Here is a 57,671-nt window from a genome sequence, read left to right as displayed (position 1 = left end):
GGAACTAAGCGGTGCTAGCAATGTCGGAGCCGGTGTCTTTAATGCCGATAATAAGTTTTCCTTTAATATGCTTACAAAACTTGAGCCTACCATAGGAAATCGGCAGCTCAGAATATCAAGCGGCCGGACAATCGGGGGAAGCTCTGAGCATAATGCAATGTATGCTGTGCGCGGAAGCAAAAAGTATTATGATGAGATTGGCGGCACCTTTGGCCCTCAATGGAACTATAACAGTCTCAGACCTTTATTTATAAAGAATGAAACGTATACCGGGAATACGCAAGATCAGGATGAACGTGGGAGAAGAGGTCCGATTTTTGTCAGACAGCAAATGATTCCGAAGAACGGCCTGACAACTATTTTGGCTAACGCAACATCAGATGTTTTGAATATCCCAATTGTCGAAGACTATAATACAGGTATAAGAGATTGCACTTTTTACAAATCACAGATATTGAATAAAAAAGAAGATGACAGGTTTGTACGTTCATCTACTGCAACCGGATATTTAAATGAAGAAATTGTAACACAAGGCAACCAATTTTGCCCTGATGAGTACGGAGTTGATGGCAGGGACCTGGTAATATTGGCGAAAACAACTGTAAATAATATTATATTTTTCCGGAAAGAAAGACAAAATATTGCAGTTGGTGTTAATTTTGTCCGTAACGGAGTATCACAAAAGGCTTTTGCAAGAAAGGGCATAGTTTTATCAGCAGGTAACTTTTCTTCTCTCATTCTGCAGCGTTCGGGAATAGGAAAATCTGATGATTTGGCTAAAGCAGGTATATCAACATTAGTAGAGAGTCCAAATGTTGGCCACAATTTTATAACACATTTTATTGCCGGTATGGGAATAGAAGTAGAAACATCACGGCTCCAGGCATTAATTGATGCGGACCCGGATCTGCCATTTCCATTGGGTGCTTTTAAAGGCGAAGGACCAACTGGAGGCCGACGACTCCAAATATATAGCACTGTGGCACCGTCAAGTGTTCCTGCTGCGGTAGTAGTTCAAAATAACTGGGCATTTGACCCGGCAAAACCCAGCAATGTCATGGGCATCAGTATTTATGACCTTACCCCTAAAAGCAATGGTACCATTATGATAGCACACAGTGACCCGGAGGCTTATCCGTCTCTTAACCTTAATCCTTTGTCTGATCCTGATGGCAATGACTTAAATTTTATGATCGACCGATATATTGAGGTATATAACATTATGAACAGGGCCCGCCAAATTGATCCAGACGGAATCTACAAAGTGGTATATCCTTCAGAAAAAATATTTGAAATACCTTGTGAAGCAGAAAAACGAAGACAGCTTGCTAAGTTTGTAAGAGCTTCTTATGGTAATACAGCCCACTTTGGCGGGCAGTGCAGGATGGGAAGTAATATTCAGGAGGGAGTTGTTGATGGTTTCCTGAATGTCTTTGGAACCAAAAATCTTAAAGTTGCGGATCTATCAATTTCCCCTATTTTGCAGGATGGAAACAACACCCTGCCCGTACAGATAACTGGCCTGAATGCAGTAAGATTCATTAAGAATGATATGAATCCATGTGTGGTAACCGATGAGGAGCTGGTTGAGAATTTTGATTGTAAAGAATAACTATGAACTTGCCAAATACTGTAAATTATGTGTTGCGGTGAGTATAACAGAGCAACACAAGGGAATATTTGTAATGAGTCTTGCAACAGATTTAATGGCATACGGATATATCAGACAATTGAATAAATCAAATGGAAGTTATATTCTAGCCTGCCCTTTTCTAGGGGCAGGCTTAAGTGGTATAAATGGCTTCCACCTTTCTATTGAGATTTTATAGCTGAACGTAATTTTGCACATTGTGCACGACTATAAGTTCAGGTAATAACCAAACTCAGTAAAGGCCTATTGGTATTGGAAGCAATGATAAATAAAATGATTTGAGGTAAGTTTTTGATGGTAATGAAGGCAGTGAATAAAAATTAAAGTGATATTTTAATTACTTTTTGTTGACGATGATATGGTATAATATTACAATCTTAATATGATACATATTGTTTAATATTGGAAACTCATAATTGTTTATATTTGTTTCGAGAGGTTATTACATGGAAGATAAAATTATAGCTGATTTGATTGAAAGTTATGGGATAACTTTCAATCAAATGACTTCGATAACAGGTGGACTGCTGAATCAGAAATGGAGGATTTCTACCGAAAAAGGCGAATTGCTGGTCAAACAATACAGCACGAAGCGGTTTCGCAGAGAGAGTATTGAGTTAATCGAGTCCAGGCTGCAGCGGCAGATTAGCCTTGAAAAAAACGGCGTTCCTTGTCCGTTTCTCTGGCAGAGCGGAGACCGTGTAATTCGTTGGCTGGATGACGAAACAGCCTATATGGTCATGGATTTTTGCTCAGGGAAGACAGAAACCTCCGACACAATCTCAATAGCCCAAATGCGCAGTCTTGGAAGTACCTGTGCTGTAATGCACAGAGGGTTTTCACAATTGTCAGCGCATTCGGACAAGAACCTGCCTGTTTTTGGTGGTTATACGATGGATTTATTATGGAAAAATTTTAACTCCCGTATGTTGAAATGCTCGCCGGACACTCCTATTGAATATCGGAAAGCTCTCCTTGCACTGGAGCCGATTATGAAGCAGCTTAGCGCCGAATTTTTTGATAAGCTTCCCAAAGGATTCGCTCATGAGGATTTTCACTCCGGCAATATCCTGTTCGATGAGGATTGCGTATCCGCTGTCGTTGATTTTGACCGCAATTGCTACAGTTATATTTGGCATGATATAGGAAGAGCGATACTTTCTTTTGCATTAGAAGGCAATAGAATGAACCTCGAAAAGGTATATGCTTTCCTTGAAGGCTATTCACAGCATTCAGCGTTGACTTTGCCTGATATAGCGGACGCTTTGCGGCTTACGTGGTGCATTGAAATACCATGGTGGATACAGCCGGAATTTTTTAAGGAATGTGACGAAATCCCAAAGCGTTTCAAAGATGAAATGCTTTGGCTGACGGAACACTGGCTTGAGATAGATTCATTATTAGGTATAAAATAACATATTTATCTCATTCTAAATACTTTTCCCTTCGGGACAAATGGCAGATTTGCTCCCTGCGGCATCAAAAACGCGTGTTCCCTGCCGTGGAGAATCACTTTATCGCAATAGCCGTCTGTAATAATCAAAATCGGCGCTTCTTTTGGGAAATCCTCAGCTTTTTCAAGTAAATCAATGCCCGGCTGAAGGACCGTACCACCGCGGCCTTTTATCTTCACGGTTCCAGCGATGTCTTCCGGTCTCATGTAACCTCCGTCGTAAGCCTCGGCGTCGCAGAATACTACACGCACCGCCGGGACATCCCGAGTCATGCTGTAACTGGCTATGGCACCTAGTGCCGTGGCCAGTAATCCTCGTTCCATGGAGCCGGATGTATCCAGCACCACGCCGAATGTTCGGCCATCCATCGCCGCTTGAGAAACAGCCCAGTTAGGGCGGGGGATGTCAGGAGTGGATGATTGGCGGCGGCTGGGGCGGGCATAGGAACGCATTTTTTCAATGGGGGTAAATTGCTCGTCAAACCAGCGTGCTAACTCCACATCCCATGGAATAGGCGGATGGGATAAGGCTCTGATTTCTTCAATTAAGCCTTCAGGCAGGTATCCGCGGGCCTGTTCCTGATGATAGGAAAGTCCCTGGGCTAAGGCACGGCGATAAAAGGCGTCTAAATCCACATCAGTGTAAGAGCTGTGCTGACCAGGCAGAATATCTCCGAGTCCCACGCCCCGCAATGTGGCCAGTTTGCGGTAGGTACGCATATCAGTGACGATACGGTCATATATCGCCTCAGCATTCATGCCTTTGAACTGCTCATCGTATAAAAGCCCATCCGGACGTTCGCCAACTTCCATTTCGGTCAGCCACTGATTGATTACATAATCGCAGGCTACGTTCCAAAGATAGGCGTCCCGCCATTCCTGACGCGAATCGTGCCGGAGCGCGGCATGTAAGAATTCATGCGCCATAACGAAGCGAATTTCTTCGGCATCCAGAAGATAGGACGGATTGATATAAATCTCGGACAGAGCCGGTGAAATTGCCGCGATGGTGATTTCCATGCGCTGACAGATTTGATAGTCCTCAATCAATTTGAAATTCGCAGCAATGGCACCCAGAAGGGGGTAACTGGAAATGAACCATTGCTTGGCACGGTAGGCTTTGCTGTTAACAGATTCAGTGAGGCTGGCGGAAAGAGTTTCCTGTTCACCAGACGCTACGCTTACTGCACTGCGAACAGCAGCGGAAAGGCCCACCGCGAACAATTTCGACCAAATAGGCGCCTTGCCGTAACGGCGGTACCGGCTTTCATTTTGAAAGAGTATATCCTGAACTTTTTCGCCTGCTGTGCCAAACCCGGAGTAGGGTGCTTTATCCGATGCTTCCAGTAACCGCAGGTATAGATGCTCTTCATCGTGAATCCCAGCAGGGAGTGAAGTGGTATAGAAAGGCGAACCAAACTTTAAATCATTCAAAAATTTTTCAACCACACAGTCGCAGGCCATGTTCCATATGGCTGGCTGCTCTTTCACCTGAAAATGCTCCATGGCTAAATGCAGCAGGCAATGAGCCAGCACACGCGCCCACTGCTCCGGCTCAGCCCGGCGTTTGGGGTTGCACAAGATATACCCGTCATTTGTTACAATAGCAAGCCCGTCTTCCGGATAATTATTACTTTCATCCCTGCGTACAGATGCTTTCTGCATCAACGGATAAAATAAGGGGTGATTATCTACCAGCGAATATCCTTTATTGAATTTCTGCGCAGCAATATCGTACATATCTTTTTGACGCTGCTTTGCTTTTGACATTATTTCTTCACCGCCAGTCTGGGCAAATCCCGAATGATCTCAACAACAAACCAATCGGGCAGAGCGTTGTCATCCTCTGCGGATACTGTCATCTGCGCGATTTCAAGGCTGATATTTGCCAAATCCTTCATCAACGCTTTCGACCTGAAAGCTAAATCCTGGGTCGTGCCGGAAAGATTATTTTTGTCGGACGGCAATTCCTTAATAAGTCTGGCCTTAAAGCTCTGGGCCAGAAAATAGAGTGCATCCCTGTCCTCGGGAGCACCTGGCCACTTCTGCTCACCATTGAATATAGCGGAAAGAGCATAGCGGTTGCGGATTTGCTTAACGAAAGCACGGAACTGAGCCGCATGATGAGGCGATAGACAGCCGGAGACCAGAATCTCCAATTGTTTTTCGGTTATATTGTCTCCGTAACTATAAATAGCATCGGACAACATATGCCATGAACGTGGGGTGGAAAACGGTTCTTCAGTTTTGGGTGGCTGCTTCCAGAGATGATCCGGGCGTAAACCGATGTACTCGATTATGTACGGATGAATACCGTTTTGACCTGCCCAGGCAAGCCAGTCACGATGAGAGGCAATCAACTCCACATGAAACATACGGTTGATCAAAGCGGAGGACATGGGCTTAACAATTGCGTTGTCCTGGGCACGGTTTCCTGCGCCAATGATAATGGAACCCTTCGGTAAAAAATATTCGCCGATACGCCGGTCATGTATCAGGCTGTAAAAAGCCTTTTGCACTTCTTGAGAACAAGCGTTGAGCTCATCAAGAAACAGGCAATAAGGTTCTTCTCTCGCAATCATCCGGGGAGGGCAGAACACACTTTTACCGTCGATAATCTGCGGTACACCGATTATGTCCTCTGGTGCAAGCTGGCTGCCCAGGAGCGATACGCATGGCAGCCCGAGTGACTCGGCAAAGTTTTCCACAATTGAGGATTTACCAATTCCCGGAGCACCCCAGATAAAGACGGGACGGATGATAGCCACATTCAGCAATACATCCAGTAGTTCAGTTTGATTCACACTTAATGGTATATTCATTTTATTTCCTCATTATAGTCATATTTGTATTTCTCCCGTTTTTTCTTGTTTTCAAAAACGGTCGAACGATATTTAACGCCGGAGGAAACTCGTTCCTTTCGTTCCTTCTGCGTTTCTTTTGTAATTGTTGGTTTATTCTTTTTCATTCTTTCTCCTATTGCATACCCCAGACAGGTCTGCGGTACTGCCATAAATAATGGTTCACATCTTCTCTCTATTCAGCAGCCTTAAAGTTATAAACAGGCTTGATTATCTTAACAATCTCGACGGTATCGGCAATGTTAGCAATGATTTCATCCATAGGTTTGTAGGCAAACGGGGATTCGTCAATGGTTGATTTATTGATGGTTGAAGAATAAATACCTTCCATCGATTCCTTGAACTGGGACAGGGTTATGCTTTCCTTAGCGGCGCTGCGGCTCATCAAACGTCCGGCCCCGTGGGGAGCGGACTGATTCCAGTCCGGGTTGCCCTTTCCAATACAAATCAAGCTGCCGTCCCGCATATTCATTGGAATCAGCACTTGTTCGCCTGTCTTGGCCGAGATTGCGCCTTTTCGCAGAATCATGCTGTCCGTTTCGATGAAGTTATGAATTGTTGTAAAAGAGTCTTCAACCTTAAACTTCATCTGTTTGACGATTTCCCTTACTATCGCTTTGCGGTTTAGCATAGCATAATGCTGGGTGATCTTCATATCATGTATATAATCTTCAAACATGTGCCCTTCAACAAAAGCTAAATTCTTGTCTAACTTCAGAAATTTCAGTTTTTGCAGTTCGGTTTCAATTTCGGTCTCCCGTCCTTGTGCTTTTAATTCAACAATCAGTCGGGAGCTGTCATTACGGCGCTTTTCCAAATCTTTCGCAGCTGCTTTTTGATAATACTCCGCTACCTGTTTGCCCAGGTTTCGGCTGCCGGAATGTACAACAAGGTAAAATCGGCCATTATCATCCCTGTCAAGTTCAATAAAATGGTTACCACCGCCCAAGGTACCCATGCTCAGCTCCGCACGATTTAAGTTTACATGGCCGGCGCAGCGCATTTGGGTCAAATCTATCTCATTCATATATGAGTGAGGAGTATCACGGACGTCAAAGCCTGCTGGAATATATTTATGGATGACTGTGTCAAGTTTTTGTAATTCCACATGGGAATCCTTGAGGAGTACGGTTTCCATACCGCAGCCGATGTCTACTCCTACGAGATTTGGAACCGCTTTATCTTTGAGGGTCATAGTGGTACCAATGGTGCAGCCGGCACCAGCATGAGTATCTGGCATGATGCGGATTTGGCTGCCGCATACAAATTCCTGATTGAGCAGATTGAGAATCTGTGAGATTGCTGCCTGCTCGATATTATCGGTGAACACCTTGGCAGTGTTGTGTTTTCCTTTTAACTCTATCATAATTTTCCTTTCAAAATGGGCGCAAAAAAGCCCGGGTGAATTACCCGGGCATCAAAACGGTCTAAATAAAAAGGCGCTAAATAACGCCATGCCAGTTCAGACAGTACGGGTAAAATTTATTATTGTATTGGTTTTGGTTAATACAAAGCATGACGTCACCTTCCTTTCTATAATTTGCTATCAATAAAATACCATGAATAAATGGGGATGTCAAGAAATTTTCAACATATGTGTATGACACTGACATTGAAGGAAACATTTTGAATTGCAGAGTTGGGATTGATGATGGTTTGCTGAACGAAGACCTGCCCTCTAAGTCCTATGTTCGGTTTGATTTTTGGATTCAAGTGCGAAAAGGCGTTCCTCGAGGCAGGCTAATTTCGTATTTAACTCAGCATTTTCAGCCTGTAGTATTTCATTTAACCCTTGAATAGCAGCTAAAGCTACTCCCTGTAGATCTATGCTTGATATGTGAATATCATCATCTCCATTTAGTCCAAAAGCGGCTTGGAAATCCTGAGCAGTTGGGCTAATATGACGATTACTGGACGGGTCCTCTTTATAGTTCCAAGAAAGGATTGGCATACATTCCAAGTTATCAAGAATCTCTATTGTATTGACGTTTGAGAAATTCTCCTTAGCATTCTTATCGCTGGTAAGTGTAATCCCGCGTACTTGGACGTCACCATTATTAAGTACCCGGAAGACCTCGGCATTTCTGTTATCTCTGCCAATCATAATATTTCCGGTACCCCATTGATTGACAATCAAAGCTGGAGTCGTTCCCCGAGTTGTAGCAATAAGAGCGGTATTCTGATTACTTTCGGCAACTACACCTGCGCTGACATCACTAATTCCATATATACCCGTTCCACTTTGACTTCCCCCGACCACACCTGTACCTTTTGTACTTAACCCAGATACGCCCGTGTTAGTTTCACTACGGCCAGACGTACCCCATCCACTTATACTGTTCCCAGCTACACCTGTACCACCATCGGTATTATTGCCAAAGACTGCAGCAATATTTTGATTATTAGAGTCACCCACTAAATTCGGCATTTTTTAATTTCCTCCTTTATTTGTATGCGTTCTGTTTATTAAACAAGTTCAAAGTTGCATCTAGCTTATATGTGCATGAAAATCACTGTACAATATATTGTAAAAAATAGCTTTTAAGAACAAAAAAGCCAGTGCTAAGGCCCCAGTAAGCTCTGTCGGCAACTTTTTTATATCTAAAATCCATGTGTTCATATGGTGGAAATCAAACAAAAAACCGCAGGATATCTGTTGAATAAAAGATGATTTTTATAGAGGAAAAGATAATTGAGGTAAAACTAAAACAAAGTTGGCTATAAAATTTACAGTTTTATATTGCGATATAGCAATATTGCATAAATATTAATAATATGTTAAACTTTATATAACAAAATGATAATATGCCACGGGTGTGATTACATATGAAAAATAGAAATAACATATTTAAAATTAATACCCTAAAGAAAAGATTCTTTTTAATCCTTGGTGTAGGGATGGTTCTTGGCCTTTTCCTTGTAATATTTGTTTCCTATTTGTCCCTGAAAGCGATTGAAAAAACGAAAATAGAAACCTCATTGGTAGCAGACTTGAAGGAAATGAGCGACAGTATTGATTCCGACTATTATACCCTGCTGCAGATCTCACAGCAGATGATTTCGCTGGGGAGCATTGGGAATAAATTTAATCAGTATTTGGTTGCCGAATCCCAGTATGATAAGATTGATTTGTATAAACAGTTTTCAGAAAGCGTAAACATTGCGGTATTCGGCAGTAAAGATGTTCTTCTGGCCGCTTATTTTGTACCGGACAGTGCAAATACCAAAGTGGATAAGATGCTTTTTTCCAATTTTATGGTGGATAAAAGTTTTAATCCGGAAGCAATTTCCAGGGTGCTGGATACAAACCAGATTGGTTTTCAGGTTATGCATACAAGCAATATCAGTGTCATAGAAAAAAATGTACTGTCCATTATCAGGCCCACATTTTTTGATAACGGCACCCAGGCAATGATATACGTGGAGGCCTATTCGGATATACTGGATTCCGTTGAGCACAGATCGGAACTGCAGCATACACACTATGCCTTCCTGCAGCTGAATACGGAGAATGAAGTGTGTTTCAGCAATTCCAAAGAGTATGAAGTTGGAAAGAAAATAGAGGTTCTACACGACAGGAAAATAAATATCGGCGGATATGTCGGTGTTGCGAAGGAGAGCAGCTTTGGCTTTACCAATATTCTTCTGATGCCGGAGGCTGATTACAGGCGGGAGATGAATAATTGGCTCATCAGTATAGCAGTGGTTATTCTGATTACCCTTGGAATTATAACGACAACTACGACTCTTTTGATATGGCTGATTTACCGCCCTATTAAAACTCTCCAGAAAGAAATGGAGCATTTTGGAGACGGTAATTTTGCCATTGAAAATTACAGCTTCAATATTGAAGAATTTGACAGCCTCTTTCATACCTTTAATAACATGAAACGGCAGATTAAGTCCCTTATGGACGAAAGCTGTCTGCAGGAGAAGCAAAAAGCACAGTTGGAATTGGATAAGCTTTATTACCAGATCAATCCGCATTTTCTCATGAATACCCTGAATTCCGTCCATTGGATGGCGGTAACGAATAATCAGCCGGAAATCGATGCCTTTATTAATCGGCTGAATTATATTTTGGGATACAGCCTGGGAAAAACAGACAGAAGGTCTACATTGAGAACGGAAATAAAGTCCCTTAAAATGTATCTTGATCTGCAGAAAATGAAATATGATTTTGATTATGACCTTGATGTGGAGGAAGGTGAGTATCTGGATAAGGACAGTGCCAGATTCATTCTCCAGCCCATAGCCGAGAATGCCGTATGCCACAATATGGATGAGTTCGGGCATCTCTGGGTCACAATAAAGCAAAGGAATCAGAGCATTGTGATTACCATTAAGGATGACGGAAAAGGCTTCGTGCTGAGTGAGGATGAATCCGGCAATGGGGAAGAAAGCAGGAAAAACAAAGGCATCGGCATAAGATATGTGAAGATGACGCTGGAAGCATTTTACGGAGAAGCCACCAGAATGAGAATAGAAAGCCGGAAAGGAACAGGAACCGTAGTAGAAATGATATTACCCTGCAATAATTAAGGAGAAAGATTATGTATCGTATATTAATCGTAGATGATGATAAGCTTGCAAGAAAAGGCCTTATTTCAATGGTGCCGTGGGAGCAGTGCGGACTTAAAGTAGTAGGAGATGTGTCAAACGGAGCCATTGCCCTGGAATTTATTGAGAAAAATGAGGTTGACGTTGTAGTGGTGGATTTGTCAATGCCTGTTCTCTCCGGGCTGGATTTTATAAAGGAAAGTAAAAAAAGACATCCGGATATTAATTATGTTGTTCTGAGCTTTCATGAAAGCTTTGAATATGTTCAGAGTGCCTTAAGACTTGGCGCCCTTGACTATATTTCAAAGCTCCGACTGGAACAGGAGGATTGTACGGAAATTTTTATCCGGGTAAGTAAGATAATTGATGATTACCATAAGAATGCCCCGCAAAATAACAGAAAGGAAGCGGATGACCGTAGTGTTGACGGAGTATGCGCCGAGATAGAAAAAGCTTTCTGGGTATATAACGAAGAAGTATTCCAGGATATTCTGGAGCATATCCAAAAGGAACAGTTCAGCCAGAAGCAGCTTTATCGTATCATGCTGAAAATGCTGCATGTACTGGAAAAGAACTTTGAAATTATTTTACTGGAGCATGATTATGACAAGTTTGACAGTGATTTAATACAGCTTCAGAACATCAGAAAAGATACCTTTGACCGGGCGGTCGTTATGAAGTACTCCGGTAAAATTGAAATCGTAATATTAAAATCTGTCGATTATATTTTAAAAAATCTTACATCGGATAGTCTGAAATCAGAGAAAATTGCGGATGAAATGAATATGAGCAGAGGCTATTTTTCCATTAACTTCAAGAAATGCACCGGATTCACAGTAAGCAACTACATCAGGAAAGAAAGAGTAAAGCTTGCCAAGCAAATATTAAGAGAAGAAAAAATAACGGTGGCGGAGGTCTCCTGCCGGGTTGGATACCGGGATGAAAAATACTTTTCCAAGGTGTTTTACAGTATCGAGGGGGTTAATTGTTCAGAATATAGAAAACAATTGTCTTATTTTTAAATTTATAATCCTTATTACATAAAAATTTCTACTTATGTTTCCAAAAAAGAAAACAAATAACAGTGAATTGTACTATAAAACCAGGCGTTTTATCGGTTGTATTTAGCTATTATTAACGATAAAATAAAAACAACCTAGGGGTGCAATCGCAGAAAAATTAAGGAGGAGATTTTTATGTTAAAGAGGATACTTGCGGTAATCCTGTCATTGACCATGATAATAGCTGCTTTATCCGCTTGTAAATCGAAAAGCGGTCCGGCATCACCTTCTCAGGATGAGAGTTCTGAGGCTGTGGGCAATACTTTAAGCGGGGATGATCTGGCATTTCAGAAGTTCCCTGAAGTAGTTGAGGTACATATAGGGCAGAGCGTAAGTGCTACCGACACATTACCTGAAGGCAAAAGTGTGGATAATAACCAATATACGGACTATCTTCTGGAGAATTTCAATATAAAGGTGGTGTGTGACTGGACGGCTGCGTCCGGAAATGACTACCAGCAAAAGGTTGCCCTGTGTATTGCCAGCAATACGCTGCCGGACGGTATGGCTGTTCCAAGGCAGTATATGCTAAAGGCGGAAAAGTCAGGCCAGCTTTATGATATCAGCAGCTTGTTCCAGCAGTATGCTTCTTCTCAGGTTAAGACCGTTATGGATTCAACAGGGGGAAGAGCCTATGAGGATGTAACCTTTGACAGCAAGCAGGTTGCCATACCGGCTGTCGAGGTTGAGACCGGCGGAGTGCAGGTACTTAATATCCGGCAGGACTGGCTTGACAAGTATGGGCTGGAAGTGCCCAGGACCTTGAAGGATATCGAGAATGTAGCGAAGGTTTTCATGGAGAAAAAGCCTGCCGGGGAGGACACGGTAGCCATTGCAGGTCCGGATAAGAACGGCAAATGTTATAGTGATTTCCTGGATTCCGGAACCACTTCCTGCGGCTTTGACCTTGCCTTCTCTGCCAATGATGCATATCCGGGATTTTGGGTAACGGACGAAAATAATAAGGTAAGCTATGGCTCACTTTCCGGCAACACAAGAAAAACCATTGAAACACTCGCCGACTGGTATGCAAAAGGCTATATTGACCGTGAAATGGGAACCAGAGATTCTTCCATAGAACTAATCAATTCAGGCAAGGTGGGCATGTATTTCGGAGCCTGGTGGATGCCTGGTTATGGTACCGGTGATGCTTACAGGAATGATCCCAATGCTAACTGGCAGTCCTATCCTATTTATACCGATGATAATAAATGGAATGTAAAGATGGGTTCCACTACCACAGGGTATACAATTATGAGCAAAGATTGTACAAAAGACCAGATTAAGGCAATGATCATTATGTCAAATGTACTATTGCGGGATGAGAGCAAGTTTGATGTTTCCGAACAGCCCCTGGGCTTCTGGCCCATCAGAAACCTTATGGCTCCTGCGGATGAGTGTGAATATACCTATCACGAGCTGATCGATGTTCTGGACGGTAAAAAGAAGGCAGAGGATTATGCAGGTGCGTCCAGTGCATATAAGCTTCTTGCAAGTGATGTAAGCGTAGTAAAAGAAACCGTTCCCGGCTATAAAACTGGAAAACAGCTTTCCGTTCAGGATTTTAATATGGACAATTTCGGTAATTTCCAAAGAATGTACTCGCTCCTTGTAGGTGACAGACCCTATGCGACTGTTCCCGCAGACAAAAAGGTCTACAGTACCGTATACAGTCAGACAAAAACCATGGAGAGCAAATGGTCAAACCTGAAGGCGATGGAAGATGAAGTGGTAATGAAAATTATTACCGGTAAATCCGGCATCGATAAGTTCGATGAACTCGTTAAGAATTGGAAATCCGAGGGCGGAGATACCATAACCCAGGAAGTACAGGATCTGAACTAAAATATGCGATAAGCTTCAGCCGCTCAAAATGAGCGGCTGCACTTTAAATAAGGCAAAGGAGTTTGAATAGTTTGAACATCATGAAAAGGAAAAGATCAAATTCTTTTTTTCACTATAATATTATGACGATACCGGGACTCATATGGCTTGTGCTCTTTAACATCGTTCCCATGTTTGGCATCATTATGGCTTTTCAAAATTATAATCCCGGAGCAGGATTTTTTGGCTCTGAATTTGTAGGCCTGGATAATTTTAAATATTTGTTTTCTATGAGTGACAGCAAAAGGGTAATTCTAAATACCTTAATCATAGCTGTTTCCAAATTGGTCCTTAATGTGGTAATTCCCTTGACCTTTGCTCTTTTACTGAACGAGGTCAGAAGTGTAAGGTATAAAAAGCTGGTTCAGACCGTCGTCTATCTTCCGCATTTTCTCTCCTGGGTTATTCTGGCTAGCGTACTGCTTCAGATTTTTAGTTACAAAGGCTCTGCTAACGCTCTGTTTTCTGTGTTTGGGATGGAGCCGCGGATCTGGTTCAGTGAAGACCGGTATTTCAGAGGGCTGATTATTGGATCGGATGTTTGGAAGGAATTTGGATTCAATGCGGTTATCTATCTTGCAGCCCTGACCGGAATAAGCCCTGATTTGTATGAGGCTGCGGCCATTGACGGCTGCGGTAAGCTGAAAGCCGTCCGGAATATCACCTTACCCGGTATTGCCAGCACGGTAATTCTGCTCAGTGTGCTGGGGCTGGGAAATGTACTGAATGCCGGCTTTGACCAGATATATAATCTGTATAGTCCTCTCGTTTATTCGACAGGAGATATTTTAGATACCTGGGTTTACAGAATGGGACTTGTCAATGTGCAGTTTTCCCTGGCAACGACGGCAGGCTTGTTCAAATCGGTAATCAGTTTTCTGCTGATTGTGCTGTCCTATACAATTGCATACAAGGCAGCAGATTACAAAGTATTCTAATGGAAGGATTCCTGTATTTGATATTTATATTGAAAGGTGATATGTGCGGATAACGGTACATATAAAGGTTAACTACTATGGTTGAAAGCAAAACAGTCGGCAGTAAAATTTTTCGTGTAATCAATACCATAATTATGGCAATTCTCGCCCTTAGCTGCCTTTATCCTCTGTGGTATGCGCTATGTATGTCTATCTCAAGCAAGGCAGCAGCTAATTCAGGTGCCGTGACCTTTTTTCCTGTCGGTTTCTCACTGGAGTCCTATCGGCAGATAATGGGTGACTGGAAGTTTTTCCATTCCTTCTGGATTTCCGTTCAAAGGACAGTTTTGGGTACGATTGTAAGTATTTTTATACTTATTATATTTGCTTATCCGCTTTCCAAACCGGCATCGGAATACAAGCCCAGGAATGCCATAATGTGGGTGGTTATTTTTTGTATGATTTTTAACGGCGGTATTATTCCATGGTACATTACCATGATGAAGTACGGGATGATTGATAATATATGGGGGCTTGTACTTTGCGGCGGACTGCCGGTATTTAATTTGATATTGCTTGTGAACTTTTACAGAAGTCTTCCCAAGGAGCTGGAGGAAGCAGCATTGGTTGACGGTGCAGGACCCTGGACCACACTTTTTAAGATTATTGTGCCCTGCTCGGTTCCGGTTTTGGCGACCATCGTTTTATTTACAAGTGTGGGTTACTGGAATGAATTTTTCCAGGGTCTGGTTCTTACCAGCGGAGATACCCATTATCCGCTGCAGACCTACATAAAGCAGATGGTTGTAAGTGTTCAGACAACGAACCTTTCCTTGGACCAGCTGGAAAAGCTGGATCAGCTCTCCAACAATTCCCTGGATGCCGCAAAGGTCTTTATCGCAATGATACCAATGCTGGCTGTGTATCCGTTCCTGCAAAAATATTTTGTAACAGGGATTATGCTTGGAGCGGTGAAAGAATAGGCTATGAAAGAACTTCTCTGGGGTACGGTTTCCTATGGAATAATCCGGCTATTGGAAGTGTTACCTTTGGAACCAACCTGACTTCATGGAGAGCGGTATCTACCAAAATAATAGACTATTGGATTACAGCCGGCGATACACCGGCAGAGATAGAAGAAAATTATGCTGATGTGACGGGAAAGGTTCCCATGATGCCAGATTATGGCATGGGATTCTGGCAGTGTAAATTAAGATACCAGACACAGGAAGAACTTCTTGCTGTTGCCAGGGAGTATAAGAGAAGAAATCTGCCTGTTTCCGTAATTGTCATAGACTTTTTCCATTGGCCTTTGGAGGGGGAATGGAAGTTTGATGAGGAATACTGGCCGGACCCCGATGCAATGGTTGCCGAGCTCTCCATTATGATGCCACCAATCCGGAAGCAAGAGAGTTTGTATGGTCAAAGGTGAAAGAAAATTATTATAAGAAAGGCATAAAGATTTTCTGGCTGGATGAGGCGGAGCCGGAATACAGTTTTTATGATTTTGATAATTACCGCTATTATTTAGGGCCTAATGTACAAATCGGAAATATTTATCCGAAATGTTATGCGCAGACTTTTTATGAAGGGATGGAGAAAGAAGGCCAGAAGAATATTCTGAATCTTCTCAGATGTGCATGGGCGGGCTCTCAGAAATACGGTGCCCTGGTTTGGTCAGGGGATATTCATTCCAGTTTTGAAAGCATGAGAAATCAATTTTCAGCCGGGCTGAATATGGCCATTGCCGGGATTCCCTGGTGGACTACCGACATTGGTGGATTTCATGGAGGAAACCCCGGAGACCCTGCCTTTCGAGAAATCTTTGTCCGATGGTTCCAATATGGTACCTTCTGTCCGGTAATGAGACTGCATGGGGACAGGGAACCTCACACTGCTCCGTTGAGCGAGGTAAGAGGCGGACGCTGTCACTCCGGCGGACCCAACGAAGTGTGGTCCTATGGTGAGGAAGTGTATGACATTTGTAAAAAATATATGCTTATCAGAGAAAATCTGAAGCCGTATATTTCTGATGCCATGACTGCGGCCCATGAAAAGGGTACTCCGGTAATCAGTCCGATGTTCTATCATTTCCCGGAGGAGGGTGAGTGCTGGAATTCTTCTGATGAATATATGTTTGGTGATAAATTGCTGATTGCCCCGGTTATGTATTCCGGCTTGACCTCCAGAACCGTTTATCTCCCGGCCGGTAAGAAATGGTTTGATGTATGGAGCAGAAAAGAATACCAGGGAGGTCAAGTGTTAAACGTTGATTGCTCTATTGATTTGATTCCTGTTTTTAGCTGCGACGAAAATATCTGCAAGTATTTTGCATAATTACGGATGCGTTATGATTTTTACTGGCTTTCTGGGAGAATGCAGAATCAGGGATTACCTCTAAATTTAGGCAGTCCCTGATTTTTAAACCTTCGGTACTCATTTATACTGTTAAATTATTTTAAATATGTTCCGCTATTACCGATTTTTCCCGGTGCCGGATTACCCGGTAAATCCAAGACATAAATTCTCATATTGCCTTTTCCTGTTCTGGGTATGGTTAATCTGCTATCTGTTACAACCTTTACATCTCCCGTAATTGCATCCTTATAGGTACCATTTGGGATTCCCGAGAAGGCTGCACCATCTGTAATGGATACCAGTACAAAACTATCCACCCCGGTTTTCGTATCCGTATAACGTCTCTTAAAAGCCATTTCTCCCGAAACACCTTCCGTCGAATACTGCCCCTTTCTAAGGGCCGGGATTTTCCTCCGGATTTTATTCAACCTCTGGATATGCAGGGAAAGGGGATGATTTAGGGCTGCTGCCATTGTTCCTGTCGCATTTGTATATTCGCCGTAATCCGTCACAGTTACGGAGCCTTCGATATTGTCCCCAAAATAGGCCCTGCCTGTCTCGCTTAAGGGTTTTGACGGACCGGCATCAATCACTGCGCCCTTCTTGAATTCTATTTCACTTCCGTAATAAATACATGGAATTCCCCGGAAGGTATACATCAGGTTCAAATTTTCCGCCCAGGTATCCTGGGAGCCGGCAAACCTCTGGTTTTCCGGCGCACCATCCGGTGCATAATCATGGGAATCCACATAAGTTACATTCCAGGTAGCATCACTGTAATATTGATCCCCATCCACTCCCACACGGAATGCATCCCTGGCATTATTAAAGTTCCAATGCATGGGAAAATCTATTACACCCAATCCGGAAGATATACTTTTATCCGGTGTGTGATAGGTATTGCCGGTCAGCAAATGATTTCTGCTGACAGGCTGGTCACTGACATTCTGGTTATCATTCCAGTGCTGGAAAACACTTTTCATATTAGTAGCTGTATCGCCCCAAGGGTAGGCTGAGGTTTCTGCCCAAGTGTAAAATGGTGTGGAAATTGCAGGAATATTACTGTTCCATACCTGCCGGTACCTGGTAGCTACTTCCCCGAACACAAAGAAATCTTCTCCTCCTGCCGCCTTAAAGGCCGGGATAAATTCTTTATTGAAAGTCAGTCTGGATATGTGCTTTACCGTATCAACCCGGAAGGCATCAACCCCCATATTAATATAACGGCTGTAGGCATTTATTAAATAATGCGATACGGCTGGATTCTCTGTGTTTAGATCCACACAATCCCCTGCTATCTGACCGGTTTGGACAGTATAACCTTCCCAGCTTAAACTTTTTTCATGGTGATAAATATTTTCCGTATCCTGGGAATCTTCTTTCATGGCGTTTATTCTGGCCTGATATTGCTGTGCCGGAGTTAAGGTATCATAATTATCGGGAAGTTTTCCTTTATCAATTCTGATAACCGCATCAGCAGTATCTTCTTGTGTTTTATCCTTTGTAAACAACGGATATAGATTTTCCTCCCCAAAATTTCCTGAATGGTTCAATACGATATCCTGTATGATTTTTAACCCCTTTTCATGGGCCGCATTAATTAAATCCTGGTAGGTTACACCATTCGATTCATATCTTGGGTCTATCTCACTGAAATTAACGGCATGGTAACCGTGATAATCATAGCCGCTCATATTTTTCACTACCGGAGTAATCCAGATTGCCGAAAATCCAAGGGCCTTTATGTAGTCCAGTTTTTCAATAAGGCCTTTAAAATCACCTCTCCATGCCGGGTCGTTACTGTTCTTCATGGCTGCCACTTCATCCCAGCAATGCACATTATTACTGGAATCTCCATCATAAAACCGGGTTACCATAACAAAATAGATAGTTTCATCCCTGAAATCAATCCCTTTTTCCGGTGTCGGTGTAATGGTTGGTGTTATAGTTGGTGATATTGTCGGCGTAACTGTTGGTGTTCCGGTCGGCGTTGGCGTATTAGTCGGCGTTGGTGTATTAGTCGGTGTTGGTGTAACGGACGCTTCCGGATCCTTCTCATACCATTGATTATCCTTATACCACCATTCACCTGCTGTCCGGGATAAATCGGCTGTCTGCTTCCCGTTATAATTAAATATCAGATTAACCAGTGTGGTATCGGAAAAAGTATATTTATACCACCTGTTTCCCTCCGGCGTCATATCTGTCCCCGGCCAGGTTATCGTACTGCCGGAGGGCTGTAAATTCCAATAATATATCTTTGCTCCGTCCCAGGGACTTTTAAAATGTACCGTAATGGAATCTGCAGTAATTTCCGGATTATACTGGTACCATTGGTTGTTCTTATACCACCATTCCCCCGAAGTCCTGTACAAGTCGGCTGTCTGTGAGCCATTCTGGTTAATAATCAGATTAACGCTTTGAGTATTGCTGAAGGTGTAACCAAACCAATTATCACTTTCAGCCTTCATTTGTACTCCCGGCCATGTAACCGGCTTATTGCTTTCCCCGTTCAAATTCCAATAATAGATATTTGGTGCAGTATATGTTCCTTTATAATGCACCGTAACCGAGGATACTGTTTCTGCCTGCGTCTTTTGTAATGTGCCGGGTATTATCAGTCCAGTTACCATGATTGCAATCAGCAGCACATATACCGTCAGTTTTCTCCAGAAACCTTTCTTCATTCTTTTTATACCTCCTGCCTTTTTTAGGGGCTGCACCTAATGGCATAGATAAACCCTGACCTGATTATATGCCTTCTGTAACAGCCCTTTCATTTATTGACAGCCTACTGATGCTTTTGATTTTACCGACTATATCCCACAGGCCATACAACCGATAGAATAAAACAATGAAAAAGATTGTCCTATCATTGTTTTTGTTTATATTGACTGATATTATTTTATGGATTAATATAATTATATCATTTTATACTGAAATTTCTTGCAACATTCTGAAATTTATTTGTACAATACTATCATTTGGAGAATATAAGCAGCTGCAAAGCTTCAGGTCCGTACTTACTGTGCTGCATAGATGGGGGCACCTTATGGATATTAATAGTTATGCTTTTTATGAAGAGAAAAAAAGCCATGGCAACAGCACGTATCCTTTCACTATCTACAAGGTACGGATGCCGGAAACCTTTTCTCAGTTCCCGCTGCATTACCATGGGGAGGTAGAACTGATTCATGTAAGTGAAGGCAAAGGGGTTATTACCGTCAATCTAAAACCATATGTAGTTACAGCAGGGACCATAGTTTTCATATCCCCGGGAATCCTGCATTCCATGGAACAGCTTCATGGGGAAACCTTTGTATACAGGAATATCATCTTTGATTTAAAAATGGTACTTTCATATACCTCTGATGAAAGTACTCTGAAAATCCTGCTTCCCATTATGGCAAATAAAATATATTTCCCGGTAATTATTGATAAGCAGAATCCCCTGAATACTCTTCTTACGGTATACATCAATACGATGCAGCAAATCCATGATACCAGGCTTCCGGGATATGAGCTGGCTATAAAAGCCCAGATCATGCTTATGATATACCTGCTTACATCGAATAATCAGCTGCTTACAGATAAAAATTATTTAAAATCCTCTGTCAATAAATTAAAAAAGGTTCTGACTTACATTAGCGGACATTATGAAGAAACCATATCCATACAGGATGCTGCAGCAGTTTACGGAAGCAGCCCCTCAAATTTCATGCGTTTTTTTAAAAATACAACGGGCTCTTCTTTCATACATTATTTAAATGACTATCGCTTGAATATAGCACAAAAACAACTCCTGACAACCTCCTGTTCCATTTTAGAGATAGCGGTAAATGCTGGTTTTAATAATCTCTCCTATTTTAACCGTATGTTTAAAAATAAATTTCAGGAATCACCCTCAAGCTATCGAAAAAAATATCGGATATTGTAATAAAAGGCACCATCCGAATAACCTCTCTGATTCGGAGCCAAACAGCGATAGCCCAGCGCGGCCAATCGGGACATTGTTTTTCCAAGATGATAGAGCTTTCCGGAAATCCGTGCAGGAAAATAACCAGTTCACCGTTTTGCTCCAATCCTGCGGTACAGCAGAGATACTCCATATTATCCATTTTAAATGTAGTTTTGATTACTGGAGTATTCATAAGATCCTCCTATAACGTAATAATGAAAAATTCACCCAAAGTGCTTTTGATAAAAGCTTGAACTATAAGGGTTAGTGAGATATTATTATTTATGTATAGTATATTGCATTACTTGCTTTTCTCTATGACGGGATATCACCCAGCGTGACAGGGAGCAGTCAACCAGTAGACTTTTACAGCGGTGATGCTGGAAATATGAACATCGGCGCAAATGCCTAAGAAGCGGCTGGTTTAAAGCAAATAATTCATGAAATATAGTAAGGTTGATCATCTGGCTGATGATGCAGTTATTAAGAAGTACGTATAACGCTTTATATAAGAAATTAAGAAAGGGAAATTTTGAATATGGGAAAAGGGATTATGGGATTTTTTAGAGGAAGAAATGAATATCAGGATCATACCCAACGAAGTGCAGCGTATGAACCATTAGTAATTGTATGTTCCGGTTGTGGGGCTAAAAATTTAATAAGCAATAATTCTGTTTGTGAGTATTGCGGATCGCCCATTCTTTATAATGCAGACGGTAAGACAGTGCCCTCTGATGTTACTCCGAAACAGGATTCGGACTTGTCTGATAAAGTTATTGAGTATATATTAACAACCGGCTTTTATACTGCAGGTATTGATATTCCTGTAGGTAAGTGCAATGTTTCTGCTGTTTCAGGAAGCGGTAATATTACTAGTTCAGATTATGGGATAAATGAAGTGTTCGGTACTGAACGCGGAGATGTAGCTTCTTTTAAAGGGTTGAAATTACCAAGAGATGTTACGGTGGAAATATCAGGAAGGCTAACGATTAAACTTGTTTATAAAACGGTAGATGACGGTTTTTCAGGACGTACATATAATATAACCGGTGCAATGGATATATCAGCCGGAAATTATGCAGCCGGTACAGATTTCAAAGCTGGTACTTACAACCTTGAAGCTGTTTCGGGTACGGGTAATATCTGTACAGGTGATATTGAAGTGAATGAAGTATTTGGACTCGATGAGGAAGATGTACACGAAATTAAGAATGTTTATTTACCCGAAGGCGCTGAGCTTTCTATCGATGGAAATTTGACCATTAAATTGATACCGGCAGTGACAAAGTGAATAATGGAATGCTTGTTATTAAAAAATTATAATAAATTAAGAAGGGTTTTAGTATGAAAAAAAAGGTGATTATATTTGTAACTGCAATGCTGAGCGCATGCTTATTAGCAGGCTGCCAGAAATCAAAGGATGACAGCTTGAATCAGGAGCTTGGAACTTCAAAGGTAAATCAGACTAAGGTTGAAGCATTCAATGAATATAATGAGGAAAAAGGAAGTAAAACAAAAGTCAGTAAAGCTGCTAATACTGTTGTTTCCAAATCAAAAATATCCCTGGACAAAAAAAGAATAATAAAAGATCAATCTTTTAAAGTGAAACTGAATGACTGGGGAAGTGTAAGGTTTATTTCCTATGGCCCGAAAGCTGGTGCTGATTTTGAAGATGTTTCATTTTACCTAATGAAAGGTAATAAGGTCAAATATTCATTCCCTTACTATTGTAAAAATAACAGAACGGATAATTATGCGGGCCTTTTTGACAGTGTGGCGTCCGTCGGTTTTCGTGATGTGAATCATGACAATTTAAAGGATGTGATTATCATTATTAACTACATTACAGGTGCCGGTCCTCAAGGCATGGTGCCCCGTCCCAGAGCCAGAATCTTCCTGGCAGATAAAAAGGAATTTCATCTGGCAAAGGATTTAATAGATGAAGTAAACGATAATATTGCGGAAAAAGATATGACCATTGATAGCATATATAAATATCTGAAAAATAAATAATCATTCATTACTCTGGAATTTCCAGTAAATAGCGCATCAGTTGTTTCTCACAAAACATCTGGGCGCTTTTTTCAACTATTCACATTTACTATTGTTTTTGACAGGATTAAGCGGTTATAATAAAATTGCTTTAAAATACTTAAAAGTGAAAATCACATTAAAATTAAATGATAGGATGGTTAATGCAATGAGTTTGGCTGATAAGCTATTTATAGATATGTGTAAGGATATATTAGAAAACGGAACCAGTACGGAAGGGGAAAAGGTTCGTCCAAAGTGGGCGGATGGCTCCTTTGCCTATACTATAAAGAAATTCGGCGTAGTAAACCGGTACGATTTGTCAAAGGAATTTCCGGCCTTAACACTTCGCAGGACAGCCTTTAAAAGCTGTGTGGATGAAATACTTTGGATCTGGCAGAAAAAATCAAATAATGTCAATAAGTTGAACAGCCATATCTGGGACAGCTGGGCAGATGAACAGGGTTCTATCGGAAAAGCCTACGGATATCAGCTGGGTGTAAAGCACAGGTATAAGGAAGGGGATATGGATCAGGTTGACCGGATTATTTATGATCTGAAAAATAATCCTTACAGCCGCAGAATTATGAGCAATATCTACGTCCATCAGGATCTTCATGAAATGAATCTTTATCCCTGTGCCTACAGCATGACTTTTAATGTTACGAAAGGGGAGGACAGCGGCCGCCTGAAGCTGAATGCTGTATTGAACCAAAGGTCCCAGGATGTTCTGGCGGCAAATAACTGGAATGTATGCCAGTATGCCGTATTGCTGCATATGCTGGCTCAGGTCTCGGGCATGGAAGCCGGGGAACTGGTTCATGTCATAGCGGATGCTCACATTTATGACCGGCATATTCCAATTATCCGGGAGCTGATTGCAAGGCCTGTCTATGAAGCACCCTCTTTCTGGATTAATCCGGACATTAAGAATTTTTATGATTTTACCCTTGAGGATGTAAGACTGGATGATTATGTGACAGGGCCAAAGGTAGAAAATATACCGGTTGCAGTTTAAATTTCCAAATCAACATAACATATAATAATATACGAAAGAGAGGGTGCATCAATGGGCTTTGATATTAGTTATCATCCAATAAGCAGAGATGAGATGTACGAATGGTATTTTAACCGGCTAGCCGAGGTTAAAGAAGGTGATTTTTCCGGTATAGAAGCAGTGGCAAAAAAATATGGAATGGATGACTTTTATTTAAAGAAATACAAGGATACAATGCACATTGCAGCGAATACCACCGGCATAGAACCTTTTGATAAAACACATAGTTATAATCTGGCTGTGGTGCAGGGGTTTTTCCGCACATTTTATTACACCAGAGGAACTGCATTTACCTTTCTTATTCAGCAGAACGAGGAAATGAGCGCTTATACAGCCGGCTTTTCAGAAATATTAAGCCAAAAGATTGAAAATCCAATTCATAACCGAATCATCGAGAACTACTGCGGAGGTGTGTATATCCCATGTGAGAGCGTGTCAAAGCTGCTGGCGGACTATCAAAGCGGCATTGTCAAGGAAGTGCTGGTTGATTTCTTTGAACAGAACCTTCCGCCTTTTCTCAAAGCTCTGACTTTTGCAAAAGAGCATCAATTGGGACTTTTGGAAGCAACGGAAGTGGTTGAGGTTAATCCCATCTCTCTTAATGAGACCGTATGCTATTCCAATCTGATGAATTGCGACCGGGATGGAGCATACATTTATGCGGAAACAGCAAAAATGCAAATTGAAGCCTTTGCAAAAGCACAGAACATGGACGTACAGGAAGTAATGGAAAATGCGGTATACAAGAAAACGTCCCCAGGGGAAGCGGATAAAAAGGTAAAAAAGGGACTGTGGAAAAAGTTATTCGGAAAATAAGCAATTCATCCTGCAGCCAAATTGAGACAAAGCGGCAGGAAGTAATTAACATTCATGATGAATGTAATTACTTCCATTCTGAAAGCCAGGATTTGTCATTTGCAATAGCAGTTACTACTTCCTCACCGGATTTGAAATTGTCAAAGGTTCCTTTGTTAATTTCGCTGACGGCTTTGCTTAACAGATTTTCATAATAGGCTTCAGGTGTTATATCGGTTGTGGTTTGGTAGAAATGCTGCTGGGAATCAGAAGAGGCTATTCGTGCATACTCGTTTTTTACTTGGGCTATGAGCTTATCACGATTCATATAATTTACTCCTTTGCATAATAAGTTTTGTGTATCTAAGCTCGCTTGTAATACTGGGTAAATAGAAATATTAAAAATGCAATGCATTTTTCAAACTATTCTCATTGGTATGAATAGAGTTATTATTTGCAGGTAAAAGAATATTATGTACGGCATTTGGCAATATATTTCAGGTCATATCTGTTTTTAACTGTGCTATAATGAACACAATCATTTATAACTGTGCAATTAAAAGCATTTAATTCATATGGTCTGAAGAAAATGCACAATAAAGGAGAAAGAAGAGTAATGAGCAGTTACAAAAATTCTTATTTATCATATGGTCAAAAAAACGGTAAAAAACGTGGCAAGGCGAGGATAATATTTTTGTCCATCCTTTTTGGACTTGTTATCCTGGCAGGAATTCTTTTTGTAGCAAACTATAATACGATAAGGCTGGCGGCAGGCAAGGGGAATATTAAGGTAAATACAATTTCACAGGCTGAAAAGTCCCTTTCAGATACTGGTAAATTTAACAGTGCAACCATAACTGGAAGTGCAGACCAGGCCCAAGTGCTATCCTGCACTTCGAAGGACAATGCGGTTGTATTGACAGTTACACAACAAAAAAATGGGAAGGAAGTAATAGAAGCAAAGGTCGACCTAAAGAAAATGGATTTACAAGGCATCGATAAAAAAGCTTTGCTGCGCGGCAATGCGTCAGCTATAATGGATGCAAAAGCGCTGGCCAATGATTATATAGGAACATTGATCGGCCAAAAGGATGTAACCGGCATAGAGACCTACCTTGCAGCCAATCTGCTCCGTCAATATAAGAGCAATCCGGCCAGTTTGAACATTGACCATAAATTTGGCAATGCACGGCTTACTCTCACAGGCAATCTGTCAACTGGTAAACTCGATGTCAATATCACAAAATAAAGATTTGGTAATTTAATTGGGTAAATAATTTTACATGATACAGACCGCATATTTTCAAGTTTTTTGAAGATGAGCGGTCTGTTGTATTTCAGTAATTATTATCCATGTTCTTTTTTGAAGCCCATCTGAAGATTTTGCAGCCCTTCTGAAGAATTCAGATTGCCTCAAATACATATTTGATTTATAATTATATTCGTTGCGCTAATCAGACAAGGATAAAATGAGGTAGAGAATGGAAAAGAAATGGTTTCAAATGGATAAAAAAGCAGACAAGGAAATAATCTCACTGGCGTGGCCTTCCATTACCGAGCAGATACTTGAAATGATGGTAGGAATGGTTTCTACCATATTTATGGGGCGAATAGGTATATTTGCAGTCGCCGCCGTAGGAATGGTAAATATGCTTATGGGATTCCTGCAAACAGTTTTTTCCGGCTTGTCAATCGGGACAACAGTTGTTATTGCAAGGGTTACAGGGGAAGGGAATCATAAAGAGGCAAAAACCGCATTAATACAATCCGGGTATATGGCAATTGTTGTTGGAGTGCTTCTGGCAGTAATCGGAAGAGTGTTTTCACTGCCTTTACTGAGCCTGTTTTTTGGCAAAGCGGAACCGGAGGTTTTTAAAGCAGGAATCAGTTATTTTAATATTGTGCTAATCAATCTACCTTTTCTTGTACTTGATATCATAGTTTCAGGAGCTATGAGAGGAGCAGGAGATACAAAAACTCCAATGATAATTACTGGCGGAGTGAATATTTTAAATATCATATTGAATACCGTTTTGATATTTGGTGTGCCCTTCCTGCATATACCTGCATTTGGCATTGTGGGTTCAGCCATAGCAGTAACCATATCAAGAATCATAGGCGTGACGGTCAGAGTTCTGGTCTTATACAACTATAAAGGGCTTAAGCTTAATCTGAGCCTTAAGGATGACTACAAATTGAAACCGGAAATGGTTAAGCGAATTATTAAAATAGGTGTTCCAGGGTTCATTGAGCAGGCTGTGATGCAAGGTGGTTTCCTAGTACTGCAGATTATTATTGTCCCTTTGGGAACAGTGGCTATGGCTGCCTATCAGATTGGATTAAATATAAACGCACTGGCTTTTTTTCCTATATTTGGTTTTGCTATTGCTAATACAACTCTTGTAGGACAAAGCCTTGGGGAGAAGAATTATGAAAAGGCGGAAATCTATTCCCGTGAGGGTATGAAGATTACAATGGCTGTGGGCTTTGTTATCGGTATTGTTATGATTATTTTTTCAAAATATCTTGCAGTCCTGTATACCAGTGATCCCCTTGTAATAAAGGAGTCAATCGGCATCGTTTGTACATTTGGAGTGATAGAGCCATTGCTGGCAATACTAAATTTGTGTTCAGCGACATTAAAAGCTGCCGGAGACATCAAATATGTTATGATTACATCCTTTGTAGGGCTTTGGACCTTCAGGGTCATCCTGTCTTTCGCACTTATTCATTTGTTCGGAATAGGCCTGACTGCGGTCATGATCGGCATATTCTTCGACTTCTGCTCGAGGTCAATTATGTATCTTACCAGAGTACATAACGGTAAGTGGAAATACATAGCGGTGTAATAGGGTATAGCTATCATTAACCGGATATTAAAGTAAATGACCTTGGTAACCGGAAATATTACTCTTTTTGATGTTCAATATAATAAATCGTAAAAAGCATCCCTGTTGCCGGCAATTCCACCTGTATTTTTACAGGTGGAAACCACGAGCTTAATCCTCTAAGCTATCTTAGTGATAATAGCTTTGACGGCTCATAAACATTGGATGCTTTTAACTTATATTCATTCCGCGGTAGTCAGCTTATGAATTATCTGCTGATGCTGCGGATATTTTTCTGTGAGGTAATTTCTTTTAAATAACTCGAAGTCTCTGAATTCAAATCCTGGTGATACCATGCAGCCTACTAATGCGTACCCTTTATTATTCATTGCGGAGCCGAATATATAATCTTTTGGCACCAATACTTGAGGTTTTTCACCATTTTCAATGTTGAGTCCAAGCTGTTCGGTAAAAAGCTCACCTTTGGGGCTTAGCATATAAATTGTCAGCGGAGAACCTGAATGATAGTACCACATTTCATCGGATTTTAGTCTGTGGAAATGAGATACTTCTCCATCCCGAAGTAAAAAATAGATACTTGTCCAAAGTATTCGTGAACCTTCAAAGTCAGCCTTTAATTCTTTTGCTGTTATATTTTCTTCCGATGCATAAACTTCTTTATAAAACCCACCTTCCGGATGTGCGGTCATATTCAAATTCTTAATGAAATAATCTGCTGTATACATAGTGCTATTCCTTTCATTTTTTCTTCATTATATTAGGCAGAGGGTAAAATGAAATTAAGATATGCCAATGAAGAAAAGGTGCTGGGATATAGAATTGCCGGCGATTTTAAAATTCATGGAAGCAAGATTGTAGAGTATATCGGCGGATATGATACAGAAAAGACGATAACCATACCGAAAGGAATTACGGAAATTGGGAAGCGGGCATTCTCCATTGATGATGAAGTCACTTTTATGGACCAGGTTGCCAAAATGAAAAAAGTGTCACTCTGCATTCCGAAGAATGTAAAGATTGACGAAGATGCCTTTAACACTATTGGGCCAATGAAGATTACCTTTGAAGAAGGACGAACAGAGATTGAGAAGAGAGCTTTTTATGGATGTTCCACTTATGTGAATGGAAAGAATGAAGGAATCGAAATCATTCTTCCTTCCACCATCAAGTCGATTGGTGAGTATTCGTTTACCTCCTATTTAACTGGCAATATTTCGTTGAAGCTGAATGAGGGCCTTGAAGAAATTGGAGATTATGCTTTATCCGGTACAAAATGCAAACTGCCTTCCACAGTAAAAAAGCTTGGGAATTATGCTCTGAATGACTGGTGGTATGATTCGGAGGCTGAGGGGGAATTATCAGGTGGATATGTGGTGCTGCCAAAAGGGCTAAAGGAAATCGGAGCTCACTGTATCTATCTTGAATGGCCGACAAAGAAAATCACCATTCCTGCTTCTGTAAAGAAAATTGGAGAATGTCCGATTTCCTATGGAGATAATCCATACAAGGGCGGAGTTGTCGTTGATAAAGGGAATCGCTATTATAAAAGTGATAAGAATGGCTGGCTGTATACGAAGGATGGTAAAAAGCTATTATATGCAGGCTGCTTCCACGGCGACCTGGTCGTACCGGAAGGAGTGGAATACATTGGAGAGGGTGCATTGAATCTTGACCCAAATGGTGAGGGAGGCTCTCAGAGAATCATTCTGCCCAAGAGCCTGAAAAAGTACCATCAAAGAGCGGCGACAAATAGTGTTATTGTATTTAAGGGAAATCCTCCTAAGCTGACAGGGAAAAGAGGAGCTGGCCACTATCACATGACATTTTACGTTCCCAAAAGCAAGCTGACGGCTTACAAGTCAAGCTTTCAAGCATGGGGAGAAGATTGTAAGATTATTGGGCAATGATTTCATTTTCAATAATGCGGATAGGAGGTATGAGATGATTGAAGCGCAGGAGCCGATAATTGTAGAGTTTCCTTTGAGGGGAGAATGGCTCGCTCCTAATACTCCGGGGACAAAAATTCCGAGCCATGGAACAGACGGGTTAGGAGCAAGATATGCTTATGACTTTATACAAGTGGATTGGGAAAAAAAGGGCTGGCCTGCCTATCGTGTAAGCTTGCCGCAATATCTCCTTTTTGGGGTTCCCTTAAATAAATATTATTGTTGGGGCCAGGAAGTATATGCACCTTGTGACGGAATCATTGTCAAAGCAGAGGATGGTTATGAAGAACGAGAACGAACGAATTTGCTCTCAGATCTGTCTAACGCTTATAAAAATGCTCATTATTTCAATCCGAAAAAAGACGACATACAATCAGTTGCCGGCAACTATATCATTATAGAATGTGGCGGCCGAGTTTATGCTGCGCTGGTTCATCTGCAAACAGGGTCTGTTCAGGTTTCAGTTGGTCAAAGTGTAAAAAAAGGTGAAGTTATAGGCAGAGTGGGTCATTCGGGCAATTCTTTTGCTCCACATTTGCATTTTCAGCTTATGGATAGCAGTGACATATCTATTGCAAACGGATTGCCCTGTGCTTTTGAACAATATGATGTATTCCAAGATGGTGGGTGGCAAAAAGTAATTAACGGTATACCCACAAATAAAGATAGGATAAGGGTTGATTAACACCCGGCGCAATGTGTATAAATCTACTGCTAAGCTGCTGCATTTTTTGCAGCAGTGTTTTTTTTGTATCATTTTTAGCAGAAAAAATTAATAAATTTAGATATAATTGAAATTACCTTAAAGAAGTATTAAGGGCATTTGTTTCTAAAGTGTTTCCATAGAACAATATTTTGCTAATGCGGAAGAATCAATTACTTCAATCTGTTTTCTGCGTGTTGCAATAATATTTTTATTTCGCAGAAAGGATAGCCCCCGCGTCAAATTGACACGGCTTATTCCAAGGATGTCAGCGAGGTCATTTTGTGTAATTCCAATAAAGCTTTCTGACTTAATATCTTTATTGACCAGCAGCAGATAGAGCAGATTGCAAAGCTTTATGAAAGAACAATTATACTCCTGATGTGCATTATCATATAAAAGCAGATTGGTATAGGTAGAAAACCAGTCGATGACAGCGGTGCGCACATTGGAATTGTCTTCAAACATGGAGTGGAATTCTTCTTTAGTATATTCCAGGACCTCCATGTCAGTCATAGCAATTGTAATAATGGATTTTTCGATTTTATAGTCATGTTGGTGATAGCCGGGAAATACAGTACCCTTTCCATGAAATGAAATAATCTTGCGATGGCCGTTTTCATGCTCAATATAATTTTGTGCAACTCCGGAGATGATGTAGTGGATTGAATGAAATGGTTCGCCAGGCTGCCATAAGTAATCGCCTTTATGGAAGGTTTTCTTTTTATGTGGCTGTGACAAAAAGTAGTCATAGCATTTTAAAAAATCATTTGTAAAAAAATAACGTGGTGTAAGCACAAAATCAGCTCCTTTAGAATTATAATAGAACACCTCTATTTTACTAAAAATTCTATCATTTGCAAGGGGAAAAGAGCTGATAAAAAAATAGAAAGGATGAGCAGCAGATGAAAATTGCAGTATTACTCAGGAAGACATTGAAAAAACGGGTTATCCACAGCAGGCTTGCCTGTGAGGAAAGGAGTTATAAGTATGACGGCAGAGTTAACTAATCTGGAGGCTCCAATTAAGATCAATGGGAAGAACATAAAAAACAGAATTGTTGTACCTCCAATGGCTGATTTTGGATTGACCAATCCAGATGGCTTAGTAAATGAGCGGCACTTAAAACATTATCAGAGCTTTGCTGAAGGGGGAGCCGGCTTGATTATTATAGAAGCCTGTGCGACTTCAAGGCTGAAGGAGCCAAGAAATACCATTGGCATATTTGAGGACCGATGTCTGGAAGGTCTGACGCTTCTTGCAAATGCAGCAAAAAAGAATCATGCGGTGTCTGTTGTACAGATGATGAATAGTGGTCTTTCAGTCATGAGTGAGAGTTCACTGAAAGAAATATCCCGGTCACAGTTCCTTGCCTATCGGGATGATTTCGTATCCGCAGCAATTCGCTGCAAAACTGCCGGATTTGATGGCGTAGAGCTGCATGCGGCACATGGCTTTTATCTGAATCAAGTCACAGAGTGTAATAACCGAATGGATGAATATGCAGATGGAACGCGGTTATTAGCTGAACTGATTATTGGGGTTAAGGAAGCCTGCGGCTCTGATTTTCTTGTTGATGTTCGCTTTGGGCATCACAATAAAAAAGAACTGCTAAAGATTGCCAAAACCGCTGAAAGTGCCGGAGCAGATTTCCTGAATGTGTCCTTTGGATGCAGCGGCTTTGATGGCTGCCCGGAAGCTTTCCCTTATGAAACAACTGTTTTCATGGCATCATTAGTTAAAGAAGTGTCTGAGATTCCTGTTATATGCGTTGGTGGCATTACTTCCGCAAAGCAGGCTGAAGATATTCTTGAAAAAGGATATGCAGATATGGCAGCCGTTGGACGCGGGCATTTATGCGACCCAAGCTGGGCAAATAAGGTATTAGGCGGAATGGAACCTGAGCTATGCAGAAATTGCAGGAGCTGTCTATGGTACATAGATGGAAGAAAATGTCCCGCACGAAAAAATGGAGGTATAAAACATGAGTGAGTTCCTTGAAAAATTACAGACAAGAAGAAGTGTAAGAAAATATAAGCCTGATATGGTGCCAAAGGAAATCATTGAAAAAATTGTAACAGCCGGTACCTATGCTGCCACAGGAATGAATAGACAGTCACCAATAATTATTGCTGTGACAAATAAGGAGCTGAGGGATAAGCTTTCCAGGCTGAATGCAGAAATTATGGGTAGTAATAGTGACCCCTTCTATGGGGCCCCTGTTGTTCTGATCGTGTTAGCTGATAAGAATTGGGCAAATCGCGTTTATGATGGTAGTCTTGTTATTGGAAATCTGATGCTGGCAGCACATGATCTTGGTATAGGCAGTTGCTGGATTCATAGGGCAAAGGAAGAATTTGAACGTCCGGAAGGTAAAGCAATTTTGGAATCTCTTGGTATTGAAGGTGAGTATGAAGGGATTGGACATTGCATTCTTGGATATGCAGAAGGAGAGCTGCCAAAAGCATCACCGAGAAAAGAAAATTACGTCTACTATATTGAATAAGCTAAAAAGGGGCTGGAAATGCCAGGTGTTTTCAGTGACAACGTTAGGACATTCAAAGAAATATGAACTAATATACAGCAGTGAAACAGGAGGTAACATATGCAGCATAAATGCAAAATAACCGTAGTAAGAAAAGAATGTTATGAGGATTTGCAGGAACAATATCTTAAAGATCCAAAGTCAGGTCCATGTGAAATGTTTGAGGTTGGTCAAGAATTCATTTTGGAACGTAATGATGAAAGAGATGACTTTTGGCATATGCTGAATGGCAAGTTTTGTTCTGAAGCATGGGATTGTGTCAGCAGGTATGTCTATACAGCGCTTCAGGGTGGTTCGATTATGAAGGGGTGGACAAATGATGAAAAGATGATGATTGCCTGTTGCAATGATGGAACCCGTCCGGTTATATTCAAAATAGAACGTATTGACGAGGAGGAGTAGAATTTATAAGGGCCCTATAAGTAATGGCTTATATTAATCAACATTAAGAAGAGGGTCTCATTAGTAAATTCTATTTGTAGTGTAGTGATTTCTTTAGATAGCAGGATAGAGAGCTAATAAATTTAATAGTAACTAATAAATTTACAGATATCTTCCTATTTCTGAGCTCTATGCTTATAATAGGAACAAGCTCACCGGGAGAGCAATATTAAATATCTGAGAGGAACATATAATGATAGTAAAAGCATATCTTGAAATCACAATGAAAATTGAAAATGCAAACCGTACTGCAGCGGCAAAAGTTTACAACGATTACCGTGAACCCTTTCTTAAGAAGATTGAAGGTGCATTGACGAAGAACTTGCTGATTCGTGATGAAGATGTCCAAGTATTACATGGATTTGACAGTGTAGAACATGCACAGGCATATCTGACCAGTGAAATGTTTCAGAATGATGTATTCGTTGATCTTAAACCACTGTGGAGTGCGGAACCAGAAGTCAAAATTTACAGTTTAGCGTAAGTCAAGTTTCCCAAGCATAAACTAAAAAAAATTCTGTACAGGTCAGCTGCACAGAATTTTTTGTTGCACTAAAACGAAAAGATATAATATTTACAAGCTCCATTTCTATAATGTACTTATTGCCGGTAATCGCATTTTTGACATTGAAGTAATGAATTTTCACTGTCATCTTTATGATAAGCTCCTGACCAACTGCAAATGCTTTGTAAGATTGGTACAACAGAGGCACCCTTTGTAGTCAGGCAATATTCCACACGTGGAGGAATTTCATCATATTGTTTCCTCTGTACGATATCGTCAGAAATTAATTCCTTTAGAGTTGCCGCAAGAACTGCATCTGAAATATCCGTTATTTCCCGTCGAAGTACACTATATCGCAGTAATTTCTTTTTAGCCAGAACACATATTACACGGGATTTCCATTTCCCTCCGAATATATCCAGCCCATATTCTAGCGGGCAGCGAATATCTTTTTCTAATTTTGGTTTATACATTTTTTCACCCTTTTATTATATTCCATGCTAATATAGCAGAACAGACCAAGTACCTCTAAGATTCGAATAAAGCAGTATCATTATAACGGAAAGGCTTTTTAGAAACAAGTTACTAAGAAATTTATTAGTAAGTCATAAATTTGTTTTCTTATTTAGGTTTCGATTAAATAATATCATCCAAAACGATTATAATATGCAAATACATTTTCTTTTATTTATCCAGATCATTTTCCTTTTTGAAATGTATACAGTCACGCGATTTAGAGCTACAATTAATTAGAGGAGATTTAAATCAAATTTATTATTAAGTGCTGTAGTATAAAATTGCTATATAAATAAAATAAATTCAGGAGACAGCAGCTATGGAAAATATTAAAAGTATGATTAAAAAAATCATGGATACAGTATACCCAAATTATGAATTGCTGGATAAAAATATTACCCCGCTTAAATCCGGCTGGGCAGGAAGTGTTTATGCATTTTCAATATATGTCAGGAACAATAATAACAGGGAACGGAAAGATTATATTATAAAGCTTTACTCAGGGAACAAAAAAGGAGCGGAAGGTATTGAAAAAGAAAGTCAGGCACTAAAGTTTTTGGCTGAAAGCGGTTATAATGTACCCGAATATGTTGGACACGATACCTTGATGAATGAATTTGAATACCCATTCATGGTAATGGAACAGATTAAAGGAAAGATGTTTTGGGATATTTATCAGGAAGCGGAGACGGAACAAAAAAAGGACATGGTCATTACCTTCAGCAGATTACTATATGATTTACATAAAAAGGATATAAAGATTACGAAGATTGATACAATGGAAGAGGAACCAATAAAACTTATTGATAACGAATTAGAGGAAATAAAAGAGATACTGGATAGTTATAGTATTGAAAAGCTAAGACCAATCTATTTATGGCTGGAGAATGAGAAGGATACAGTGGGTGATTTAAGCCCGTCAATTCTTCACCGGGATTATCACCCTTGGAATATTATTATAGACCAGAGAAATCAGCCTTATGTCATTGATTGGGTGTGGGGAATCGGTGATTATAGGTTTGACATTGCATGGACAATCTGTTTGCTGGAAAGAGGTGGATTTGATTCTTTTGCAGAGGAAGCGCTGACTGCTTATAGAGAGTTATTGGGAAAGGAAATAAAGAATTTTGATTATTTTAAAGTTCTTTCAACACTAAGATGGCTGCTCAATGTCTCGGTTTCACTTATTTCTGGCGAAAATCTTAGAGAGGGAGAGCGTCAGGCATTTAGTGAATTTTTAAAAATGCCGGTTAGAAAAGCCTGTGAGACCTTTAATGAAATAATGAATACAGAAATCAGATATACACTCTAAGGGTTTAGTAAAATAATTTAGGATACAGGGGGAGCCTCGGCCAGTGGTTCTTATAATACAATTAAATCATAATCATTTCCTGACTAAATATCAAAGGGTATTATACATAATACAATGGTAATATATCACTAAACATCGGTTTGGCCAATAGGATTTAAAAGGGTTAACACCTTTCCGGATTTTAAGAAAAAGGGCAGATACGGTCAAGCGGAATATAACAATTTATATTATCCTTTCCATATAGGAGGTGCATATCATGCATGCGTGGGAAGCAATCCAGAAAACTCTGGATTATATTGAGGAGCATATAGGAGAGGATATTAAAATCGAGGTATTGGCGGAAACTGCCGCTCTGTCATTATTTTATTATCAGCGGTTGTTCAGCCGCTTGGTTAAAAAACCGTTGCGGGAATATATTAAGCTGCGGCGTATGGCTATCGTTCTGGAAGTTCTGCAGAATAAAAATAGCCGTATTCTTGATATTGCTTTAGAGTATGGTTTCGGCAGCCATGAAACTTTTACGAGAGCATTTAAAGAGGCGTATGGAATGACACCTGAGCAATACCGGGAGAAGCCGGTTTCACTAAACCGGTTTGACAAGCCTGACTTATTGTTAGGCTATACCTTAATTGACGAGGGGGTACCGCTGATTAGCGATGGGCTTGTTTTGGAAATGAACCGTAGAACCTTGAATGAGCCAATTGATTTTATGGGGGTGATTGGTTATGTTCCGATTGCAGGGCAGATACCTGTTGGGGAATCTACAGGTGTTGATATGCCCGGCGAAATATGGAGACACTTCCACAAGGAGAAGGACCGGATTGCCCGCATACCGGATGGGCGTGAGGTGGGCGTTGCTTATATGGGCGATGCGCCAGAGGGATGTTTTACCTATTTTGCAGGAGCAGAGATTGAACCCGGGGTGGCTGAGGAGGATTTTCAAAGGTGGCAGCTTCCTGCGCGGGAATATATCATCTGCGGATTTGAGGCAGGTAATTTCCTTGAGCTTGTGACAGTTGCTCTGAACAAAGCAATTAAATACAGCGGCCTGTGGCTTGAAAAGCATGGCCTTGTGGCGGATGTGTTTGCCCCTGAGTTATATTACAGCAGTACACCGGAAGCCACCTATATGGAATTGCTGATACCTTTCAATAAAAAACAGTAATGATATGGAATTGAGATGAAATAGAGAATTAAGTATAATAAGTCTGCCATTTCTCATCAAATAAAAATACGGAGGTTTTTATGGGAGTAAAAGTTGATTTTGAAGTACAAAACTTTAAAGCAGTCAGATTTATAGGGAAAGAAATAATTGTCGGAAAGAAAAATCCAGTTCCGGATTTATGGGAAAGGATATTGAAGGATGGAACAAATGATTTTCTTCAAAGTCTGCCTGAGCGGGTATCTCCATTGGGAGACACGATTGGATGGATGGGGGAGTACAATCCGCAGACAAAGGAATTTACCTATATTGCAGGAATATTTGCCAGGCCCGATGCAAGTGTTCCAAACGGATATTCTTACCGTGACATTCCTGATTGTCTAATGGGAATTGGCTGGATACAAGGAAATACGTCTAATCTGGAAAAAGGCGCTCACGTTAAAACAGAGAAGATAATGAGAGCAAATGGGTATGTGCCGGATTACTCAATTGTCGGAATTTCAATGGAATATTACTCATTTGATAAGTATGCAAATGTAGAAGAAGATGGTAATAACACCTTTACCTTTGGATATTATTTACCATGTAAAAAAGCGAATGGCATTAATTCTTAGTCCCTGCTTGACTCTCACATTATGTAAGGGTTTATACTTTCCCTAAGGCGCCGGAGAAAATCTGATAGAAAGCTTTATGGAAAGGAATATATGAGTAAAAGGTTGATTGAAATCAAACATCATCTGTGTGATGGCTGCTGCATGTGGAGTGGAATAGAAGATATCTATGTTACAAAAACGGGTGAGGAAGTTCCGGAAGCATTTTTCTTTGCACTAAGCAGTTATGGTGAGAATATTTATCTGAAATTTCATGATCTGCCCCGCCCGGTTATGCTAAGTGTTTGTGATGGAAGGACAAGGAAGACCTATGAAAAAATAAAGGAGGAACTCGGTTTACAGTATAAAATATCAGAAGGCAGAACGCTGGAATACGCCTTCAAGTCTGTTAAAAGTGAAATCGATAATGGCCGTCCGGTTATATTAGGTCCTCTTGACATGTATCATCTGCCATATTTGAAGATGTATCATAAAGTTCATATTCCAATGCATTATGTTTTAATGGCCGGATATGATGAGAAGTGTATTTTTCTATATGATTGCGGAAGAAAGGATATTCAAACGTTATCATATGAGGAACTGCAAAAAGCCTGGCAAATAGATAAGAATGAGGTCGGTAACAAGAATGGGTTTATCCGGTTTTCGTTACCGGATAATTTACCTGGTGTATTTGAACTGGCAAAAGCCTGTTTTAAACGGAAAGCAAATGAGCAATTAAGGATAAAGCCTGAATTTGCAGGAATAAGTGCACTTCGTAAAATAGCTTTTGATTTTCCGAAGTGGAAAGAGGAAATGCCGCAGGATGTATATAGGAATGCATTAGTTGGTTTAACAGAATTTTTGGGTATGGTTCCTAAAATTCCAGACAGGCTGCTAGGGATACAAAGTGATACAGAAGACATCCCTTATAAAGGGAATTGTGACCGGTTTGGAAAGGTGCTTATTCTGCTTGGAGATAAATATAAATGGGAAGACTGGGTTTCTGCAGGAGATTTATTTATGCAAAGCGGAGAAGTTTTTGAAAAAATCACCTCCTATATAGTCAGTTACCTTTGTGATGGGAAGGAAACACTGGAACTCATCCCGAAGTTGTTTTCAGAAATTGTGGATTTAGAGGAAAGTGCCTATAAACTATTATTATGATAGAGGAAAAGGCTGGTTAAGAATTACCGAAAGATATATTGCCGTCAGGGAGTAAGTATGAGATGCCCTGGCGGCATTTTTTTGATTATTCAGGTTATGTAGGAACCATAGACCTGATGGAAAGAAAGATTTCATTGGAGTGGGGAGTTATGTTTGATATAATAATGTTAAGTTAGTTAAAATCTGTCAAAATGTATAGACTTTTAAAGTAAAATATTATTTCCATTGGAAAAAAGAATAGTGTGAATTATTATAAAGCATAATTCACACACAAGATTGAGCCTGCGAAATCTTCGGCCCAATCTTGTGCGCATTAGGAAGGCATGACTGGTAGTGTGAAAATAAAAAGCAATTTTCACACAAGATTGAAGCTGCGAAATCTTCGGCCTAATTTTGCGGTGTGCTGGGAAGGTATGGCTGGTAGTGTGAAAATAAAAAGCAATTTCACACAAGATTGAGCCTGGGAAATCCTCGGCTTAATCTTGCGGCGCGCTGGAAAATCTCAACTACGTAGTCAGGAATAGCAAATCACAGATTTGCTATTCACGAAAGGAGTTTAAATGAATGAAAAAATTCTGGTCATAGAGGATGAAAAAAAGATAGCCGACGCAATTGCTTATGCATTAAAGAGAGAAGGTTATATTGCTGAGGTTGTTTATCATGGAGAAGCTGCTATGAAAAAGCTGGAGGAATTCCATACGGATGCTATTATTCTGGATGTTATGCTACCCGGACTGGACGGATATGAGATTCTTAAAAAGCTCCAGGATAAAGAGCATATAGGAGTTATCATGCTTACGGCAAAAGAGGATATTGTCAATAAAATACTGGGCCTTGAACTGGGGGCTGATGATTATATGACAAAGCCTTTTGATATGCGGGAATTGCTTGCACGTTTAAAATCACTGCTTCGCAGAATGCAGAAAGCAGAAAAGAAACAGGAGCCTGCCGAGGTCAGATTGGGAGGAGTCGTACTTTATATCAGTAAACGAACTGCTTTTGCAGGAGATAGACCGCTGGATTTGACACCAAAAGAATACGATATCCTGGCTCTGTTAGTTTCTAATCCCGACAGGGTTTATACAAGGGAGCAGCTTCTTGATCTGGTATGGGGGATGGAATATGCAGGTGGTACACGGACAGTGGATATTCACGTCCAGCGGGTTAGAAGGAAACTTGGAGAAGAATTCGAAGGTGTTATCCAAACGGTTTATGGAGTGGGCTATAAAGCCTTAGGAGGCAGCAGTGAAAATTAGTATAAAAATAAAATTCAGCCTGTTCCTTGCGGGTTTGCTGATTCTTGTTGTTTTCTTTCTTAGCCTGCTGGTACTGAAAGGGATAAAAAGTAACCAGCAAAATCAGTATGAACAATATTTAGCCCAGCAGGCGAAAACTGCAAATACCTATTATATGCAGAGAATTTTATCGGAAGAAAAATCGCAGACCTTTTTGGCGGAAAAAGGTGAGGAATTTGCAGAGCAGCTGGAATTGATCAGTGGGCAATCCCTGGTTCTATATGATAGTCAGGGAAAGCTGGTCAGTAAGAAAGTAAAAGAGAAAGAGTCGGACAATATAAAGAAAACGCTGGCTTATGCACTAAGTAATAAGACTGCCTATCTGATGGAAGGAGATTCGCTGTATTACCTGGCTCCCATAATAACAGGAAATAATCAGGTGGGCGTTGTACAATTTAATTATTCTCTGTCAGAGCATCAGGCATTTTATAACAATATCAGGCAGTTGTTTATTTATATAGGGGCAGGTGTATTATTTCTGAGCTTTTTTCTGGGCTATCTGTTTTTTAATCCTTTTGCCACAGGCATAATAAAGCTTGATAAGATGGTGTATAGGATCCGGGAAGGCCATTATGAGACCACTGTCTTAAAACGCAGGGATGAAATCGGTAAATTAAGTCAGGGAATTCATGCAATGGGCGGGCAGATAAGGAGAAATATAGAGGGGATGGAAGCCGAGCAGAATAAGCTTATGCTTGCTGTCGAAAAATTATCACAGCTTGACCAGCAGCAGAAGCAATTTATCGGTAATGTAACACACGAATTTAAAACACCCTTAACCTCAATTAAGGCATATATTGACTTACTGGAAATGTATCCTGACGATGAAAAGCTTTTGGAGACTGCAATTGCCACTATTAAAAGTGAATCAGGACGTTTATATGAAATGGTGGATAAGGTACTGCAATTATCTGCGTTGGAAAAGTATGATTTTGAACTAAATCTTGAAAGGCTGTCAGTTAAGCAGGCGGTGGAGTCAGCACTTAACAGCTTAAAAGGCAGGATGGATAAGTTTGGTATCAGGCTGGATACGGAACTGAACGAAGCCTGTATAGAAGGAGATAAAGACAGCTTAACAATCGTACTCTTAAACCTTTTGGATAATGCCATCAAGTATAATAAAGCAAACGGGAATATTTTTATTAAAACCTATGAAGCATTCCAACAGGTGAATATTGAAATAGCAGATACCGGCATCGGTATTCCCAGGGAACTCGCTGACAAAGTATTTGAGCCCTTTTATATGGTCGATAAAAATAGGGCAAGAGAGAATGGCGGTGCCGGGCTGGGATTATCCCTGGCCAGAAAACATGCAGAATTATTGGGTGGTACTCTCATTCTGTTAAATACCGGGAGTGAGGGGACCAGTTTCAGAATCACCTTTCCGTCGATCATAAATTAAGTACACACAGAATAATGGTGCCGGTTGAAGAAATGTTTACATTTTGGAAACAATTATTTACAGGATAGCTATAATTGTATATTGTATTGAAACAAATTCTTGGTAATCTTATACCGAGGAGGCGATGAGAGTGAAATGAAAGACATTTCACACCCTGACTTATGGCAGTGACGTATATGCGGGCAGATGCATATGCTAGCAGATGCGATATGAGAGCAGATGTGTTATGCAATGGGGCTAAGTCATAAAATGGTGCATTTAAATAAGCTGTTCAAGAAAAGCTTTCAGTAATATTGGTGCCGCCGATTTTGGCGGCGGAAAGGAGAATTATATGAAGAAGAAACAAATAACCAAAATAATATTTGCCATGATTTTATTAATTACTACTACAGGCTGCAGTACAAAAAGTAATGAAGACAAAGTAACCATAAAAGAACCAGGGGGCTCTATAACAGTTATTGATAATACAGGTAAAGAAGCAGGTGCTCCCGAGATATCCATAGCCAAAATTGATTCCTATAAAAAGCTGGAAATCTCTGATTGGCTGGATGGGGATACGGTGGTGGTTTCAAAGGAAAATGAGTCCCTTGAGAAAATGAAGCTGGAAGAATTATCAGATTCTTATCCCAGAAGCCTGTACCTGTATAATCTCAAAACAAAGGAATATAAGCTTTTAAAGGAAGAGGCAGAACTGAATCTGGGCGGAGCAAAACTTTCTTCTGACAAGAAAAACCTGTTATACAGCGGTAACAGCCTGGGCGATTTGTCGTATTATGTACTTAATCTTGAGAACCTGAAAAGCTTTGGTATTTCTGGTGACCCTATCGGAAGTGCAGGCAGTGCCAACTGGGCTGATAAAAATACGGTTATCGGAGCAGGATATACCAATGGAGCCTATTATGCCAGTACAGAAGGAAAAATAACTTCTTTGAAGGAACTGGACCAAAAAAGTATTTTTATTATTAAGAAATTGAAAGATTTAATCTACTATAATACCGCCGATGATAATACCATTATGGCTTTAAATCTGTCTACCGGAAAAATTACAAGCCTGAATCTTGCCAATGTTTCCGGGCTATATCCCGCTCCGGATGAAAATCAGCTGTTAGCTTTGCAGTATAAAGGGTCTAAACAAATTTTATCACTAAGTGACAGGGATGGAAGTAATGTGAAAACCATAGCCGAAGGGGCAGAGCTTGGAGGAGTATCATGGTCTCCGGACCAGAGGATGATTGCTTACAGCATGAAGGGGGATAGTAAAGGTGCTGCTAACGGTTTGTACCTTTATGATATGCTGACCGGCAAGTCTACGCTCATAGCAGTGGATATCTTGAATGCAGTTACCTGCTGGAGTCCATCCGGTAAAGAACTTGTTTATACCCAGTGGGATGGAAAACAGTATAACAGCAGTATTGTTTATTTGGAGTTCTCTTTACAGAAATAGTTATAAAGAATAAAAATGATTTGGGTGTCGAAAGGGTAGTCTTTCGAAAGGGGACGGCAATTTGCACAAACCAGAAAGAACTCATGCATCGATTCCAAGGTATAAGAAGTTCTAATTCTCTGAATATTTTGTGCTGGACATATTGTAAAACAGATAACTCGCTTGCACTCAAACAATCAGCTTTTGTCACTCAAATCAAAAATAAAGAAATAAAATAAAGATTTATAAATAAAGAATTTCAGATAAAAAAAATGTAAATAAAGAAATATATAAAATAATGAAAAATCACACCAGTGATTAATAATCAGATGCCGCGTGAAGATAGTACTCTTGTAAGAGATACCAGCTTCATGCGGCATTTTTCTGCTCATTAAACAATTAGTTTAAATTTATCACCAATACAAAGCTGCTGGGAAAGATTAAACATATTGTTATTTGTATCCTGTAAAATACTGTCTATCCTTAAGAGCGGATAACCTTTGGAAATATTCAGAGCTTTTGCTTCTTTAGAGGCAGCAAATATAATATCCAGTGTTTTGGAAGAGTCATTGAAAACAATATTATGTTTCTCTTTGAGAATTTCGTATAAAGAGGAATCATTGAGATTCTCACTGAATAAAAAGGAAAAGGATTCGGGAAATTTATTTAATTCCAAAATGACCGGTTTATCATCTGCGTACCGTATGCGTTCAAGAACAAGTATTTTTTCGTCTGATTCCAAATGCATCAGCTCCATTTCTCTTGGAGTCGGGTCTTCCAATGCAATCTTGATGATTCTTGCGCCTGGTTTTACCCCCATCAACTGGCACATTTCCGTAAAACCAATAACTCCCTTTGACAGCCCGCGTTGTAATTTTTTTTCGGCAACAAAGGTTCCTTTTCCGGATTTTCTGTCCAGATATCCCATGTCCGTTAACCTGGACAGAGCTTTTCGAACGGTTACACGGCTTACTTTGTATTGCTCGCTTAATTCGTTCTCAGTTGGAAATCTGCTTCCGGCCGGACGTTCTCCATTTTCAATTTCTTTTTGAAATTTCTCCTCAAGCTGCTTATATAAAGGTGTTACAATTGTATTATCCAGTTTCATATGAACATTCCTTCCTCTTACTAATATTTATATGAGGTATTTATCATTTATTATAATACATTTGAGAAATATTGTATATATCAAAATTAGATATTGACAATATGTATTATAATGTATTATCATATACACAGAACAATAAGATACATAAATTAAAGGAGAATGAAAAATGGAATATAAAAGTACAGACATTAAAAATATTATGGAAGAGATTTTGGAACAGAAGAAGGACAAAGGCGGAGTGAAATCGCTTTATTTCGTCGGATGCGGAGGCTCTTTAGGAGCTCTCTACCCTGCAAAGACTTTTATGGAAAGAGAGTGTGCAGGTATCAAGTCCGCATGGATAAACAGCAATGAATTTGTTCACAGCACGCCAAAGGATTTTGGAGAGAATTCTATCATCTGCCTTGCCTGTCATAAAGGAAATACACCGGAAACAATACGTGCGGCAGCGCTTGGTAAGAAAGCAGGAGCAGCCGTTATCATACTGACCTGGTTACAGGAATCGGAAATCATCCAGTATGGTGATTACATTGTACGCTATTCTTTTGGTGATGAAAAGGATACGGCGGGAGAAAAAACCATCTGTGGACTGCTTGTTGCAGTTGAACTGCTGAAGCAGACGGAAGGCTATGAAAATTACGATAAATTCCTGCAGGGTGTTGGTATGATTGACCGTATCGTAAAAAATGCTTGCGAGCATGTGAAGAAACATGCCCTGGAATTTGCAGAAAATCATAAAGACGACAATGTAATCTATACAATGGCCAGCGGTGCGGGATACGGTGCGGCATATATGGAAAGCATCTGTATTTTTATGGAGATGCAGTGGATCAATTCAAACAGCATTCACAGTGGCGAATATTTTCACGGTCCCTTCGAGATAACAGATGCCAATATTCCCTTTGTAATTCAGATTTCAGAAGGCTCAACCCGTGAATTGGATGAGAGGGCATTGAAGTTCCTGACCACATATGCGAAGCGCATCGAAATTCTGGATGCCAAGGAGCTTGGGCTTTCCACCATTGATTCTTCCGTAGTTGATTACTTTAACCATTCGTTATTCAATAATATATACCCGGTATATAATCAGGCATTGGCCGCAGTGCGCGAGCATCCGCTGACTACCCGCCGTTATATGTGGAAAGTTGAATACTAATATCATATAAAAAGAGATTCCTGACTATCTTCTCGAGCGGTGTCCAAAAAGACACCGCTTTTTGTGCTGTGCCGAAACGAATTACCTGAGGTATTAAGGTTGAATATTTATAGCCTTTTTATAAAAAAGTATAGGTGAACTGTCTTTACCTGTTCAAGGCAGAGGGCAAAAGAATAATAGAAAATTGTCCTGCAGGAATCACCAGGAATGTATTAAAATGTATTGCTACTATGAAAAGTATATAAAAAACGGCAAAAAGAACTTACACATTAGGATAAAATGATTAATACCTCTTGACATAATTAAAGTGAGAATGTATTATTGTATTAAATACAAAGCAATACAAATAGATACAAATAGTGAAATATTAAAAAATGATTGCTCTTGTATTGTTACGGTTAGAGATGTGCGCACCATCTTTAAGAACCATATAAGTATACTGAAAATTAAATAAATCAGTATTTCATACATGGATTTGCAAAAAAATTAAATTTAACTCATTTGAGGAGGTTAATTTATGTTCTGGATAGAATTGATTATTGTCCTGGCGATAATTTTCTGGGGAGTTCGCAAGGGTGGGACCTTCCTGGCTATGGCCGGTGGTGTAGGCATGTTGATTATGACTTTTGTTTTACATGTAAAGCCTTCAGATCCGCCAATTACAGTTATCTTAATTATGATTGCTGTAATCTGTGCGGCATCAACAATGCAGGCTTGCGGAGGCCTGGAATTTATGGTCAAGATGGCGGAGAAAATTCTTCGCAAGAATCCGCAAATGATTACGGTTTTAGCTCCTGTTGTTGCTTATTTATTCACATTTATGTGTGGTACCGGCCATATTGTGTACAGCTTGCTGCCGGTTATCAATGAGATCTCATTAGAGACCGGTGTTCGTCCGGAACGTCCAATATCTGTCGCAATCGTTTCTTCACAGCAAGCAATCACGGCATGCCCGATAGCAGCCGCAACAGTTGCAATTCTTGCTTTTATGGCTGATTCATCGTATACGTCGGTAAACCTTTTCACTTTGCTGCTCGTATGTGTCCCTGCAACCTTGATAGGTACAATTGCCGCAGCATTTTCTGTTCTTAAAAAGGGCAAAGAGTTAGCGGATGATCCCGAGTTTCAGGCACGTGTTGCTTCCGGACTTATTGAGGATTTTTCAAAGAAAAAAGTTGAAGAAAAGCCTGCCACAAAAAATGCAAAGATTTCAGTTGCTATTTTCTTAGGAGCAATGGTAGTGATTGTTTTATTGGGTGCCTTTCATTCATTTCTTCCTAAATTTGCGGATGATTCCGTTTTGCCGATGACTTCGGTAATCGAAATTTTTATGCTTGTAGCCGCAGCTATTATGGTTATTGCCAGTAAGCTTGATAGTGATAAGATTTTGGATCAACCGGTTTTCCGTACTGGTATGTTTGCAGTTGTTTTAGCATTTGGGCTTTGCTGGTTAGTAAATACGTTTATTGGAGATCAGGCTTCCTTTATCACGGATAACATGTCTGCTTTGACAAACAGGTATCCCTGGATCTACATAATTGCCGTATTTATTGTTGGTGCTATAACGACCAGCCAGTCCTCCACAACAATGATTATGGTTCCGATTGGCATTGCTTTAGGCCTTCCTGCCAATATTATTGTAGCCGGGTGGATTGCTTGTTCTTCAAACTATTTCATTCCTGCATCAGGTCAGTGTGTTGCTGCTCTTGCATTTGACTCTGCGGGTACAACAAAGATTGGAAAATTCGTTTTAAATCACAGCTATATGGTTCCTGGTCTGGTTTGTACAGTGGTTTCCGTATTGGTTGCCATTGGTCTTGGAGCAATTGTATTTTGATAACGGCCGTCAATTAGCCTGCTTTTGATTGGAGCGCAGCTGATGTCTTGGGGTGATTTTTTGCATTGGCTTCGGCTGCGGTCCTGTTTTCTACAAAAAGGAGGTTAGAAATTCTTTAAAATAAATTAATCTAAAAATTAAAGCTGGTTAACTTTATATTGGATAGAGGAGAATGAAAAATGGAATATAAAAGTACAGACATTAAGAACATTATCGAGGAGATTTTGGAACAGAAGAAAGACAAAGGCGGAGTGAAATCACTTTATTTCGTCGGATGCGGAGGTTCTTTAGGAGCTCTCTATCCTGCAAAGACTTTTATGGAAAGAGAGTGCGCAGGCATCAAGTCCGCATGGATAAACAGCAATGAATTTGTTCACAGCACGCCAAAGGATTTTGGAGAGAATTCTATCATATGTCTTGCATGCCATAAGGGCAATACACCGGAAACAATACGTGCGGCAGCGCTTGGTAAGGAAGCAGGGGCAGCCGTTATCCTTCTGACCTGGTTACAGGAATCGGAAATCATTCAGTATGGTGATTATATTGTGCGTTATTCTTTTGGTGATGAAAAGGATACGGCGGGAGAAAAAACCATCTGTGGACTGCTTGTAGCAGTTGAACTGCTGAAGCAGACGGAAGGCTATGAGAACTACGAGAAATTCCTGCAGGGTGTTGGCATGATTGACCGTATCGTAAAAAATGCATGCGAGCATGTGAAGAAACGTGCCCTTGTATTTGCAGAAAGCCATAAAGACGACAAGGTGATCTATACAATGGCCAGCGGTGCAGGATATGGCGCGGCATATATGGAAAGCATCTGTATCTTCATGGAAATGCAGTGGATCAATTCAAACAGCATTCACAGCGGCGAATATTTTCACGGTCCCTTCGAGATAACAGATGCCAATATTCCCTTTGTAATTCAGATTTCAGAAGGCTCAACCCGTGCATTGGATGAGAGGGCGCTGAAGTTTTTAACTACCTATGCAAAGCGCATTGAAATTCTGGATGCCAGGGAGCTTGGACTTTCCACCATTGATCCTTCCGTAGTTGATTACTTTAACCACTCGTTATTCAATAATGTATATCCGGTATATAATCAGGCGTTGGCCGCAGAGCGTGAGCATCCGCTGACTACCCGCCGTTATATGTGGAAGGTTGAGTATTAATTTTGACATCGAATAAGAGGAGTGAAGAAATGAAGAATGGCAGAATTATTTCCATAGGAGATAATGTATGTGACAAGTATCTTTCCCGTGGAATAATGTATCCTGGCGGACAGTGTGTAAATACCTGTGTTTACGGGAAAATGAATGGCATGGATACCGCATACCTTGGAAAGTATGGAAGTGACGAGGTTGCAAACTATGTACGGAAGGTCCTGGCAGAGATAGGAGTTGACGATAGTCATTGCCGTCATTTTGAAGGAGAAAATGGATTTGCTCTGGTTACGCTGAAAAACAATGACCGTGTATTTCTAGGCTCCAATAAAGGTGGGATAGCGAAAGCGCACCCTTTTGTTTTTACACAGGAGGACTTTGAATATATCAAAAAATTTCATCTCATTTATACGAATTTAAACAGCTACATTGAAGAAAACCTTCCGGAATTGAAGGAAACAGGCGTGCCCATTGCTTATGATTTTTCAAACAGATGGACAGATGAATACCTAGAGAAAGTGTGTCCGTATATTACGGTGGCTATTCTGTCCTGTGCACATCTGACACCTGAAAAACGAAAGACTGAAATGAAAAAGGTACAAGCCTATGGAGTTCCCATTGTGCTTGGTACAATCGGAGAAGACGGGTCTTACGTTCTCTGCAAAAATGAATTTCTTTATGCCCTGGCAGTTCATGCAGAGGATGTCATTGATACCATGGGAGCAGGAGATTCCTACTTTACTGCTTTTCTGTGTTCGCTTCTGGAATACTCAGAAACAGGAGCGCTTCTGGAAGGTACTGATGAAGAAATGTTAGGACGCCTGAAAGCTGCAATGAACAGAGGAGCAGAATTTTCTGCAAAGGTCTGCACGATGGAAGGTGCATTTGGATATGGTACAAGGATAGCAGGAAAAACAGAAGTATAATTAGAAAATAAGCGGAGGAAATTATCATGAAACCGGATATATATGAAAATAATAACGAAGGAATTCTGTGCGTTTACAAAAATGAAAAATGGCTGGTAAGTATTAAAAATTGGAAGCCGGACAATGATATTGAAGGCATTGTCCATTTAGAGGTTCATCATTCAACAGATGAGCAATTTATTCTTGCTGCCGGTAAAGCAATCTTGATAACTGCTGAGCGTGAAAATAACAAATTTAAAATAGAATTAACGTTAATGGAAAAGGGAAAGGTTTATAATGTACCTGCCGAATGTTGGTTTTACTCAATAACACAGAAAGACACCAAGATGATGTATGTTCAGGATTCCAATTGCTCAATGGAAAACAGTGACTTCTGTGAGCTTTCAAAGGAAGAAATTGAATATATTCAGGTAAATGCACGTAGGCTATTTTCAGAATGAAAGAAATGGATAAAAAATATATTCTTTTTGATTTTGACGGAGTTATTGCAAATACAGAAGAAAGCAATGCAAAATATCTTAGACAGGCACTTGCTTGCTTTGATATTACACTAACGGATGAAGAACGCAGTAAATTAATTGGTAAAAATGATCCGTCTCTGATAGCCGGCTTGTTATCAAAATCATTAAAAAAAGTCACATTGGAGGAATTCACAAATAAACGCAGACAGATAGGCAATACCTACGAAAATAGTTGTATGGAGCCTATGCCGGGATTGGTTTCTTTTATTAAGGAGTATCGGTGTAAAGGAATCAAAACCGGCATTGTAACATCAACTTCAACACGGCTTATCATTATTGCATTAAATCGTATGAATATGATGTCTCTATTTGATGTGATTATTTGTGGTGACATGTGCACAAAAAGCAAACCGGACCCACAGGGGTATTTAAAGGCCATGAATTTACTTGGTGCCAGACCGGAAGAATGTATTGTATTTGAAGATTCTCCGGTGGGAATACAAGCAGCGAAGAGCGCAGGTGCTTTTGTTGCAGCATATTGCGGTTCAGGCATTAAGCAAGATATCAGTAAGGCAGATATCTCCGTTGATTCGTTTCTGGAATGTCATGAAAAGATAAAGAGTTTGATATTATAATAGCTGTTCTATTTTTATATTGTTGAAATAGAAACAAAAATTGATTATAATATTATTCATATACTAAAAGGGGGAGGGCAGGCCATGAACAAAGAAGAACAGGTGATAATAGGTTTCAGGGAATTGGTTAACAAAATGGCTTGGCTTAATAAGTTCAAGATGGAAGAAAGTCTGAAGGGCTATAAGTCTTCAGAAATACATTACATCGAATGCATTGAAAAAAATGCAGATTCCAATGTGACAAAGCTTGCGGAGGCTCTTTATATGACGAGAGGAGCTATAAGTAAAATGACGAAGAAGCTTGAAAAAAGGGGTATCATTGAAAGCTATCAGAAGCCGGATAATAAAAAAGAAGTCTATTTCCGGCTTACTGAACAAGGGCAGGAAATTTATAAGTTACATGAGGAATTGCACAAAGAGTTCAGGGAGCGGGACGAAGCTGTATTTGAGCAGGTAACCGAGGAGCAATATGACAATATGCTTTGCTTCCTGGAAAAGTACAGTAAACATCTGGATGCTGAAATTAAGAAGCTGGGAATGGATAATAAGCCGGAATAAATATTAATAATGAAATGAATATGAAATCACAGGCAGTCTGGCTCTATTGAGAGCGGGCTGCCTTTTTACGAATGGTATTTTGTTGACAAGGAAACAAAATGATGCTATAGTAACTATGTTGACCAGGAAACAAAATGATGACATTTGAGAGGAGAATTTATAGGATGAATTTTGAGCAGCTATTTAAACAAATTTCCCCGGAAGAGATAAGCGACAATGTATTTACGCTGGCAGGAAAAGATTTTTATGTCGTTACTGCGGGCAAGGAAGAGCATTATAATTCCATGGTAGGCAGCGGAGGTGGTTTTGGGCTTCTTTTAAAGAAACCCACCACCTGGTGCTTTTTTCGGGCAGACCGATATACACTTGAATTGATTGAAAAAGAACAAACATATACGCTTTCCTACTTTCCAAAGGAATATAGGAAGCAAATGTTCTTTTTGGGAAGTAAATCAGGAAGAGACAGTGAGAAGATGAAAGAAGCGGAATTGACAAGTGTAGTAACCCCTTCCGGAGATATGTCCTTTAAAGAAGCCAGACTAATTCTTGAATGTAAATTGACAGCAATAACTACTGCCAATCCGAATGATTATTACGTGCAGGAAGATATCGACTTAATAAACGAGGCATACAACGAAGCAAAGGTTTATCGCAAATTGGTATTTGGGAAAATCACCCATGTCTGGGTAAGGAAATAAGAATATGTATGGCAGTACCACAGACAAGTCTGTGGTATGCTATGGGAGCATTGTGTGAAGGAAAGGCGTTTTCACACTCCATTATTTATGGCAGTACCACAGACAAGTCTGCGGTATGCGATGGGAGCAAGTGTGGAACCGAAGTCAATAATTTTATAATAATCTTAAAAAGGCTAAAGCAATAAGTAAAATACCTCCTAACCAGGATATTTGGATTGGCACCTTATCACTGATTTTTCTTCCTATTAATTCACCTGATTTTATTGATATATTGCTTAATATGAGGGAAGATATGATAACTGCCACAATATTTATATTTCCTAACGCTGCACCTACTCCTGCAGCCATACTGTCTATGGATAAGGCTACCCCAAGGGTAAATGCTTCCTTTGGAGATAGTATTTTGGATTGATCCAAATCAGCTTCTTTTGGATTGGCATATATGTTTAGGATAAAATTGAGATTGAACATGTGGAATTGGAATTCCTTTTTTAGTGTTGAATGTTTATTAATGATCATCTTGATTAAATTATCCATCAGCCGGCCTATACCTAAGAATAATAAAATCAGAAAAGAGATCAGCTTTAATAATCCAGCGGGGATATACGGCATAAGAAAAACACCAAGCAAAAGGGAAATGCCTAAAATCCCGGTACACAGAAAAGCAATTACCTGCACTGATAAAAAGGGTATTTTAATTTTATTGCTTCCATATGCTAAACTGGCGATTAATGCGTCAGTAGATAATGCGGCTACAAATAAGACAGACTCTGCAATTTTTAATAATAGATAAAACATAACTTTATTCCTTAAAATCCTTTTGATTTATCTTATGATAAATAAATCTTTTAGTTCCTCATTGAATTATGCCTTCTGTTTCCATAGAGCGGCCTGAGTTATTTATTCCTTCTGCGGACAATCAGGATATGGTAATGCATTTAAGATGATTCATCATATTTTGCATTGAAAAAATAGCTTCCGTATGGTATAGTAGCATTTGATTATGAACAGAGGATATGGTTATGAAACAGAAGACAATTTCTTGTGGTATATTGACATTTCTATTTTATATAGCGGTAGTGTCAATAGGAATGTACTCTCCCAATATGGAGGTAGATTCTTTCTTTTCATATTCTGATCCAACAAATACCCTGTCTTCCTCATCCGGTAATCTTAAGAGAATGGATGCAACGGATGAGCTATTCGGTGAAATTGCAGATGAAATCCCGGCAAGTATATCATCCGGGACAAGGGATGCATTTTCCTATAGAAGTTTTCCTTTGGTACTTTCCTTATCAATGGCAGTTCAGCCATTTATTCCACTTTTTATTTGGGTTGTTTATCATGCTTTACTCCAGAACGAATTTATTGACAGAATGTATCTGATTCTGTTCATACATAATTCGGATGGCAAGAAAGGGGACTTAAGCAGGCTTTTAATGGCATAATGAAAACTAAATAAGAAAAGAGGAAAATTATGAAGCCAGGTAAAAAAATGCTTACGGTCATTTTACTTGCTATAGCTGCTTTTATTTTTATTGCAATTTTTGGCTGTGGAAATAAAATCAAGGGAGTATTTAACATACGCTATGGTATTGATATCCGTGGGGGAGTAGAGGCAATTTTCGAGCCCAAGGGACTGGACCGTGCTCCCACTGTCAGTGAGCTGGAAACGGCAAGAGAAGTTATAGAAACACGACTGGATAACCAGAACATCACAGACCGTGAAGTTACGGTGGATAAGAAGGGCGGTTATATTATCGTTCAATTTCCATGGAAATCCAATGAGACAAGCTTTAATCCGGAGGAAGCTATTGCAGAATTAGGAGCGATGGCGAAGCTTACCTTTCAGGATTCTGATGGAAAGGTGCTGATAGAAGGCAAGGATGTGCAAAAAGCAACAGCAAAAACAAGTTCAGCCGTTACATCAAAGGGCTATGAGGTAGCTCTGAAATTCAATTCAAAAGGGGCGAAACTGTTTGAAAAAGCCACTGAAAGCCTGATTGGTAAGTCAATGAGCATTTATATGGACAAGGATTTGATTTCCAGTCCGTTAGTTGAGACAAAAATATCCGGCGGAGAGGCTGTCATTACAAATATCGAAACTTATAAAGAGGCACAGCAGCTTGCTGCTAAAATCAATTCGGGTGCACTTCCATTTTCCCTGGAAACGACAAATTTTAAAACCATAAGTCCAACCCTTGGAAATAATGCCTTAAATATCATGGTCGCAGCCGGACTCATCGCATTCTTTGTGGTATGTGTCTTCATGATAACCTTTTATAAGCTACCAGGTATAATTGCCTGCATCACGCTGTTATTGCATATGGCATTACAGCTTCTTGCAATTTCTGTTCCGCAGTTTACACTGACACTTCCCGGAATAGCGGGTATTATTCTGTCCATAGGAATGGCAGTGGATACCAATATCATAATAGCCGAACGAATATCGGAAGAAATAAAGAAGGGCAGTTCTGTCAGAAGCGCTATAATAAACGGATATAAGCATGCGTTTTCATCCGTACTGGATGGAAATGTTGCAACAGCCGCAGTGGCGGTCATATTGATGATTTTTGGCTCGGGTTCCATGCTTAGCTTTGGATTCACGCTTTTAGTTGGTATGATTTTGAATTTATTCATAGGTGTCAACATATCGAAACAGCTTCTTTTATCGGTCGTTCAATATGAGAGATGGTACAATGTGAAATGTTTCAGGGAAAAGAAAGAGAAGAAGGTAATACCCTTCTATCAGAAAAAATATCTATTTGCAATTATTTCAGGTGTTATCATACTGAGTGGTATTATCGGATGCTTTTCCAAAGGAGTAAGACTGGATACCCAGTTTACCGGAGGTGTTGTATTAAGCTATACGGTTTCAAAAGACGCTGATACAGACAGGATAAAGAATGCCATAGAAAAGCAGAGCAACAGGCCGGTCACCGTACAGATAACAGAGGATAAAGTAACCGGAAAGGAAAGCCTTTCAGTTACCCTTGCTGGAAATAATGGTATGTCACCGGAGAGCCAGGCGGCGGTAACGGAAGCAATCAACAGTACATCAAACAGTATTCATGCACAATTGGCACAGACTTATGTAGTAGAACCGTATATTGGTGCAAAGGCACTGAAGAATGCTGCTTTGGCTATTATACTGTCTTTCATTTTTATTATAATTTATATAGGGATAAGATTTACAGCATTATCAGGGCTTTCAGCCGGAGTTACAGCATTAATTGCACTGATTCATGATGTCCTTGCAGTATTTTTCACATTTGCACTGTTCGGCATTCCATTAAATGATGCCTTTGTGGCGGTGGTGCTTACAATCATAGGGTATTCTGTCAATGATACGATTGTAATCTATGATAGAATACGTGAAAACAGAAAGAATAATCCTAAGATATCCGTTGTGGAGCTTATGAATGAAAGCACATCACAAACACTGGCCAGATCTATTAATACTGTTTTTACGACAGGAATTTGTGTATTCATTATTTTAGTAGCTTCCATCGTATTCCATATCAGTTCCATTATGGAATTTTCACTGCCAATGTTTGTTGGTATCATTACAGGCTGCTATTCATCCATTTGTATTGCAGGAACATTATGGGCATTCTGGGAGAAAAAGAAGGAAAAGGTTAAGTAATTATTGACAGCAGTTCACTTAAGGGCTGCCGCAAAAAGAAAAACGGCTGCCGGATATTGTTACATCCGGTATGAAGCATCTTTTTCTGACAGCCTTTAAGTATTTCATGTAAAATATCAAAGGGGGCCAGCTATGATATAAAAATTATTTATTGAATTATTCTTTTTTGATATGGAATCGTAGAAGTTTATTTAAAAAAAATTATATTAAAGGTACAGACATAGGAGAAATATGATTTTATTGATTTTAATTATTATTTTAGCACTAAGTTTTGATTTGATTAATGGTTTTCACGATACTGCCAATGCAATTGCAACAGTAGTATCTACTAAGGCTTTAACATTAAAGAGAGCAATTATCATGGCCGCTTTTATGAATTTTCTGGGAGCTGTAATTTCAACAGGTGTTGCTGAGACAATTGCGAAAGATATTGTAGATTTAGATAAAATCTCAAATGGCTCGATTGTTATGATAGCTGCTTTAATAGCTGCTATTCTATGGAACCTGCTGACCTGGTATCTGGGTATTCCCAGCAGTTCCTCCCATGCACTTATTGGTTCTTTAGCAGGAGCTGCTTATGCAAGTGTAGGAATTCATGCAATTAAATTAAAAGGGTTTGTAAAGGTTGTTTCTTCTCTTATCATTTCACCTCTTCTGGCTTTAACCGTGGGTTTCTTAATGTTTACCCTGATTAAAATCCTTTTCAAAAAGGCGAATGCTGTAAAAGCAAATAAGGGTTTTCGCAAGGTTCAGGTTCTAACAGCTGCCTTACAGGCATTTTCTCATGGTACCAATGATGCACAGAAATCCATGGGTATCATTACAATGGCCTTGGTAAGCTATGGTTATCAGACTGAAATGACAATTCCGCATTGGGTACAGCTGCTCTGTGCTTTGGCTATGACAGTGGGAACCTCCATAGGTGGATGGCGTATTATAAAAACTGTTGGAACTCAGATTATGAAGTTAAAGCCTGTCAATGCTGTAGCAGCCGATCTTTCTTCTGTATTGATAATACAGATAGCAACCAGATTTGGGCTGCCGGTTAGTACCACGCATGTTGTTTCTTGTTCTATCATGGGAGTTGGCGCTTCCTATCGGGTGAAAGGGGTCAATTGGGGCACGGCCAAGAAGATGGTTTCCGCCTGGTTTACAACGATTCCAATTACCTTCATAATATCTGCTGCTATTTGTGCGGTATTAAATCTCTTTCTATAGGGGATGTTATTTCATTTCCTGCCAATGGTTTTAATAGTACACGGCTTTGACTGTGATTTCAAAGCCGCAGCGGCAATTTCCGCGATTGGGATTTACTCTGTATTTGCTTAATTCCATATAAGCCAAATCAATAGGTATCCGGTAATAATTGCTGCAAAGGTTATAGGAAAGCTGATTTTCATATACTGGCTTGTTTTCACTTCATAACCATTCCTCCGCAGTATCCCTATGGCAGTTATATTGGCAGAGGCGCCAATCGGAGTAAAATTGCCCCCCAGAGTTGCACCGCACAGCAAGCCAAAGTATAAAATTGTCGGGTCTATTTTCATTATCGCTGAGATACCTGAAATGACCGGGAGCATGGTAGCAACAAAGGGAATATTATCAATGAAGGCCGCAAATAGGACGGACACCCAAACGATCAAAGTATACATAATAAAAAGATTATCACCGCTGAAGTGTATAAATATCTTGCTGATTTCTTCCACCAATCCAGCCTCTGTGATACCGGCAACAACTATAAAAAGCCCGGAGAGTAATAGAAGCGTGGAAATATCAATCTCCCTTAAGGTCCTTCCAAAAAGCGTCTTATCCTTTTTCCCAGCAAATGTAATAATTAACCCCAGGATAAACAAGCCTGTACAAATAAAGCCATTCGTCAAGGCGGGTTTGTCTGGGACGAAGGAAACAACTATTAAGAGCAGAATCATCATAACCAGCAGAAAAGACGGCAGATAATCCGTTACCAGGGTTCTGTTTTTCTTTAAGTCCACCGACAGCAGCTGGCTGTATTTTCGGAATACGAGAAGGCATACCAGGGTAAAAGCTACGGCTCCGGCCTGTACTACCCAAAATATGCCCGGTTTTCCCTGATAAATAAAAAAATCGGAAAACGTCATATGCGCATGGCTTCCCATCAAAATCGCCGTTGCATCTCCCACAAGAGTAGCCGCTCCCTGTAAATTCGACGATATCGAAATGGCTATCACACCGGGAACAGGTGAAATGTTCAGCTTCTTTGCAATTGTCAAAGCCACAGGTACTACCATTAAAACGGTAGCAACATTATCTACGAATGCCGAAATAATTCCCGCAAACAACGCAAGAGAAATAATAGCCCATTTTACATTGGGAACTCTCCCTAATATCAGATCCGCTAACAGCGCGGGCATTTTTGACTCGATAAAAAGTGCGACAATCCCCATTGTTCCAGCGAGCATTAATATTACATTAAAGTCAATAGCAGATAATGCCTTACTGAAAGTTAAGGTTCCGCTGATAATATAAATCAGAGCGGAGGACAGTGCGACAACCGCCCGATATTTGGGCAGCAGGAGCAAGAGCGTATAAGTAATTAAAAATAAAATCAATGCAAATATCATAAATATCTCCTTAAATTATTCTGTAAACAGTATCCGTTCGGGAAAACAGACTTCAGCATATCTTGGTATGTTTCTTATAATTCACCCCTTCCTAAATCAATTAAGACAATAAAAAAACAGCTTCTTTTTATAGTTAGGCAAATAAAAAAAGAAACTGCATTCAACAAGTCTGGGTCCTCCCCCCTGAGAGACCCAGACGACTTGAAAACAGTTTCCTGTCCAACCGATAGAAATTATTTAATTTATTCAATGCTATCATTTTATTTGCTGCATGTCAACTGCAATTTAAGTGGAACTTAATTCTCAATTTGCAGCGTAACTTAATCCTTAACCCGTTATTTACTCATGAAAAATCATCAAAGATTAAATGAAGTTATGCGTTTTAGTTATACCCTCTATGCGCAACAACGATTATGCAAACTCTGCAAATGGGGCTATCATATAACT

Annotated in this window: 53 protein-coding genes and 1 pseudogene (1 of these 54 running past the window's edge); 40 read left to right on the top strand and 14 right to left on the bottom strand. The window is 40.1% G+C overall.

Features of this window, described 5'->3' with window-relative positions; translation table 11 throughout:
• The 3 genes from BUB77_RS09650 to BUB77_RS09640 all read left to right on the top strand — a co-directional run.
• Positions 1–1,612 carry the 3' portion of a GMC family oxidoreductase gene (locus BUB77_RS09650; protein ID WP_073275195.1) on the top strand. 131 nt of this gene lie to the left of the window's left edge, so only the last 1,612 of its 1,743 coding nucleotides appear in the window; its start codon lies beyond the left edge, outside the window; it ends in the stop codon at positions 1,610–1,612.
• Complete coding sequence (locus tag BUB77_RS09645; RefSeq protein ID WP_073275193.1) at positions 1,596–1,829, top strand: hypothetical protein; 234 nt, start codon at positions 1,596–1,598, stop codon at positions 1,827–1,829. Before BUB77_RS09650 ends, BUB77_RS09645 begins: the two co-directional genes overlap by 17 nt.
• 268 nt (positions 1,830–2,097) lie before the next feature.
• A complete protein-coding gene (locus BUB77_RS09640) occupies positions 2,098–3,066 on the top strand; it encodes a phosphotransferase (RefSeq protein WP_073275191.1) in 969 nt (322 codons plus the stop codon).
• Between the two features lie 5 nt (positions 3,067–3,071).
• On the opposite strand, the gene BUB77_RS09635 is transcribed toward BUB77_RS09640, so the two are convergent.
• The 5 genes from BUB77_RS09635 to BUB77_RS09615 form a co-directional block, all read right to left on the bottom strand.
• Positions 3,072–4,874 carry a DUF2201 family putative metallopeptidase gene (locus tag BUB77_RS09635; RefSeq protein WP_073275189.1) on the bottom strand — a complete coding sequence of 601 codons (1,803 nt, stop codon included), beginning with the start codon at positions 4,872–4,874 and terminating at the stop codon, positions 3,072–3,074.
• A complete protein-coding gene (locus tag BUB77_RS09630) occupies positions 4,874–5,926 on the bottom strand; it encodes an AAA family ATPase (RefSeq protein WP_073275188.1) in 1,053 nt (350 codons plus the stop codon). Before BUB77_RS09630 ends, BUB77_RS09635 begins: the two co-directional genes overlap by 1 nt.
• Positions 5,923–6,072, bottom strand: coding sequence for a hypothetical protein (locus BUB77_RS29855; protein ID WP_170866623.1), 150 nt, complete (start codon positions 6,070–6,072; stop codon positions 5,923–5,925). Before BUB77_RS29855 ends, BUB77_RS09630 begins: the two co-directional genes overlap by 4 nt.
• 68 nt (positions 6,073–6,140) lie before the next feature.
• Positions 6,141–7,331, bottom strand: a complete 1,191-nt coding sequence (locus BUB77_RS09620) for an RtcB family protein (RefSeq protein WP_073275184.1) — start codon at positions 7,329–7,331, stop codon at positions 6,141–6,143.
• 312 nt (positions 7,332–7,643) lie between these two features.
• Positions 7,644–8,393, bottom strand: a complete 750-nt coding sequence (locus BUB77_RS09615; RefSeq protein ID WP_073275182.1) for a tail fiber domain-containing protein — start codon at positions 8,391–8,393, stop codon at positions 7,644–7,646.
• A gap of 398 nt (positions 8,394–8,791) precedes the next feature.
• Between BUB77_RS09615 and BUB77_RS09610 the strand changes: the two genes are divergently transcribed.
• The 6 genes and pseudogenes from BUB77_RS09610 to BUB77_RS29110 all read left to right on the top strand — a co-directional run.
• Positions 8,792–10,507, top strand: coding sequence for a sensor histidine kinase (locus BUB77_RS09610; RefSeq protein WP_073275180.1), 1,716 nt, complete (start codon positions 8,792–8,794; stop codon positions 10,505–10,507).
• Positions 10,508–10,518: 11 nt separating this feature from the next.
• On the top strand, positions 10,519–11,547 hold the full coding sequence (locus tag BUB77_RS09605) for a response regulator transcription factor (protein ID WP_073275178.1): 1,029 nt from the start codon (positions 10,519–10,521) through the stop codon (positions 11,545–11,547).
• Between the two features lie 174 nt (positions 11,548–11,721).
• Complete coding sequence (locus BUB77_RS09600) at positions 11,722–13,431, top strand: type 2 periplasmic-binding domain-containing protein (protein WP_073275176.1); 1,710 nt, start codon at positions 11,722–11,724, stop codon at positions 13,429–13,431.
• A gap of 80 nt (positions 13,432–13,511) precedes the next feature.
• On the top strand, positions 13,512–14,408 hold the full coding sequence (locus BUB77_RS09595; protein ID WP_073275259.1) for an ABC transporter permease: 897 nt from the start codon (positions 13,512–13,514) through the stop codon (positions 14,406–14,408).
• 77 nt (positions 14,409–14,485) lie between these two features.
• Positions 14,486–15,370, top strand: a complete 885-nt coding sequence (locus BUB77_RS30280; protein WP_073275174.1) for a carbohydrate ABC transporter permease — start codon at positions 14,486–14,488, stop codon at positions 15,368–15,370.
• Positions 15,371–15,381: 11 nt separating this feature from the next.
• A pseudogene (locus tag BUB77_RS29110) lies at positions 15,382–16,724 on the top strand (glycoside hydrolase family 31 protein); the annotation flags it as partial.
• A gap of 116 nt (positions 16,725–16,840) precedes the next feature.
• Here the strand turns inward: BUB77_RS29110 and BUB77_RS09575 are convergent.
• Positions 16,841–19,432 (bottom strand): alpha-amylase family glycosyl hydrolase, encoded by a 2,592-nt coding sequence (locus BUB77_RS09575; protein ID WP_073275168.1) that lies wholly within the window; start codon positions 19,430–19,432, stop codon positions 16,841–16,843.
• A 365-nt stretch (positions 19,433–19,797) separates the two neighbouring features.
• On the opposite strand from BUB77_RS09575, the gene BUB77_RS09570 reads away from it, so the two are divergent.
• Complete coding sequence (locus BUB77_RS09570) at positions 19,798–20,682, top strand: AraC family transcriptional regulator (protein WP_073275166.1); 885 nt, start codon at positions 19,798–19,800, stop codon at positions 20,680–20,682.
• On the opposite strand, the gene BUB77_RS09565 is transcribed toward BUB77_RS09570, so the two are convergent.
• Positions 20,624–20,896 (bottom strand): hypothetical protein, encoded by a 273-nt coding sequence (locus tag BUB77_RS09565; RefSeq protein ID WP_073275164.1) that lies wholly within the window; start codon positions 20,894–20,896, stop codon positions 20,624–20,626. The two genes, BUB77_RS09570 and BUB77_RS09565, sit on opposite strands and share 59 nt — an antisense overlap.
• A 345-nt stretch (positions 20,897–21,241) precedes the next feature.
• On the opposite strand from BUB77_RS09565, the gene BUB77_RS09560 reads away from it, so the two are divergent.
• From BUB77_RS09560 to BUB77_RS09545, 4 genes are all read left to right on the top strand, one after another.
• On the top strand, positions 21,242–21,994 hold the full coding sequence (locus BUB77_RS09560) for a hypothetical protein (protein ID WP_073275162.1): 753 nt from the start codon (positions 21,242–21,244) through the stop codon (positions 21,992–21,994).
• A 53-nt stretch (positions 21,995–22,047) separates the two neighbouring features.
• Entirely contained in the window at positions 22,048–22,716 is a 669-nt protein-coding gene (locus BUB77_RS09555) for a hypothetical protein (RefSeq protein WP_073275160.1), read from the top strand.
• 187 nt (positions 22,717–22,903) lie between these two features.
• On the top strand, positions 22,904–23,752 hold the full coding sequence (gene thyA / locus BUB77_RS09550) for a thymidylate synthase (protein WP_073275158.1): 849 nt from the start codon (positions 22,904–22,906) through the stop codon (positions 23,750–23,752).
• Between the two features lie 51 nt (positions 23,753–23,803).
• A complete protein-coding gene (locus tag BUB77_RS09545; protein ID WP_073275156.1) occupies positions 23,804–24,607 on the top strand; it encodes a hypothetical protein in 804 nt (267 codons plus the stop codon).
• A 67-nt stretch (positions 24,608–24,674) separates the two neighbouring features.
• On the opposite strand, the gene BUB77_RS09540 is transcribed toward BUB77_RS09545, so the two are convergent.
• A complete protein-coding gene (locus BUB77_RS09540) occupies positions 24,675–24,914 on the bottom strand; it encodes a hypothetical protein (protein ID WP_073275154.1) in 240 nt (79 codons plus the stop codon).
• Between the two features lie 288 nt (positions 24,915–25,202).
• Here BUB77_RS09540 and BUB77_RS09535 point away from each other — a divergent pair, with 288 nt between their 5' ends.
• Both BUB77_RS09535 and BUB77_RS09530 read left to right on the top strand, forming a co-directional pair.
• Positions 25,203–25,835, top strand: coding sequence for a hypothetical protein (locus BUB77_RS09535; protein WP_073275152.1), 633 nt, complete (start codon positions 25,203–25,205; stop codon positions 25,833–25,835).
• Between the two features lie 232 nt (positions 25,836–26,067).
• Positions 26,068–27,435, top strand: a complete 1,368-nt coding sequence (locus tag BUB77_RS09530) for an MATE family efflux transporter (RefSeq protein WP_073275150.1) — start codon at positions 26,068–26,070, stop codon at positions 27,433–27,435.
• A 221-nt stretch (positions 27,436–27,656) separates the two neighbouring features.
• Here the strand turns inward: BUB77_RS09530 and BUB77_RS09525 are convergent, their stop codons facing one another.
• Complete coding sequence (locus BUB77_RS09525) at positions 27,657–28,160, bottom strand: cupin domain-containing protein (RefSeq protein ID WP_073275148.1); 504 nt, start codon at positions 28,158–28,160, stop codon at positions 27,657–27,659.
• 48 nt (positions 28,161–28,208) lie between these two features.
• Here BUB77_RS09525 and BUB77_RS09520 point away from each other — a divergent pair, with 48 nt between their 5' ends.
• Together BUB77_RS09520 and BUB77_RS09515 are read left to right on the top strand one after the other, a co-directional pair.
• Entirely contained in the window at positions 28,209–29,342 is a 1,134-nt protein-coding gene (locus BUB77_RS09520; RefSeq protein ID WP_073275146.1) for a leucine-rich repeat domain-containing protein, read from the top strand.
• A 34-nt stretch (positions 29,343–29,376) separates the two neighbouring features.
• The gene (locus BUB77_RS09515; RefSeq protein WP_073275144.1) at positions 29,377–30,066 is read left to right on the top strand and encodes a M23 family metallopeptidase; all 690 of its coding nucleotides are present in this window, start codon (positions 29,377–29,379) and stop codon (positions 30,064–30,066) included.
• A 144-nt stretch (positions 30,067–30,210) separates the two neighbouring features.
• On the opposite strand, the gene BUB77_RS09510 is transcribed toward BUB77_RS09515, so the two are convergent.
• Entirely contained in the window at positions 30,211–30,882 is a 672-nt protein-coding gene (locus tag BUB77_RS09510) for a Crp/Fnr family transcriptional regulator (protein WP_073275142.1), read from the bottom strand.
• A 192-nt stretch (positions 30,883–31,074) separates the two neighbouring features.
• On the opposite strand from BUB77_RS09510, the gene BUB77_RS09505 reads away from it, so the two are divergent.
• The 4 genes from BUB77_RS09505 to BUB77_RS09490 all read left to right on the top strand — a co-directional run bounded on the left by BUB77_RS09505 (position 31,075) and on the right by BUB77_RS09490 (position 33,554).
• Complete coding sequence (locus BUB77_RS09505; protein ID WP_073275140.1) at positions 31,075–32,076, top strand: NADH:flavin oxidoreductase; 1,002 nt, start codon at positions 31,075–31,077, stop codon at positions 32,074–32,076.
• On the top strand, positions 32,069–32,590 hold the full coding sequence (locus BUB77_RS09500) for a nitroreductase (protein WP_073275138.1): 522 nt from the start codon (positions 32,069–32,071) through the stop codon (positions 32,588–32,590). The genes BUB77_RS09505 and BUB77_RS09500 overlap by 8 nt, the downstream gene beginning before the upstream one ends.
• A gap of 99 nt (positions 32,591–32,689) precedes the next feature.
• A complete protein-coding gene (locus BUB77_RS09495; RefSeq protein WP_073275136.1) occupies positions 32,690–33,031 on the top strand; it encodes a TIGR04076 family protein in 342 nt (113 codons plus the stop codon).
• 232 nt (positions 33,032–33,263) lie between these two features.
• A complete protein-coding gene (locus BUB77_RS09490; protein WP_073275134.1) occupies positions 33,264–33,554 on the top strand; it encodes a hypothetical protein in 291 nt (96 codons plus the stop codon).
• Positions 33,555–33,670: 116 nt separating this feature from the next.
• Here BUB77_RS09490 and BUB77_RS09485 read toward each other — a convergent pair whose 3' ends face one another.
• Positions 33,671–34,048, bottom strand: coding sequence for a winged helix-turn-helix transcriptional regulator (locus BUB77_RS09485; RefSeq protein ID WP_073275132.1), 378 nt, complete (start codon positions 34,046–34,048; stop codon positions 33,671–33,673).
• Positions 34,049–34,410: 362 nt separating this feature from the next.
• Here BUB77_RS09485 and BUB77_RS09480 point away from each other — a divergent pair, with 362 nt between their 5' ends.
• The 7 genes from BUB77_RS09480 (at position 34,411) to BUB77_RS09450 (ending at position 42,460) form a co-directional block, all read left to right on the top strand.
• Positions 34,411–35,403 carry a phosphotransferase family protein gene (locus tag BUB77_RS09480; RefSeq protein WP_073275130.1) on the top strand — a complete coding sequence of 331 codons (993 nt, stop codon included), beginning with the start codon at positions 34,411–34,413 and terminating at the stop codon, positions 35,401–35,403.
• 256 nt (positions 35,404–35,659) lie between these two features.
• Positions 35,660–36,568: an AraC family transcriptional regulator gene (locus BUB77_RS09475; RefSeq protein WP_073275128.1), complete on the top strand. Its 909-nt coding sequence runs from the start codon at positions 35,660–35,662 to the stop codon at positions 36,566–36,568.
• An 80-nt stretch (positions 36,569–36,648) separates the two neighbouring features.
• Positions 36,649–37,179, top strand: a complete 531-nt coding sequence (locus BUB77_RS09470; protein ID WP_073275126.1) for an AraC family transcriptional regulator — start codon at positions 36,649–36,651, stop codon at positions 37,177–37,179.
• A 90-nt stretch (positions 37,180–37,269) separates the two neighbouring features.
• Complete coding sequence (locus BUB77_RS09465) at positions 37,270–38,319, top strand: BtrH N-terminal domain-containing protein (protein ID WP_073275124.1); 1,050 nt, start codon at positions 37,270–37,272, stop codon at positions 38,317–38,319.
• Positions 38,320–38,879: 560 nt separating this feature from the next.
• Positions 38,880–39,575: a response regulator transcription factor gene (locus BUB77_RS09460; protein ID WP_073275122.1), complete on the top strand. Its 696-nt coding sequence runs from the start codon at positions 38,880–38,882 to the stop codon at positions 39,573–39,575.
• On the top strand, positions 39,565–41,016 hold the full coding sequence (locus tag BUB77_RS09455; protein ID WP_073275120.1) for a sensor histidine kinase: 1,452 nt from the start codon (positions 39,565–39,567) through the stop codon (positions 41,014–41,016). The genes BUB77_RS09460 and BUB77_RS09455 overlap by 11 nt, the downstream gene beginning before the upstream one ends.
• 331 nt (positions 41,017–41,347) lie before the next feature.
• On the top strand, positions 41,348–42,460 hold the full coding sequence (locus BUB77_RS09450; protein WP_073275118.1) for a TolB family protein: 1,113 nt from the start codon (positions 41,348–41,350) through the stop codon (positions 42,458–42,460).
• A gap of 370 nt (positions 42,461–42,830) precedes the next feature.
• Here BUB77_RS09450 and BUB77_RS09445 read toward each other — a convergent pair whose 3' ends face one another.
• Positions 42,831–43,547, bottom strand: coding sequence for a GntR family transcriptional regulator (locus tag BUB77_RS09445; RefSeq protein WP_073275116.1), 717 nt, complete (start codon positions 43,545–43,547; stop codon positions 42,831–42,833).
• Positions 43,548–43,713: 166 nt separating this feature from the next.
• Between BUB77_RS09445 and BUB77_RS09440 the strand changes: the two genes are divergently transcribed.
• The 8 genes from BUB77_RS09440 (at position 43,714) to BUB77_RS09405 (ending at position 50,978) form a co-directional block, all read left to right on the top strand.
• Positions 43,714–44,703: an SIS domain-containing protein gene (locus tag BUB77_RS09440; RefSeq protein ID WP_073275114.1), complete on the top strand. Its 990-nt coding sequence runs from the start codon at positions 43,714–43,716 to the stop codon at positions 44,701–44,703.
• 517 nt (positions 44,704–45,220) lie between these two features.
• Positions 45,221–46,540 carry an anaerobic C4-dicarboxylate transporter family protein gene (locus BUB77_RS09435; protein ID WP_073275111.1) on the top strand — a complete coding sequence of 440 codons (1,320 nt, stop codon included), beginning with the start codon at positions 45,221–45,223 and terminating at the stop codon, positions 46,538–46,540.
• A 179-nt stretch (positions 46,541–46,719) separates the two neighbouring features.
• The gene (locus tag BUB77_RS09430) at positions 46,720–47,709 is read left to right on the top strand and encodes an SIS domain-containing protein (protein WP_073275109.1); all 990 of its coding nucleotides are present in this window, start codon (positions 46,720–46,722) and stop codon (positions 47,707–47,709) included.
• A gap of 29 nt (positions 47,710–47,738) precedes the next feature.
• Complete coding sequence (locus tag BUB77_RS09425; RefSeq protein WP_073275107.1) at positions 47,739–48,626, top strand: fructoselysine 6-kinase; 888 nt, start codon at positions 47,739–47,741, stop codon at positions 48,624–48,626.
• Positions 48,627–48,652: 26 nt separating this feature from the next.
• Positions 48,653–49,066 (top strand): cupin, encoded by a 414-nt coding sequence (locus BUB77_RS09420; RefSeq protein ID WP_073275105.1) that lies wholly within the window; start codon positions 48,653–48,655, stop codon positions 49,064–49,066.
• A 5-nt stretch (positions 49,067–49,071) separates the two neighbouring features.
• A complete protein-coding gene (locus tag BUB77_RS09415; protein WP_073275257.1) occupies positions 49,072–49,722 on the top strand; it encodes an HAD family hydrolase in 651 nt (216 codons plus the stop codon).
• Positions 49,723–49,806: 84 nt separating this feature from the next.
• On the top strand, positions 49,807–50,280 hold the full coding sequence (locus BUB77_RS09410) for a MarR family transcriptional regulator (protein ID WP_073275103.1): 474 nt from the start codon (positions 49,807–49,809) through the stop codon (positions 50,278–50,280).
• Positions 50,281–50,444: 164 nt separating this feature from the next.
• Positions 50,445–50,978 carry a flavin reductase gene (locus BUB77_RS09405; RefSeq protein WP_073275101.1) on the top strand — a complete coding sequence of 178 codons (534 nt, stop codon included), beginning with the start codon at positions 50,445–50,447 and terminating at the stop codon, positions 50,976–50,978.
• A gap of 153 nt (positions 50,979–51,131) precedes the next feature.
• Here the strand turns inward: BUB77_RS09405 and ytaF are convergent, their stop codons facing one another.
• Complete coding sequence (gene ytaF, locus BUB77_RS09400; RefSeq protein WP_084124055.1) at positions 51,132–51,776, bottom strand: sporulation membrane protein YtaF; 645 nt, start codon at positions 51,774–51,776, stop codon at positions 51,132–51,134.
• Between the two features lie 224 nt (positions 51,777–52,000).
• Here ytaF and BUB77_RS09395 point away from each other — a divergent pair, with 224 nt between their 5' ends.
• The 3 genes from BUB77_RS09395 to BUB77_RS09385 all read left to right on the top strand — a co-directional run bounded on the left by BUB77_RS09395 (position 52,001) and on the right by BUB77_RS09385 (position 55,842).
• Entirely contained in the window at positions 52,001–52,426 is a 426-nt protein-coding gene (locus tag BUB77_RS09395; RefSeq protein WP_073275099.1) for a hypothetical protein, read from the top strand.
• 29 nt (positions 52,427–52,455) lie between these two features.
• Entirely contained in the window at positions 52,456–54,624 is a 2,169-nt protein-coding gene (locus BUB77_RS09390; RefSeq protein ID WP_073275096.1) for a protein translocase subunit SecDF, read from the top strand.
• Positions 54,625–54,855: 231 nt separating this feature from the next.
• Positions 54,856–55,842, top strand: coding sequence for an inorganic phosphate transporter (locus BUB77_RS09385; RefSeq protein WP_073275095.1), 987 nt, complete (start codon positions 54,856–54,858; stop codon positions 55,840–55,842).
• 107 nt (positions 55,843–55,949) lie between these two features.
• On the opposite strand, the gene BUB77_RS09380 is transcribed toward BUB77_RS09385, so the two are convergent.
• Positions 55,950–57,224: an ArsB/NhaD family transporter gene (locus BUB77_RS09380; RefSeq protein ID WP_073275093.1), complete on the bottom strand. Its 1,275-nt coding sequence runs from the start codon at positions 57,222–57,224 to the stop codon at positions 55,950–55,952.
• Positions 57,225–57,671: the final 447 nt, after the last annotated feature.

Source organism: Anaerocolumna jejuensis DSM 15929 (assembly GCF_900142215.1).
GTDB lineage: Bacteria > Bacillota > Clostridia > Lachnospirales > Lachnospiraceae > Anaerocolumna > Anaerocolumna jejuensis.
The sequence above is the reverse complement of the archived record's forward strand: the minus strand, read 5'-3'. Positions and strand labels throughout refer to the sequence as shown.

Bases quoted from the DNA above. Each gene is read 5' to 3' on its own strand.
- BUB77_RS09640 (WP_073275191.1), top strand. From the start codon at position 2,098: ATGGAAGATAAAATTATAGCTGATTTGATTGAAAGTTATGGGATAACT.
- BUB77_RS09635 (WP_073275189.1), bottom strand. From the start codon at position 4,874: ATGTCAAAAGCAAAGCAGCGTCAAAAAGATATGTACGATATTGCTGCG.
- BUB77_RS09630 (WP_073275188.1), bottom strand. From the start codon at position 5,926: ATGAATATACCATTAAGTGTGAATCAAACTGAACTACTGGATGTATTG.
- BUB77_RS29855 (WP_170866623.1), bottom strand. From the start codon at position 6,072: ATGAAAAAGAATAAACCAACAATTACAAAAGAAACGCAGAAGGAACGA.
- BUB77_RS09620 (WP_073275184.1), bottom strand. From the start codon at position 7,331: ATGATAGAGTTAAAAGGAAAACACAACACTGCCAAGGTGTTCACCGAT.
- BUB77_RS09615 (WP_073275182.1), bottom strand. From the start codon at position 8,393: ATGCCGAATTTAGTGGGTGACTCTAATAATCAAAATATTGCTGCAGTC.
- BUB77_RS09610 (WP_073275180.1), top strand. From the start codon at position 8,792: ATGAAAAATAGAAATAACATATTTAAAATTAATACCCTAAAGAAAAGA.
- BUB77_RS09605 (WP_073275178.1), top strand. From the start codon at position 10,519: ATGTATCGTATATTAATCGTAGATGATGATAAGCTTGCAAGAAAAGGC.
- BUB77_RS09600 (WP_073275176.1), top strand. From the start codon at position 11,722: ATGTTAAAGAGGATACTTGCGGTAATCCTGTCATTGACCATGATAATA.
- BUB77_RS09595 (WP_073275259.1), top strand. From the start codon at position 13,512: ATGAAAAGGAAAAGATCAAATTCTTTTTTTCACTATAATATTATGACG.
- BUB77_RS30280 (WP_073275174.1), top strand. From the start codon at position 14,486: ATGGTTGAAAGCAAAACAGTCGGCAGTAAAATTTTTCGTGTAATCAAT.
- BUB77_RS09575 (WP_073275168.1), bottom strand. From the start codon at position 19,432: ATGAAGAAAGGTTTCTGGAGAAAACTGACGGTATATGTGCTGCTGATT.
- BUB77_RS09570 (WP_073275166.1), top strand. From the start codon at position 19,798: ATGGATATTAATAGTTATGCTTTTTATGAAGAGAAAAAAAGCCATGGC.
- BUB77_RS09565 (WP_073275164.1), bottom strand. From the start codon at position 20,896: ATGAATACTCCAGTAATCAAAACTACATTTAAAATGGATAATATGGAG.
- BUB77_RS09560 (WP_073275162.1), top strand. From the start codon at position 21,242: ATGGGAAAAGGGATTATGGGATTTTTTAGAGGAAGAAATGAATATCAG.
- BUB77_RS09555 (WP_073275160.1), top strand. From the start codon at position 22,048: ATGAAAAAAAAGGTGATTATATTTGTAACTGCAATGCTGAGCGCATGC.
- thyA (WP_073275158.1), top strand. From the start codon at position 22,904: ATGAGTTTGGCTGATAAGCTATTTATAGATATGTGTAAGGATATATTA.
- BUB77_RS09545 (WP_073275156.1), top strand. From the start codon at position 23,804: ATGGGCTTTGATATTAGTTATCATCCAATAAGCAGAGATGAGATGTAC.
- BUB77_RS09540 (WP_073275154.1), bottom strand. From the start codon at position 24,914: ATGAATCGTGATAAGCTCATAGCCCAAGTAAAAAACGAGTATGCACGA.
- BUB77_RS09535 (WP_073275152.1), top strand. From the start codon at position 25,203: ATGAGCAGTTACAAAAATTCTTATTTATCATATGGTCAAAAAAACGGT.
- BUB77_RS09530 (WP_073275150.1), top strand. From the start codon at position 26,068: ATGGAAAAGAAATGGTTTCAAATGGATAAAAAAGCAGACAAGGAAATA.
- BUB77_RS09525 (WP_073275148.1), bottom strand. From the start codon at position 28,160: ATGTATACAGCAGATTATTTCATTAAGAATTTGAATATGACCGCACAT.
- BUB77_RS09520 (WP_073275146.1), top strand. From the start codon at position 28,209: ATGAAATTAAGATATGCCAATGAAGAAAAGGTGCTGGGATATAGAATT.
- BUB77_RS09515 (WP_073275144.1), top strand. From the start codon at position 29,377: ATGATTGAAGCGCAGGAGCCGATAATTGTAGAGTTTCCTTTGAGGGGA.
- BUB77_RS09505 (WP_073275140.1), top strand. From the start codon at position 31,075: ATGACGGCAGAGTTAACTAATCTGGAGGCTCCAATTAAGATCAATGGG.
- BUB77_RS09500 (WP_073275138.1), top strand. From the start codon at position 32,069: ATGAGTGAGTTCCTTGAAAAATTACAGACAAGAAGAAGTGTAAGAAAA.
- BUB77_RS09495 (WP_073275136.1), top strand. From the start codon at position 32,690: ATGCAGCATAAATGCAAAATAACCGTAGTAAGAAAAGAATGTTATGAG.
- BUB77_RS09490 (WP_073275134.1), top strand. From the start codon at position 33,264: ATGATAGTAAAAGCATATCTTGAAATCACAATGAAAATTGAAAATGCA.
- BUB77_RS09485 (WP_073275132.1), bottom strand. From the start codon at position 34,048: ATGTATAAACCAAAATTAGAAAAAGATATTCGCTGCCCGCTAGAATAT.
- BUB77_RS09480 (WP_073275130.1), top strand. From the start codon at position 34,411: ATGGAAAATATTAAAAGTATGATTAAAAAAATCATGGATACAGTATAC.
- BUB77_RS09475 (WP_073275128.1), top strand. From the start codon at position 35,660: ATGCATGCGTGGGAAGCAATCCAGAAAACTCTGGATTATATTGAGGAG.
- BUB77_RS09470 (WP_073275126.1), top strand. From the start codon at position 36,649: ATGGGAGTAAAAGTTGATTTTGAAGTACAAAACTTTAAAGCAGTCAGA.
- BUB77_RS09465 (WP_073275124.1), top strand. From the start codon at position 37,270: ATGAGTAAAAGGTTGATTGAAATCAAACATCATCTGTGTGATGGCTGC.
- BUB77_RS09460 (WP_073275122.1), top strand. From the start codon at position 38,880: ATGAATGAAAAAATTCTGGTCATAGAGGATGAAAAAAAGATAGCCGAC.
- BUB77_RS09450 (WP_073275118.1), top strand. From the start codon at position 41,348: ATGAAGAAGAAACAAATAACCAAAATAATATTTGCCATGATTTTATTA.
- BUB77_RS09445 (WP_073275116.1), bottom strand. From the start codon at position 43,547: ATGAAACTGGATAATACAATTGTAACACCTTTATATAAGCAGCTTGAG.
- BUB77_RS09440 (WP_073275114.1), top strand. From the start codon at position 43,714: ATGGAATATAAAAGTACAGACATTAAAAATATTATGGAAGAGATTTTG.
- BUB77_RS09435 (WP_073275111.1), top strand. From the start codon at position 45,221: ATGTTCTGGATAGAATTGATTATTGTCCTGGCGATAATTTTCTGGGGA.
- BUB77_RS09430 (WP_073275109.1), top strand. From the start codon at position 46,720: ATGGAATATAAAAGTACAGACATTAAGAACATTATCGAGGAGATTTTG.
- BUB77_RS09425 (WP_073275107.1), top strand. From the start codon at position 47,739: ATGAAGAATGGCAGAATTATTTCCATAGGAGATAATGTATGTGACAAG.
- BUB77_RS09420 (WP_073275105.1), top strand. From the start codon at position 48,653: ATGAAACCGGATATATATGAAAATAATAACGAAGGAATTCTGTGCGTT.
- BUB77_RS09415 (WP_073275257.1), top strand. From the start codon at position 49,072: ATGGATAAAAAATATATTCTTTTTGATTTTGACGGAGTTATTGCAAAT.
- BUB77_RS09410 (WP_073275103.1), top strand. From the start codon at position 49,807: ATGAACAAAGAAGAACAGGTGATAATAGGTTTCAGGGAATTGGTTAAC.
- BUB77_RS09405 (WP_073275101.1), top strand. From the start codon at position 50,445: ATGAATTTTGAGCAGCTATTTAAACAAATTTCCCCGGAAGAGATAAGC.
- ytaF (WP_084124055.1), bottom strand. From the start codon at position 51,776: ATGTTTTATCTATTATTAAAAATTGCAGAGTCTGTCTTATTTGTAGCC.
- BUB77_RS09395 (WP_073275099.1), top strand. From the start codon at position 52,001: ATGAAACAGAAGACAATTTCTTGTGGTATATTGACATTTCTATTTTAT.
- BUB77_RS09390 (WP_073275096.1), top strand. From the start codon at position 52,456: ATGAAGCCAGGTAAAAAAATGCTTACGGTCATTTTACTTGCTATAGCT.
- BUB77_RS09385 (WP_073275095.1), top strand. From the start codon at position 54,856: ATGATTTTATTGATTTTAATTATTATTTTAGCACTAAGTTTTGATTTG.
- BUB77_RS09380 (WP_073275093.1), bottom strand. From the start codon at position 57,224: ATGATATTTGCATTGATTTTATTTTTAATTACTTATACGCTCTTGCTC.